This window comes from Gammaproteobacteria bacterium (genome assembly GCA_016705365.1).
GTDB lineage: Bacteria > Pseudomonadota > Gammaproteobacteria > Pseudomonadales > UBA5518 > UBA5518.
Genome location: JADIYI010000008.1, coordinates 855,243 through 911,693, shown reverse-complemented (window position 1 = coordinate 911,693; position 56,451 = coordinate 855,243). Strand labels below are relative to the sequence as shown.

The window sequence follows — 56,451 nt, the reverse complement described above, 5'->3', positions numbered from 1 at the left end:
CACCAGGTCGGCGATCTCGCGATACAGCGGATCACGCACCGCCAGCAGGTCCGCAAGCACCCGCTCGCGGTCGCTTGTCCGCAGCAACGGACGCTTGCGATCGCGCCGGGTGCGGTGAAGTTGCTGGTCAACGGAAGTCTCGAGGTACACCACGGTGCCGATGCCGGCCAGCAGGCGCCGGTTCTCCTCGCGCAATATCGCGCCACCACCGGTCGCCAGCACCATGCCATTCTCGTCGGCGAGTTCGTGGATCATGGCGGTTTCCCGCTCACGGAAACCTTCCTCGCCCTCGACATCGAAGATCCACGCGATATTCGCGCCGGTGCGCTCCTCGATGAGGGTGTCGGTATCGCGAAACACGAAGCCAAGCTGTTCGGCGAGGGTGCGGCCTATGGTGCTCTTGCCGGCCCCCATGGGGCCGACGAGCACCACATTACGCGCTTGCAGCATTCTGGATGCGGATATCAGTCCAGCAGACGATCGCTGAGGATCCGCGGCGTGATGAAGATCAGCGTTTCGGTCTTGGTCGTCTTGGTCACGTCCTTGCGGAACAGCCGGCCGATGTACGGAACGTCGCCAAGGAACGGCGTCTTGCTCTCCGAAATGATCTCCTCATTCTTGAATACGCCGCCGAGCACCACGGTTTGACCATTGCCCACCAGAACCTCGGTGTCGAGCTGGGTCGTGTCGATGGTCGGGATCTGCGAGCCGAACTCGCCATTGATGAACTCGCCCACCGAATCCTGGTTGATCAGCAGCGCCATCATCACACGGCCATCGGGGGTGATATGCGGCGTCACATCCAGCCTCAGCACCGCATCCTTGAACTCCACGGTGGTTTCGCCCGAAGCCGACGAGGTCTGGTAGGGAATCTCCGTACCCTGGGAAATCGTGGCCTTCTGCTTGTCTCCCGTGATTATCTTGGGCTGCGACACAATCTCGCCATGTCCGGAAGACTCGAGGGCAGAGAGTTCTGCCTGCAATATCAGGTCATCCGAGGTGAATCCGATCGCAATCGAGCTGGTTCCCGGGCCGCTCACGCCCAGATCGACTGCCAGCGCATCCGGGAAGGTTGCCCCGCCAACCGGCGGAATCTCGTCAAGCGTGTTGCGGCTGCCGCCCACACCGAGCGCACCGCCGTTGAAGTCGTCATTTGTGTAAGCCCCACCCCACTGGATGCCGAGCTCCCTGGAAAAATCCGTCGATGCGATGACGATTCGGGCCTCGATCAGCACCTGACGCACCGGAATATCGACCAGCTTGATCAAGCGGCGCAATTCCTCGAGCTTGTCCGCCGTTTCAGTCACCATCAGCGAGTTGGTACGCTCGTCGACGATCACCTTGCCGCGCGGCGAGAGGATGCTTGCCTCGCGATTCAGCGCATCCTGGCCACCGGTTCCGGTTTGCTGCGAAGCTCCGGTCGCGACATTCTGGTTGCTGCGGTTGCCGAACAGCTTGAACAGTTCCTGAGCATCCGCGTACTTGATCTTGATGAACTCGGTCTGCAGTGGCGAGAGTTCCTCGAGTTGCTTGTTGGTCTCGATCTCCTGCCGCTCACGCTCCGCGATCTCTGCTGCCGGAGCGACCATCAGCACGTTGCCGATCCGGCGCTTGTCGAGCCCCTTGGTCTTGAGGATCAGATCGAGCGCCTGGTCCCACGGCACGTTCTGCAGACGCAGCGTGATGCGCCCAGCCACGGTGTCACTCGCCACCAGGTTGAGATCGGTGAAGTCGGCGATCAGCTGCAGCACCGCGCGGACTTCGATGTCCTGGAAATTCAGCGACAGCTTCTCGCCGACGAACTCGAACTCCTTCTTCTTCGCCTCGGCTTCCTGCTTGGTCAGCGGCTTCACGCTCACCACGTAGCGATTGTCGGCCTGGTAGGCGAGATAATCGTATTCACCGCTCACCTTGATGCCGATCGATGCCTGCGAACCAGACTGGCTGACATCGACGCTCTGCACCGGCGTCGCGAAGTCGACCACATCGTAGCTGCGTTGCAGTTCGGCAGGAACAGTCGTGTCAAAGAACGCCACCTTGATGGTATTGCCCTCGAGACGCACGTCGACGTCCACTTTCGGATCGCTCAACTGGAGTTCCACCTGCCCTTCACCGCTTTCACCGCGACGGAAATTGAAGTCACTTATGCCACCGCGATCAGACTGCATGGCAGTACGGCTGTCCGTCCCGGTAATGCCCTCGCTTCCGGCCTTCAGGTAATCCGGAACTTCCCCGGTTCCAACACTGACGACCAGTTCGTTGCCTTCCACCGATGTTTCGTACGGCGCGACCTGGACCAGGTTCACGATGACCCGCGTACGGCCTCCGGACTCCACGACCACCACGCTCTGGGCATTGTCGAACGAAAGCGTATGCTTTTTCTGCGCAAGCTTGCTCGATACGCCGGCGAGATCCAGAGCAATGCGCGCGGGCTTGTCGATCGTGTAGGCCTGCGGCGAGGGCGGCGTGCCATCGAACTGCATCCGTATCTCGAACTTGCCGCCCGGCAGGGCGTTGAAACCGATATCGGTCATGGAAACCGGCGCGGCCACTGCCTGCAGAGCGGGCAGCAACAACACGAGCAATCCCGCTGTTGCAAACCGGCACTTTCTGCGGACTGCTGCGAAAAGATGACGCGACTTCATAGTTACCCTGTCCATACTGTCTCCGCGCTCTACTGTTCTGTCAGCTTTATCGTGCGCGGGCGTTCAAGCCAACCGCCCACACCACTCGGAACGATCTCGATCACTTCGACCGAGGTTTCGGTTGCCGATACGATCTTGCCGTGATTCTTGCCGAGATAATTACCAACCCTCACCCGGTGCACGCCACCTTCGCCATCCGCGATCAGCACCCACAAGGTGCCCTTCTGGGACAGTGTTCCCACCATCCCGAGCGCCTCGAAATTGAATCGCTCGAGGAACTCTCGCGGCCGCAACAGGTCCGGCTTCACGTCACTGGCTGGCGGCAGCTTCGCCACATCCCGCGCACTCAGCGGAATATCGAAGGGAGCACGCATCGTCTGGGCCGAATAGGTAAAGGAGGTATAAGGCTCGAATACCGGTACGGGTTCGATCGTGCCCCTCGGTCGTGCCTTGACCTCTGCCATATAGGCATCGAGGTCGGAAAAACCGCTGCCACAACCGCCCAGCAGAGCGGCACAGACGGCCAGGCTTGCCGCGCGCTTCATGCCCATCACTCCTCGCCCTTGTATCGATACGTTTTCGCGAGAATCTGCATGCGCAAATCACCCGCATTGCTGCCGGGCGAAATCGTGAAATCATGGAGTGTCACGATGCGTGGCAGGCCGGCAACTCCGCTGGCAAAGCCACCGAAGTCGTGATAGGAGCCGCTGACATTGATCTCTATCGGCAGCTCGACATAGAACTCGGCCGCTCGCTCGCCCTGCAGCGAGATGCTCGCGAAATTCAGGCCCGCCGCAGTACCTTTCTCGGTGATGTCCTCGAGCAGCCCCGGGACTTCGGTATCCTTGGGCAACTGGCCGAGCAGGGCGCCGAACTGCTCTTCCATCTCGGCGAGCTGTGCCCGCAACGCATCGAGGTTGGCAACCTGGAATGCTTTCAGTTCGTACTGCTGCTTGAGCTCGACCTCTTTGGCACGCTCCACTTCGAGTTCGGACTGCAGGTTCTTGAGGTGATAGTTGTAACCGACAAAGCAGACCGTGCAAAAGACGACCAGCCAGACGATGATCTTTACCGCAATCGGCCAGCTGCCGATGTTGTCCAGCGTAAGGTCGCCAAAATCGACCTCGCGCAGCGCCTTGATTGAGTCCGCTAGTGCCATGCGTTATTCTCCCGACTCATCCTGAGCAGCGGCAGCACCCGGCGTGGTCACCGTCACCGTCATATCGAAATCATTGGCCTGCTCACCGAAATCCGGGTTGGCCTTTACGCCCTTGAGAACGGGATTTGCAAACCACTCCGATTTTTCGAGCTGTCGCATCAGGCTCGATACCCGGTTGTTGGTCTCGGCAGTACCGGCGATCGTGATCGTCGAATCCTTGCGCTGCAGGCTGCGGAAGTAGACACCCTCGGGCAGCGTACGCACCAGTTCGTCAAAAATGCGCACAATCAGCGGCCGGGTGCCCTGCAGGTTCTGTATTACCTGCATGCGATCGATCAACTGGTTGCGCCGGGTCTGCAGTTCGCGGATCTCGGCGACCTGCTTGTCGAGTTCGGCAATATTGGTCTGCAGGTAATTGTTGCGATCCGCCTGCCCGCCGATCTGGCCGTTGATGGTGATGTGAGCCAACAGCACAGCCAGCAAACCCAGGCCGGCAATCGACCCGAGAATGACAAAGAATTCCTTGCGCTGCAGCTCACGCCGCTGTTCGCGCCAGGGCAATAGGTTGATGTTCGCCATCAGTCGAAACTCCTCATGGCCAGGCCGCAGGCAATCATCATCGCGGGCGCATCATTGGCCAGCGCAACCGCGTTCACGCGCGAGGAGACCGCCATTCCCTTGAAGGGATTGGCAACGGTCGTCGGCGTTCCCAGCTTGTCCTCGACCGCCTGGGCCAGCCCGACCAGCGCGGCCACACCACCGGCCAGGACCACGTGGTCCACGTCGTTGTACTGTGTCGACGAGAAAAAGAACTGCAGCGAACGCGTGACCTGCTGGATCACGGCCTCGCGGAATGGCTCGAGCACTTCCTGCTCGTAATCCTCCGGCAGTCCTCCTTCCTTCTTTGCCAAACCCGCTTCCTGCATCGTCAGACCGTAGCGGCGCTGGATCTCTTCGGTGAGCTGACGCCCGCCAAACAGCTGTTCGCGGGTGTAGATCGTATGCCCGTCATTCAGCACACTGAGCGTGGTCATCGTGGATCCGATATCGACGATTGCCACCGTGTAGTCTTCGTCCAGCCCGAGTTGATCGATGATCAGGCCAAACGCACGCTCCATTGCGTAGACCTCGACATCCACGACTCGCGGCACGAGGTTGGCGGCTTCGAGCACCTCGACCCGGGTATCGACGTTCTCGCGCCGGCACGCAGCCAGCAGGACTTCGACCTGGTCGGGGCCGCGATCCGATGGCCCCTGGGCCTGGAAGTCGATCGCCACTTCATCGAGCGGATAGGGAATGTATTGATCTGCTTCGACGCTGATCTGCGCTTCCATCGCGTCGTCGGTCAAACCCGCCGACATGTCGATGATCTTGGTAATCACGGCGGAACCGGCAACCGCGACCGCCACTTCCTTCAGCCTGGTCTTGGAGCGAACGATCACGTCCTCGAGTGTTTGCGCGACCGCATCGACTTCGGCAATGTTCTTTTCCACCACGGAATTGGGCGGCATCGGCTGTACCGCGTAACTCTCCACGGTAAAGCGCTCGCCACTGCGGCTGAGTTCCAGGAGTTTCACCGAGGTCGAGCTGATGTCGATCCCCAGAACCGGTGGAGTCTTTCTTTTGAACAACCCTATCACGTTGTTTTTCCTGGTGAATCCGCGGTGTTCGGAGCTTGCCGCACTGTTAGCTGTGGCAAGGCAAGTATAAGAGTAGTCGAAAACTATAATAAGAAAAGAAAATCTTTATAATCGCTTCCCGCTCCCGGGTTTTGGTTCACATTCCGCAACTTTTGGCTGATCCAATGCGCTTGATTCTAGTCTGGTGCCGGCGCTTTTGCTGGCTTGCGCTCCCTGCCATCGCACTGGGGCTTCTGTCACTGTCCGGCACCTATCTCTACCTCAGCCCGCGGCTGCCGTCGGTGGAGGTGCTGCGCGACATAAAGCTCCAGGAACCGCTGCGCGTTTTCAGCAAGGATGGAAAGCTGATGGGCGAGTTCGGCGAGATGCGCCGCACGCCCGTTCATTACGACCAGGTTCCACCGGCACTGATCCAGGCCATTCTCGCCGCCGAAGACGATCGTTTCCTGCAGCATCACGGCATCGATCTGACAGGCCTGGCACGTGCCGCCTGGGAACTCGCCACCACACACAGCATTCAATCCGGCGGCAGCACCATCACGATGCAGGTGGCGAGAAATTATTTTCTCAGCCGCGATCAGACCTTCGTCCGCAAGTTCAATGAAATTCTTCTGGCCCTGCGTATCGAACGCGAACTGGACAAGCACCAGATACTGGAGCTCTATCTCAACAAGATATTCCTCGGTTACCGCGCCTACGGCGTCGAGGCTGCCGCACAGGTGTATTACGGCCGACCCATTGCCGAGCTCTCGCTCGACGAGACTGCGCTGATCGCGGGGCTGCCGAAAGCACCGTCGGTGCTGAATCCGCTGGACAATCCGGCGCGCGCCAAAATCCGACGCGACTGGATCCTCGGGCGCATGCTCGAGCTCGGCTATATCGACGCATCCGCCCACGCCGCCGCGATCAACGCCCCCGTCAGCGCAAGCTATCACGGCGCACACATCGAACTGCAAGCCGAATATGCCGCTGAAATGGTCCGCGCCGAGATGATTTCCCGATATGGCCGTGCCGCCTATGAAGACGGATACTCGGTCTACACCACGCTCGATGGTGCGCTGCAGACACAGGCGCGGCAGGCAGTGCTACGTGGCTTGCTCGCCTACGACTCACGCCACGGGTTTCGTGGCGCGGAAATGCATTTTGATGGCCCCCGTCAGAAATGGGCTGAATCCCTGCGGGCAATCAGCGCGGTGAGCGGACTGGAGCCCGCGGTGGTCACGCGGGTCGGGGAACAGAGCATCGAAGTGCAGGATCGCAACGGCACGTTGATCGAATTGCCCTGGGAGCAGGGGCTGCGCAACGCGCGTCGCTATATCAGCGAGGACTATCGCGGCGCGGCGCCAAAGACTGCCAGCGAGATAGCAGCGCCCGGCGATGTGGTCAGAATCCTCCAGCAGGAGGGCACTTGGCGTCTGGTCCAGGTGCCCGCCGCGCAGGCGGCACTGGTGTCACTCGATGCGAGCGACGGATCCATCCGGGCGATTGTTGGCGGCATCGACTTCCGCTACAGCAAGTTCAATCGCGCGGCCCAGGCCCTGCGCCAGCCCGGATCGAACATCAAGCCATTCATCTACGCGGCGGCAATGGAAAATGGTTTTACGCCGGCATCGATCATCAACGATGCACCAGTCGTGTTTCAGGACCCCGACCTCGACAAGGTGTGGCGACCGGAAAATGACACCGGCAAGTTCTACGGCCCGACCAGTCTGCGCACGGCCCTGGTGAACTCGCGCAACCTCGTCTCCATCCGTCTGCTGCAACAGCTCGGAATTCCGAAAGCGGTCGACTATCTGTGCGAAATCGGTTTCAACCGGGCCGACGTGCCACCCAACCTGTCGCTGGCGCTCGGGACCCTCAGCACCACACCGCTCAGGCTCGTTTCCGCCTACGCGATGCTCGCCAACGGTGGCTATCGCATCGAACCGTACCTTATAGAAGAAGTGCGTCGGGTGAGCGGAGAAGTGATCGAGCACACCCGCCCGCGGCGTGCCTGTCGCGAATGCGCGCCCGCGAACACCAAGCCCGCGGCGGGCTTCGAAGAGGCCGCCTCCATGGAGGAACTGCTGGCCATGGACGACAACGCCGACAAAAGCGGCAGCGAAGGCCCGGAGATCGCCCCGCAACCGATGGATCCGCGCGTGGCCTACATGATCGACAGCATTCTCAAGGATGCGATAAAACATGGCACCGGGCGGCGCGCACTCGAACTCAAGCGCACCGATGTCGCCGGGAAAACCGGCACCACCAATGGCCCGACCGATGCCTGGTTCTCGGGCTACGTCGGCAACGTGGTGACCACCGCCTGGCTCGGTTTCGACAACAACACCCCGCTGGGTCGGCAGGAGTATGGCGGTTCCGCCGCCCTGCCGATCTGGATCGATTACATGCGCGAGGCGACGCGGGGCATGCCCACCCAGGAACGCCCCCGACCGGCAGGCCTGGTGAGCGTGCGCATCGACCCGCAGACCGGCCTGCTGGCCACCCCGGAGCAGACCGACGCCCGCTTCGAGCTTTTTCCGCTGGAGAGCGTGCCCACGATCACCGCCAATGGCGACGAATACACCGACCCCTACGCGCCGCCGAAGTACGAGACGCTGGAGATTTTCTGACCATCAACCGCTGCTGCCGCGCAGCGACAGGGGATGACGCAAGCGCATCAACCATGGCGGATGTCCATGCGCTCGTGTTCCGCGCCAGACGAGCCAGCCGCGCACTTCGACAATTTGCCCCTCGAGCCGGGCAACATCCTTCCATTCGAAGTATTTCTGGTCGCCACGATCGAGCCTCAGGGAAACCCGATCGTCCAGCTCGATCCACCAGGCAGAGCTGCTTCTCTCGACCGCGCTGACACGCCCCTGCAGCAGGCGAAACCCGTTTTCGCCTGATCTCAGCGTGGAAGTATCACGTGGCAGGAACTCGCCAGAGCCCCACAACCCGCGTCGCGCCACCCGCGCCAGCTGCTCGGCGCCGGCAAGGCAACCGGCCTGCGCGATGTCGGGGGGCACCGCGATATGACGCGCCAGCCCCGCATCCAGCAACGCCTCTTCCAGGCTGGCACCGCTGGCGCTGTAGACATGGGCAAGAACGCGCCCGTAACGGTCGCTGGCGCTGACCCCGGAAACCAGACCGATCTGCTTGTCCGCCAGAAAGACACCGGCAAACCGCGCCGCCTGCTGCGCGCCCGGCTCATCGGCAGCGCCTTCGTGATCAAGTTCGGGGGTGTTGACGCCAATCAGGCGAACGCGACGCCCGTCGGCCAGCAGCAAGGTATCTCCGTCGACCACCTTGCGAAGTTCCGCACCGAGCGGCGGGGCAAGGGCAACGCAGTGCGCGGGAGGAGAGCTTGATTGCGGATCAGCACAGGCAGCGACACTGACCGCGATGACGGCCAGGGTCCGGAACAGGCTGCCGCAGCGGAGGAAACGCGGGAGCCGCCGGCTCCTCGCTGTGCGCTTACTCGGTCTCGCGGCGAGCGCCAACGTTGCCGAAGCGCTTCTTGAAGCGATCGATACGGCCGCCCGTGTCGAGCACTTTTTGCTTGCCCGAATAGAACGGATGGCACTTCGAGCAGACGTCGAGATGCAGATCCTTGGCGAGCGTGGAACGTGTTTCGATCACGTTTCCGCAACTGCAGGTTGCAGTCAGGTTCGCGTAGGCAGGATGAATGTCGGCTTTCATGGCGTCACCTTGCAGCAGCCCGGTTTTGCGCCCATCAGGGCGTGAGCTGTCGGCTGTAAAATCGAGCGCGGCATATTATGCACAACGACAGGCAATGGCAAGAGCGGCCCGCCCGGATGCGGAAAATCCACACCCGCCGGCCATGCTAGACTGGCGCCGTTTCCTGGTCACGCTGCGCCTGCGCAATGCTTGAAGAACCCATCCTGCGCGTGGCGGTACCGGCACCGCTGCGACATGCACTCGAGTACCTGCCACCCGCCAATTGCACCGCCGAGCGCATGCAGGCGGGAATGCGGGTGGTGGTGCCGCTTGGCCCACGGCGGGTAATCGGCATCATTATCGAGGTGCTCGAACACGGCGAACGTGAGCGCTCGCGTCTGCGCCGCGCGCTGTCGCTGCCGGATGCCGGGCCGCTGTTACCGCCCGATATCATGAATCTGTGCACTTTTGCCGCACATTACTATCACGCGCCGGTCGGAGAGGCGCTGGTCAACACCCTGCCGGCCGATCTGCGCTCCTTGCCCCGCGCCCCCGCGCGAGCGCCGCTGCTGTGGCGCGCGACTGCGGAAAGCCTCGGTCTCGGCACCCAGGCTCTTGGCCGCGCCCCGCAACAGGCCGCGGCACTGGCAACGCTGCAGGCTCAGGGGCCGCTGTCCGGCCGCGCCTGCGCCGCGGCCGGCATCGAACGTGTCACGCTGCGGGCATTGCAGAAAAAGGGCCTGGCATCCAGCGAGGTCGGGCCGGACGAACCGGAATGCGACCGGGATCCATGCGAACCGCAGGTAGCGCAGCCTCCGCTGCTGCTCAATGCCGAGCAGCAGCGCGCGCTGGATACCCTGGAAAGCGATATCGGACGATTCAGCTGTCATCTGCTGGAGGGCGTGACCGGCAGCGGCAAGACCGAGATTTATCTGCGGTTCATAAAGCGCGTGCTGGAGGCCGGTCGGCAGGCTCTGGTACTGGTGCCCGAGATCGGCCTGACGCCACAGACCCACCGGCGCTTTGCCGCGCGCTTCGGAACGCAGGTCGGCGTGCTGCATTCCGGCCTCGGCGACCGCGAGCGCCTGAACACCTGGCGCCGCGCCGCGCAGGGGCAGCTGCGGGTCCTGATCGGCACCCGTTCGGCGCTGTTCAGCCCGCTACCCGAGCTCGGCGCGATCATCGTGGATGAGGAACACGATGCCTCGTTCAAGCAGCAGGAGGGCTTTCGCTACTCCGCCCGCGACCTGGCCGTGGTACGGGCACGCAGGCTCGATATCCCGATCGTGCTCGGATCGGCGACACCGTCCACCGAAAGTCTTGCCAACTGCAGCGCCGGCCGCTTCCGGCTGCTGCAACTCACACAGCGGGCAGGCGCCGCTCGCCCGCCAGCCACGCGATTGGTCGATGTACGCGGCCAGTTCCTCGACGGCGGCATCTGTGCCGAATTGCTCGAGCGCATCGGTATCGAGCTCGCTGCGGGCAACCAGGTGCTGGTTTTCCTCAATCGGCGCGGCTGGGCGCCGCTGCTGAGCTGCGCCGATTGCGGCTGGATGGCCGAGTGTGCCCACTGCGATGCCCGCCTCACCCTGCACCGCGCCGAAGGCCTGTTGTGGTGTCACCACTGCGACGCCCGCAGGTCCGCGCCACGCACCTGCCCGCACTGCAAAAGCGCCCGCCTGCTCGCGCTCGGCGCGGGCACCGAGCGCAGCGAACACACGCTGCAGCGCCTGTTCCCGCAGTACCCGATTCTGCGCATCGACCGCAGTACGATGCAGGCTCGCGGCGCAATGGAGGCTCTGCTCGACAAGCTCGGCGACGCACGCCCGTGCATCCTGGTCGGCACCCAGATGCTCGCCAAGGGACACCATTTTCCCCGCGTCACACTGGTCACCATGATCGACATCGACGGGGGACTGTTCAGCGCTGATTTTCGTGCTGCCGAGCGGACCGGCCAGTTGCTGGTTCAGGTTGCCGGGCGGGCCGGGCGCGCCGAGCACCCCGGACAGGTGCTGATACAGACGCTGCATCCGCAACATCCCTGGCTCGCGCGACTCGTTGCGGGCGGATATCGCGCGTTCATCGACCCGATACTGGAGGAGCGGCAGCAACACGGGTTGCCGCCTTATGCCTATATGGCCCTGTTGCGCGCCGAAAGCACCGTCCAGGAGCGCGGACTGGAAATGCTGCGCGAACTCAAAATAGACCTGGTCGGGCAGCACCCGCAGGTAGCAATAGTGGGGCCGGTGCCGGCGCCGATGCCAAGACGGGCCGGACGCTTTCGCCTGCACCTGCTGTTCAAACACAGCCATCGCACACCGCTGCACGCCGCCATCTCCACCGCCTGTCAGCTGCTGGAGTCGCGGCGCCTGCCGGGCATCGATCGCTGGCATATCGATGTGGATCCGCTCGAGGGTGCCTGATGCGCGGGGAAAAGCCCGGTACATTGTGGCAGCGCCATGGCGATCAGCGGGCGGATCAACCATAATGATCGCCCCTAGATTCAATGGTTGCTGTTTCATCGGCGCCCAAGCGCGCCGTCCGGATCCGACACTCCTCATGGCTCATGATTTTGCAAAACAGCGCGCGGCGCGGGCGAAGAATGCGGGCAAGCCAGCCACATCCGGATGGTTGTGGCTGGTCAGCGGCGTCGTCATCGGCGCCCTGATCAGCTTTCTGGTCTACCTGGCCACGCTCGCACCACACCCACAGCGCAATACGAACCCGGTTGCGGAACAGCCCGCCGAACAGGCGGCGCCAAAGCCCGCGGTTCCGACGGAAAAGCCACAGTTCGAATATTACACATTGCTCTCCGAGAGCGAGATCATCGTCGGTGATCGCCAGGGCGCCACCGCGCAGGAGGAGGCTGTCAAGACGCCCGAACGGGAGAAAAAAGCCTCGACGTTGCTGCTGCAGGCCGGATCCTTTCGCCAGCTAGCCGATGCCGACCGGCGCCGCGCCGAAATCCTGCTGCTGGACCTCGCGGCGAGCGTCGAAACTGTTACGGTCAACGGCGGCGAAACCTGGCACCGTGTCCACGTCGGCCCCTTCGAGAGCGCCGAGGAACTGGGCAAGGCACGCCGGAAACTGCTCGAGCATCGCATCGACACCCTGGAAATCAGCAAGCGCGCTTGAAACCCGGACCCCGACACCCCATATCCCGGACAACATCCGGCTTTATTCCCGCCCGCACGAGGATTCCGATGTGGAGCAATTTCGCGGTACTACCATTCTCTCCGTGCGCCGCAACGGCAAGGTCGTGATTGGCGGTGACGGGCAGGTGTCGATGGGGCAAACCGTCATGAAGGGCAATGCGCGCAAGGTCAGGCGCCTGCATAACTCCACCGTCATCGCCGGGTTTGCCGGCGGTACGGCCGATGCATTCACCCTTTTCGAGCTGTTCGAGGCACAGCTCGACAAATTCCAGGGCCAGTTGCTGCGTGCCGCGGTCGAACTCGCGAAAGCCTGGCGCACCGATCGCGCCCTGCGCCGCCTCGAAGCGCTGCTGGCGGTGGCTGATCGCAACAATTCCCTGATCATCACCGGCAACGGTGACGTGATCGAACCCGAAGACAGCCTGATTGCGATTGGTTCCGGTGGCCCCTATGCGCAGGCGGCAGCGCGCGCGCTGCTCGCCCATACCGAGATGCCTGCCCGCGAGATCGTCGAGAGCGGACTGGCCATTGCGGCGGACATCTGCATCTACACCAACCACAATCGCACTATCGAGGAACTCGACACCAGCACCTGAAACCCTTGCGGCACCATCGCCCGCACGGAGCTTCCCAACGGTAGACCATCCATGAGCAGCATGACTCCCCGCGAGATCGTCCACGAACTCGACCAATTCATCATCGGCCAGCAACAGGCCAAGCGCGCGGTTGCCGTCGCGCTGCGCAACCGCTGGCGCCGCCTGCAGGTCGCCGCAGCCCTGCGCGATGAAATCACCCCCAAAAACATCCTGATGATCGGGCCGACCGGGGTGGGCAAGACGGAGATTGCACGTCGCCTCGCGAAGCTCGCCAACGCGCCATTCCTGAAAATCGAGGCGACCAAGTTCACCGAGGTCGGCTATGTGGGACGCGACGTCGAGTCGATCGTGCGCGACCTGGCCGATGTGTCGCTGAAAATGCTGCGTGAATCCGAGATTGCCAAAGTGCGCGACCGCGCGCTCGAAAGCGCCGAGGAGCGCATACTCGATGCGTTGTTGCCGCCCGCGCGCGACACGCCGGAGGATGCCAAACGCGGCGGCGCTTCGACCCGGCAGCTGTTCCGCAAGAAATTGCGTGAGGGCGACCTCGACGACCGCGAAATCGAAATCGAAATCAGCGGCACGGCGATGGGCGTCGAGATCATGGCACCGCCCGGCATGGAGGAGATGACCAGCCAGCTGCAGAGCATGTTCTCCAACCTTTCCGCCGGCCGCAGCAAGAAACGGCGACTCAGCGTACGCGCCGCGCTGAAAATGATCGAGGACGAGGAAGCCGCCAAGCTGTTGAACGAGGACGAGTTGCGGCGACGCGCGCTGGAGGCGGCCGAGCAGACCGGCATCGTGTTCATCGACGAGCTCGACAAGATCGCGCGACGCTCGGAATACGCCGGCGCCGACGTGTCGCGCGAGGGCGTGCAACGCGACCTGCTGCCGCTGATCGAGGGCTGTACCGTCAGCACCAAGCATGGCGCCATCCGTACCGACCACATCCTGTTCATTGCCTCGGGGGCCTTTCATCTCGCCAAACCCTCCGACCTGATCCCCGAACTGCAGGGACGGCTGCCGATACGCGTCGAGCTCGATGCACTCGGTGCCGATGAATTCGAGCGCATTCTCACCGAACCGAATGCCTCGCTCACCGAGCAGTACCGGGCACTGCTCGCCACCGAGGGGCTGGAGGTAGAGTTCACGCGTGAAGGTATCCGGCGTATCGCGGAAATTGCGTGCGAAGTGAACGAGCGCACCGAGAACATCGGCGCGCGTCGCCTGCATACGGTCATGGAGAGGCTTCTGGAAGAAGCCTCTTTCAGCGCCGCGGACCGCGGTTCCTCCAGCGACACAAACCGTATCGTGGTCGATATGCCCTATGTGGATGCGCAGCTCGGCGAGCTCGCGCGCGATGAGGATTTGAGCCGGTTTATCCTGTAAGCTAGCCGCCCTCCCGCCAGAGCCGTGCTGCACGCATGAGCGATCCTGTACCCACCGATATTCGCCTGCATCAGGCCTCGCGCACCCTTGATCTGGTGTATGCGGATGGCACGAAATACACCCTCGGCTGCGAGTACCTGCGTGTTTATTCGCCATCCGCGGAAGTGCGGGGCCACGGCACCGGGCAGGAAACCCTGCAGACCGGCAAGCGGATGGTGACCATCACGAGTATCGGGGCGGTGGGCAACTATGCGCTGCAATTCCGCTTTTCCGACGGACACGACAGCGGTATCTTTTCCTGGCAGTACCTCCACGAACTGTGTCGCGAACGCGATCAGCGCTGGACTGAATATCTGGCACGACTGGCGGCAGCCGGTGCAAGTCGTGAGCCGGTTGGACCCGTGCTGATCGCACGGCAATGAGCACGGGGACGATCATGAGCAACGATAAAACCACGCATTTCGGCTACCGGCAGGTCGATGAGTCAGCCAAGGCGGACCTGGTCAGCGGCGTATTCAATTCGGTGGCAAGCCGTTACGACCTCATGAATGACCTGATGTCGGGCGGCGTGCATCGTGTGTGGAAGCGCCTGACCATCGAGCTGAGCGGAGTGCGCGAAGGACAGCGGGTGCTGGATGTGGCCGGTGGCACCGGCGACCTCGCGGCGCGCTTTTCACGATCGGTGGGCGCCTCTGGTCGCGTGGTGCTCTCGGATATCAACGAGGCGATGCTCTCCACGGGTCGTGACAAGCTGCACGACAACGGCATCTGCGCCAACGTCGATTATGTGCTGGCCGATGCCGAGATGCTGCCGTTTGCGGACGCGAGTTTCGACTGCATCACCATCGCCTTCGGCCTGCGCAATGTGACGCGCAAGGAGCGCGCACTGCAGTCGATGCTGCGGGTGCTGCGTCCGGGGGGCCGCTTGCTGGTGCTCGAGTTCTCGCGGCCTTCCAGCGAATTCCTGGGCAAGCTGTACGATGCGTATTCCTTTGCCGTGATTCCGAAAATCGGCAGGCTGGTGACCGGCGACGAGGACAGCTACCGCTATCTCGCCGAATCGATCCGGGTGCATCCGGACCAGGAAACGCTGCGCGACATGATGGAAGATGCCGGCTTCGAGCGCTGCGATTTCCATAACATGACCGGCGGCATCGTCGCGCTGCACCGCGGCTTCAAGGCCTGAGCCGATGAGCGCGCGCGCCTCGACGCTGAACGCGGCGGCTCTCGCCGCGCTGGAACGTGCCATAAACGGCGCGCTCGCGATGGATCGCCTCGGCGCTGCGCGCATCGCCGCACTCCGGAGCCAGGTATTTGCCCTCCACTGCACCGTGCCTGCGTTCGATGTCTTCGTGATTCCCGGAGACACAGGTGTCCGCCTGCTGGGCCACTACGAGGGCAAGACGAGCTGTTCGGTGAGCGGCGCGGCTTCGGATTTCGTGGCGCTGCTGGGCGCCACCGACAAGGCCAGCACGCTGGTCAACGGCGCGCTGCGTATCGCCGGAGACAGTGCGCCGTTGCTCGAATTGCAGAAGGCGCTGGCCGGACTCGACCTGGACTGGGAACAGCGACTCGGCGTGCTGCTCGGCGATATTCCCGCGCACCGGATCGGGCGCGCCGTGCGCGGCTCGGTTCGCTGGGGCCGCGGAACACATGACTCGCTGCTGCGCCATGTGGAGGAATTCATTCACGAGGAAGCCCGCCTCGCACCACCGCGTCTCGAAGTCGAGAATTTTTTCGGCGATCTGCGCACGCTGGCGCAGGGTTCGGACCGGCTGCAGGCCAGCACCCGCCGCCTGGCGCGGCGCATGAGCGCACTCGCCGGGCGTCTCAAAGCGCGCGGCGGATAGCGCGGTGTCGCGAATCGGCCGGCTGGTCCGGATTGCACTGGTCTGCCGGCGTCATCGCCTCGACACCTTTTTCGATGCCGAGCTGTTGCCGGGCGCGTGGCGCCGGAGTGCTCGCCTGCTGCCCACGCGCTGGCTGCCCGAACCCGCCGAGCCACGCGCCCGTCGGCTGCGCCGGAGCCTGGAAGACCTCGGCCCGATCTTCATCAAGTTCGGGCAATTGCTGTCCACCCGACGCGATCTGCTGCCCGAGGACCTGGCCGACGAATTGAGTCACCTGCAGGACAATGTTGCGCCGTTTCCGGCCCACCAGGCGCAGCAGATCATCGAGCGTGCGCTGGGACGCGCGATCGGGGAGATATTCGCGGATTTCGACCCCCGCCCACTGGCTTCCGCCTCGGTTGCCCAGGTCCATCCGGCCACCCTGTTCGACGGGCGCGAGGTGGTGGTCAAGGTCATCCGCCCCGATATCGAGCGAACCATCCGCGAGGACATCAGCCTGCTCTACACCCTGGCGCGCTGGGTGCGGCGTTTTCACCCCGATGGCAAACGTCTGCGGCCGCTCGAAGTAGTGAGCGACTACGAGCAGATCGTTCTCGACGAGCTCGATCTGCAGCGCGAAGCCGCGAACACCTCGCAATTGCGCCGCAACTTTCTGGATTCCGATCTGCTCTACGTGCCCGAGGTGCACTGGGACTACACACGGCGCAACGTGTTCGTGATGGAGCGCATCCACGGCATCCCGGTGTCCGATATCACGGCACTGGTCGCCGCCGGCACCGATCTGAAAGTGCTGGCCGAACGCGGTGTGCAGATTTTCTTCACCCAGGTGTTCCGCGACAGCTTCTTTCACGCCGATATGCACCCCGGCAATATCTTCGTCGACGTCGCGAACCCGGCCAGCCCACGCTACATCGGGATCGACTGCGCAATCATGGGCAGCCTCAGCGATTTCGACCAGTACTATCTGGCACGCAATCTGCTGGCGATCTTTCAGCGCCGCTACCGCGAAGTTGCACAGCTTCACGTCGAGTGCGGCTGGGTGCCACCGCAGACCCGGGTTCATGATTTCGAGGCCGCAATCCGCAGTGCCTGCGAACCGATTTTCGAGAAGCCGCTGGGACAAATCTCGTTCGGGCAGCTGCTGGTGTATCTGTTCCAGACCGCGCGTCGCTTCGATATGGAGATCCAGCCCTCGCTGGTGTTGCTGCAGAAGACGCTGCTGCATATAGAAGGGCTGGGGCGACAGCTCTACCCCGAGCTCGACCTGTGGGCGAATGCGAAACCTTTTCTCGAACAATGGGTAGGCGAGCGCTATTCGCCGCGCGGCATACTCGAGCGCCTGCAGAAACGCGCGCCCAGCTGGTTCGAGCAGCTGCCACAACGCCCTGAATTGCTGCTCGAGGCCTTGCGCGCCGGCGAACCCGTGTTGCGTCGGGGCGCCCCTCATGCGCCCGCAGGAGAACGCCGCGCAGACCGTCCGGAGAGGTCCCGCGGCTGGCGCGGCTGGCAACTGCTGATCGCGGCCGCCGGGATGGTACTGGTCAACCCGGACTTCGGCGCGGAGGCTATCGCCGCCTGGCATCCGGCGACGTGGGTATTCGCGGCGTTGGCACTCCACGCATTGCTTGCCGGCCGCACCCATGACTGAGTCTTTGTGGCACGATGCCTGTGTCATAATGAGCGTCACATGAACATCGACACACCCATGAACCCACCTGCCGATTTTTGCGATGCGGTACACTGGAACGCGCAAGGCCTGGTGCCTGCGGTGGCCCAGGACGCCCACAGCGGGCGCGTGCTCATGGTTGCGTGGATGGACGCCGAAGCCCTGCGCCTCACCGCCAGGGAAGGGCGAGCGGTTTATTACTCGCGCTCGCGCCAGCGCCTGTGGCGCAAGGGCGAGCAATCCGGACACGTGCAGAGGGTGCGGGCAATCCGCCTGGACTGCGACCGCGACGTGGTGCTGCTCAGCGTCGAGCAGATCGGTGGAATCGCCTGTCATACCGGTCGCGAGAGCTGTTTCTTCCTGCAACTCGGAGACAGCGGATGGAGCGAGGTCGATGCGGTTCTGAAGCCGCCCTCGGAAATATACGGGAGCGGGCATGAGTGAGGTATTGCGCCGGCTCGATGCGGTGATCGCCGAGCGGCTGGGCCACGCCGACCCGTCGGCGTCCTATGTCGCGAGCCTGCATCACGGCGGACTCGACCGCATTCTGAAAAAGGTTGCCGAGGAAAGCGGCGAAACGCTGATCGCGGCAAAAAACGCCGCGCAACACGGCGAGCGCGCCACGCTGGTGCACGAAACGGCCGACCTCTGGTTTCACTGCATGGTCATGCTCGCCGAGTTCGAACTCTCGTCCGCCGATGTGATCGAAGAACTGGAGAGGCGATTCGACCTGTCCGGCCTGGCAGAAAAGGCGACGCGCGGCGCGCCGCCCGATGTGGATTGAACCCTTGGCATTCAGGAGATCGATATGGGACTCGGTGGCATAAGTATCTGGCAGCTGCTGATCGTGCTGGTGATCGTGGTGTTGCTGTTCGGCACCAAGCGACTCGGCTCTATAGGCACGGATCTCGGCACGGCAATTCGCGGCTTCCGCAAGTCCATGCAGCCGGACGCCGAGGCGGAGACCAAGGACAACGAACGCCTCAGCGAACAGCAACGCTGCAAGGAAGACATCATCGAGGGCGAGGCGCAACGCAACGGAGAAAAGCACTGAGGCGATGGCACCATGTTCGACATCGGATTTTCCGAACTGCTGCTGATCGCGGTAATCGGCCTGCTGGTGCTGGGGCCCGAACGGCTGCCCACCGCGGTGCGTACCACCTCGCTGTGGGTGGGACGGCTGCGCCGGCAGTTCAACCAGATCCGCGCTGAAGTGGAGCGCGAAATCGGCGCCGACGAGATCCGGGCACAACTGCGCAATGAATCGATCCTCGAGGATCTGCGCCAGTCACGCGCAGCGCTGGAAAGTTCCGCCCGCGAAATCACCGCGCCGCTCTCCGAACCACTGCAATCCGCCAAGCCCTCCGTTGCCGATAACCCAGACAAAACACCGTGAATACCCGGGAGCCGCCTGAACCGGAGCAGGATACGGACCGGGAAATGCCGCTGATCGAGCATCTCACGGAACTGCGCCAGCGCCTGATCAACGCAATCGTGGCACTGCTCGTGGTATTTCTGTCGCTGGTGTATTTCGCCAACGATATCTACTCCTTTGTGGCCGAACCGTTGCGCCGCTTTCTTCCGGAAGGTGCGACCATGATCGCCACCGAGGTCGCTTCGCCGTTTCTTGCGCCCTTCAAGCTCACCCTGGTCGTCGCGGCGATGGTCGTGATGCCCTATGTGCTGTTCCAGGCGTGGGCTTTCGTGGCTCCGGGCATGTACCGCAAGGAGAAGCGCTTCGCCTTGCCTTTACTGGCCTCGAGCATCGTGCTGTTCTACGGTGGCGTGGCGTTCGCCTACTATGTCGTGTGCCCGATGGTGTTCGGCTTTTTCACCAGCATGAGCCCGGCCGGCGTGACCGTCATGACCGATATCAACCACTATCTCAGCTTCGTGCTGACGATGTTCTTCGCATTCGGCTTTGCATTCGAAATCCCGGTGGCGACCGTGTTACTGGTATGGGCAGGCATCACCACACCGCAGGCGCTCACCTCGAAGCGGCCTTATATCGTGGTCGGGTGTTTTGTGATTGGTATGGTGCTGACACCCCCGGACGTGTTCTCACAGACCATGCTCGCGGTGCCGATGTGGATGCTGTTCGAAACGGGGGTGCTGGCCAGTCGCTGGCTGCTCGCGACCAAGGCGCGTGACGAGGAAGCGGCCGGCTGAGGCTTCAGGTCTCGAGCAGGAAAGTGACCGGCCCGTCGTTGATCAGGCTGACCTGCATGTCCGCGCCGAACACGCCGCTCGCAACCGGCTGGTGTGCCCCGGCCAGGCACTGCAACACCTCGTCATAAAGAGTTTCCGCCAACTCCGGTACGGCCGCGCTGCCGAATCCCGGGCGCAACCCGCGCGTGGTGTCCGCCGCCAGGGTGAACTGCGACACCACCAGCACCCCGCCTCCAGCGGTCCTGACGTCGAGATTCATGCGCCCGTCGCCATCCGCAAACACGCGATAAGCCAGCAGCCGCGCGGCCATGGCGTGGGCACGCCGTTCATCGTCACCGCGCTGTACACCGAGGAAAACCAGCAATCCGGGGCCAATCTCCCCGACCACTCGCGGCCCTATCGCCACGCTTGCACGCACGACGCGCTGGATCAATGCGCGCACCCGTTCAGCCCGCGCGCACGCGCCCCGCCACTTCCATCGCCGCCCTGATCAGCGCGTCGGTAATACCCGGTTCGGCGGCCGAGTGCCCGGCATCACGAACGATCTGCAATTCGGCGCGAGGCCAGGCCGCGTGCAGTGCAAATGCATTGTCCACCGGGCAAACCATGTCATAGCGTCCATGGATGATGTACCCCGGTATATCGGCGATACGCACTGCATCACGCAGCAACTGCCCCGGCTCCAGGAATGCGTCATTGACGAAATAATGCGCTTCGATGCGTGCCAGCGATAGCGCCGTGTGCGGATCGGAAAAATGATCGACCACATCCTGGTTCGGACGCAGCGTCGCGCATTGCGCCTCCCACAGGGACCAGGCCTTGGCGGCTGCCATGCGCGCGATTTCGTTGCTGCCGGTGAGCAGACCGTGGTAAGCCTTCATGCAGTCATCCAGCTCATCCGGCGCAAGCGGCTCGACGTAGCCCTGCCAGTAATCGGGGAATACGCGGCTCGCCCCGCTCTGATAGAACCACGACAGATCCTCGCGCCGGCACAGAAAGATGCCGCGCAGAATCATCGCCATTACCCGCCCGGGATGGGTTTCAGCGTAGGCAAGACTGAGGGTGCTGCCCCAGGAGCCGCCAAACAGCACCCAGCGCTCGATGCCAAGAAACTCCCGGATACTCTCGATATCGCGCACCAGTGCTCCCGTGTCATTGCCGTCGAGCGCGGCATGCGGCGTGGAGCGACCCGCACCGCGCTGGTCGAACAGGATGATCCGGTAAGTTTCAGGGTCGAAAAAACAGCGGTTGCGCGGCTGGCAGCCGGCGCCCGGACCGCCGTGCACGAACAGAACCGGAATCCCGTCCGGATTGCCGCTCTCCTCGAGGTAGAGCTCATGTGGCGGGTCCACCGCGAGACGATGGACCTGGTAGGGCTTTATTTCCGGAAACAGGGTATGCATGGCGACAAGGTCACAATGGATCGGCTTGCGCGCCATTCTATCCCCAATTCGAGGCCATCGAGTCAGTCGCCTCAGGCCGTTTCGCGAGCACGCCCGGCTCGCCTGCGATCCGTCTCCTTCAGCAGCTTCTTGCGCAGACGGATGCTTTGCGGCGTGACCTCCACCAGCTCATCCTCGTCGATGAACTCCAGTGCCTGCTCCAGCGACATGCGAATCGGCGGAGTGAGCAGGATGTTTTCATCCGAGCCGGCGGCGCGGACATTGGTCAGCTGCTTGCCTTTGGTGGGGTTCACGGCAAGGTCGTTGTCACGGCTGTGGATTCCGATCAGTTGCCCCTCGTAGACGTCGACGTTCGCGGTTATGAACAGGCGCCCACGCTCCTGCAGGTTGAACAGCGCGTAGGCCAGCACCTTGCCCGGGACCATCGACACCAGTACACCGTTCTGGCGCCGGGCCACATCGCCCGCCTTGAGCAGACCATAGTGATCGAATACATGATTCAGCACGCCGGTACCCGAGGTCATGGTCATGAACTGGCTGCGAAAGCCGATGATGCCGCGCGAAGGAATCATGTACTCGAGACGCACGCGCCCCTTGCCATCGGGCACCATGTCGCGCAAATCGCCACGCCGCTTGCCGATTTCTTCCATGACGCCGCCCTGGTGGGTCTCCTCACAGTCGATCAGCAATATTTCGTAGGGCTCGTGGAGCTCGCCATCGATCTCGCGGCGGATCACCTCGGGGCGCGATACACCCATCTCGTAACCCTCGCGCCGCATCTTCTCGATCAGCACCGAGAGATGCAGTTCACCGCGTCCGGAAACCACGAAGCGGTCCGGGGTGCTGCCGTCCTCGACGCTCAGCGCCACATCGTGGAGCAGTTCGCGCTCGAGGCGCTCGCGGATGTTGCGGCTGGTGACATACTGCCCCTCGCGACCCGCGAACGGGGAATCGTTCACCTGGAACGTCATGCTCACCGTGGGCTGGTCGATGGTGAGGGGTGGCAGCGCCTCGGGCGCTTCCGGGGAGCACAGGGTCGCCGAGATCTTCAGCCCTTCGATGCCGGTGATGCTGACGATATCGCCGGCTTCGCCTTCGGGCATTTCCTGCTTTTCCATTCCCATATGGCCGAGCACCGTCAGAATGCGTCCGTTGCGGCGACTGCCGTCCGCATCCAGCACCACCACCTGCATGCCCGGACGCACGACGCCACGGCGAATACGGCCGATGCCGATCACACCCACGTAGCTGCTGTAATCGAGCGCGCATATCTGCATCTGGAACGGACCGTCCTCCACCGGCGGCGGCGGCACGCGCTCGATGATGAGGTCGAGCAGCGGCGACATATCGGGGGCGAGATGCTCGGGCTCCATGCCCGCCACCCCGTTCAGGGCCGAGGTATAGATCACCGGGAAGTCGAGTTGCGTATCGTTTGCACCCAGGCGATCGAACAGATCGAACACCTGGTCGACGGCCCAGTGCGGACGCGCCCCCGGACGATCCACCTTGTTGACGACCACGATCGGATTCAACCCCGACGCGAAGGCCTTGCGCGTGACGAAACGCGTCTGCGGCATGGGTCCGTCGACCGCATCGACCAGCAACAGCACGCTGTCGACCATCGACAGGATCCGCTCGACCTCACCACCGAAATCGGCGTGTCCGGGCGTATCGACGATGTTGATTCGATAACCTTTCCAGTCGATCGCGGTACTCTTGGCGAGAATCGTGATTCCGCGCTCACGCTCCTGGTCATTGGAGTCCATGATGCGCTCCTTGCCCACATCGCGGCGTGCGAGCGTTCCGCATTGCTGGAACAAGCGATCGACCAGGGTGGTCTTGCCATGATCGACATGGGCGATAATGGCAATATTGCGTAAACGCTCCCGCACAGGAACCTCGAAATATATGAAAGGGGGACAAAATCGGGGGCGCAGTATAGCCAATCACCTGCGCGCAATCCGGTGATTAATGCCGCCCTTTGCATCTGCCACGCGCCGGGTCGCGCCTCTTGCTGTTGCCTGGCGACTCCCGATACGGTGGAAGTGCCCACGGAAATTTCGTGTCGTTCAAAATTTGGCCGCGTTCTTTTCGCACCACGGTAGTGCATGGCGCACCAAAACGGGTCGTCAAACCAGTGCGCTTACCACGATACCCCGCTAAAATTCTGAATTTTCAGCGGTTTTCCACAGCCGTTGTGTGGCATAGTAATTGCTCCATCAGCGCCAGAGCGCCACGGGAACACCGTGCGCCGACTTCGATTCAAGGATCTCGTCAAACCCGGGCGCAGCCGCCCAATCCCCACGGAGGAAACCATGTCGGAACAGACAATCAAATTGATCAAGGAAAACGAGGTGAGGTGGGTCGACCTTCGATTCACCGATACCAAGGGCAAGGAACAGCACGTCACCATCCCTTCGAGCGAAGTCAATGCCGACTTCTTCGAGGACGGCAAGATGTTCGACGGCTCCTCCATCGCCGGCTGGAAAGAGATCAACGCCTCCGACATGCTGCTGATGCCCGATGACAGCACCGCGGTACTCGACCCGTTCTTCGACGAGACCGCCGTGATCCTGCGCTGCAACGTGCTCGAACCCGACACCAAGCAGGGCTACAACCGCGACCCGCGCTCCATCGCCGCGCGCGCCGAGGAATACATGAAGTCCACCGGCATCGCCGACAGTTGCCTGTTCGGCCCGGAACCCGAATTCTTTGTCTTCGACGATGTGAAGTGGCATGCCTCGATCAGTGGCGCAGGCTACGAGATTCATTCCGAGGAAGCAGCCTGGGCATCCAACCGCCATTTCGACGAAGGCAACATCGGTCATCGTCCAGGCATCAAGGGCGGTTATTTCCCCGTACCTCCGGTCGACTCCCTGCATGACCTGCGCGCAGCGATGTGCAACGCCATGGAGAAAATGGGGCTCACCATCGAAGTGCACCACCATGAAGTGGGCACTGCGGGCCAGTGCGAGATCGGCGTCGGTCCTGCCGCCATCGTGCAGAAAGCGGATCAGGTGCAAACGCTCAAATACTGCGTGCACAACGTTGCCCATGCCTATGGCAAGACGGCGACTTTCATGCCCAAGCCCCTGGTCGGTGACAATGGTTCAGGCATGCACGTACACCTGTCGATCGCCAAGGGCGGCAAGAACCTGATGGCTGGCGATGCCTACGCGGGACTCAGCGAGACCGCACTGTTCTACATCGGCGGTATCATCAAGCACGCACGCGCGATCAATGCCTTCACCAACCCGGGCACCAACTCCTACAAGCGCCTGGTCCCCGGCTACGAAGCGCCGGTGATGCTGGCCTACTCCGCCAAGAACCGCTCGGCCTCGATTCGTATCCCCGCCGTTTCGAGTCCCAAGGCGCGCCGAATCGAAGTGCGATTCCCCGACCCGAGTGCAAACCCCTACCTGGCCTTCGCGGCCCTGCTGATGGCTGGCCTCGACGGAATCGTCAACAAGATCCACCCCGGCGATGCGCTCGACAAGAACCTCTACGATCTGCCGGCCGAAGAAGCGGCGCAGGTTCCAACCGTTGCGCACAGCCTCGACATGGCACTAGCGGCACTCAATGCCGACCGCAGCTTCCTGACGGCTGGCGGGGTGTTCGACGACGACATGATCGATGCCTATATCGAGCTGAAGCAGGCGGAAATCGATCGTCTGCGCATGACGACGCATCCGGTCGAGTTCGACCTGTACTACAGCTGCTGAGCCGCGACTCGCAACTGCCGGCCCGCATCTCCTCCGGGGATGCGGGTTTTTTTGCCTGCTGGCAGAGCATCGGCGTTCGCGCTATAAAGCAAGCGGAAGAGCCATTCGCCGGAGAGCCGTCACATGCCACCCAGGATTTACCGGACACACACCCTTCTCTTGGCGATTCTGGCATGTACAAGCCCGCTGTCCTTGGCAGTCGAAGGCGAGATATACCGCTCCACCGACGCGGAGGGTCGGGTGATCTTCAGCGATCAAGCCAGCGAATCAGCCAAGCCGGTCAAGATTCCTCCCACCAATACCATGACCGAGGTCGAGGTGCCCGCGCTCAAGCCCGTCGCTCCGCTGGAGCCCGGCGCAGGCGATGCCATTGCCAATGCCTATTCCCGGCTCGAGATAATCACACCCACCAACGGTGCCACGGTGATTGCACCCAACGGCATCTTGAGCATGAGCGTGGCGCTTGTTCCTGCCCTGCGCGACGGGCACCGCCTGCAGCTGCTGCTGGATGGCACGCCAACCGGTGCGGCGATCGCGGGCGAGTTCACGGTGCCAGCGGTGCCGCGCGGCCCGCATGTACTGGAAGTACAGGTCATCGATGGCCAAGGGCAGCAGGTCCAGAGCACCGGCACCATCGAGGTGCAGGTGGTGCGACCTGGAAAAGGTGGTTCCCGACCCGGCGGCATTGGCGCGGGACGAAGCTGAGGTAGGTAACCGGATAGCAATGCACCTGTTTGGTGCATATAATCCTTCGCGTTTACTGTCCCGCCGGGCCATGGCGCCGGCGTGGCTGGCGTCCGCATTGGTGGCTCGGTTCTTGCTGAATAGTCCGGAACCCCAACCTGCAGCAAGCCTCACATGCCCCTGGAGACATTACATACCCGGCTTCTCGACAACCTGACCACCGCCATCCTGCTGGTGGCTGCCGATATGCGTGTCAGCTACCTCAATACCGCTGCCGAGTCCCTGCTCGAACTGAGCAGCGCGCGGGTACTCGGAGAAAATGTGCAGAACGTCTTTCACGAGGACGAAAACACAGTCGCCGGACTGCGCCGCGCGCTCGAGACAGGAACCGGTTTCACCAAGCGCCAGACGGTATTCCATCTCGGCACGGGGCATGACATCACCGTCGATTACGCCGTTACGCCGGCGTGGCTCGAAAACGAATCGCTGATCATCGAGATCCAGCCGCTGGACCGGATGATGCGCTTCAGCCGCGATGAGGCCATTCTTTCGTCCCAGCACATGACGCAGTCGATGGTGCGCGGGCTCGCCCACGAGATCAAGAACCCGCTCGGTGGACTGCGCGGCGCCGCGCAATTGCTCGCCCGCGAACTGGACTCGGAGCAATTGCTCGACTACACCAACGTGATCATCGAGGAAGCTGACCGGCTCGGAAATCTTGTCGACCGGATGCTGAGCGCGCCACGCCGGCTGCAGCGCGAGGCCGTCAATATTCACGAAGTGCTCGAGCGCGTGCGCCATCTCGTTGAGGCTGAAAGCCATGGCGCCCTGAAAATCCGGCGCGACTACGACCCGAGCATCCCGGAGCTGAGCGGTGATCGCGAGCAGCTGATCCAGGCGGTACTGAACGCGGTACGCAACGCGCAGCAGGTCCTGGCAGAACAGCCAACGGGGGCGCCGCCACCGATCATCGAACTGCGCACCCGCACCGTGCGGCAATTCACGATCGGCAATCAGCGCCACCGCCTGGCCTGCCAGATCGACGTCTCCGACAACGGGCCCGGCGTCCCCCCCGAACTGATCGACACCTTGTTCTTCCCGATGATCAGCGGTCGCGCCGAGGGCACCGGCCTCGGACTGGCCATCGCACAATCGATCATCAGTCAGCACCACGGGCTGATCGAATGCAGCAGCCGTCCGGGTCACACCACCTTCTCGATTCTCCTGCCCCTGGAGTACAACCATGACTGAAAATGCGCGCGTCTGGATCGTGGATGACGATCGCTCGATCCGCTGGGTACTCGAAAAGGCGCTGAGCGGTGCGGGCATTGCGGCCAGCAGTTTTGCCGATGCCGAATCATTGAGCCGCCGCCTGCGCCAGGAAACTCCCGACGCGATCATCAGCGACATCCGCATGCCGGGCATCGACGGGCTGCAACTGCTCGCGCGCATCCGTGAGAGCCACCCCGATCTGCCCGTAATCATCACCACCGCTCATTCCGATCTCGACAGCGCCGTGGCTTCCTACCACGGCGGCGCATTCGAGTACCTGCCAAAGCCCTTCGATATCGACGAAGTCGTGAGCATCACCCGGCGGGCGCTGGCGCAGCGGCGCAGCCAGGCCGGCGCACCGGAACAGACACCACCGGACACCACCGAGATCATCGGCGAAGCCCCCGCGATGCAGGAGGTGTTTCGCGCCATCGGGCGGCTGTCGCATTCGCTGATCACGGTGCTCATCAACGGGGAATCCGGTACCGGAAAGGAACTGGTCGCGCAAGCGCTGCACCGCCACAGTCCGCGCGCCAGCGGCCCGTTCATCGCGCTCAACATGGCCGCGATCCCCAGGGACCTGATGGAATCCGAGCTGTTCGGCCACGAGAAAGGGGCCTTCACCGGCGCCCAGCAACAGCGCCGCGGCCGCTTCGAACAAGCCGATGGCGGCACCCTGTTTCTCGACGAGATCGGCGATATGCCACCCGACACCCAGACGCGGCTGCTGCGCGTGCTCGCCGATGGCGAGTTCTACCGCGTCGGCGGCCATACCCCGGTCAAGGTCAGTGTCCGCATCATTGCCGCCACCCACCAGAACCTGGAACAACTGGTGCGCGAACACCGGTTTCGCGAGGATCTCTACCACCGTCTGAACGTGATCCGCATCCATTTGCCCGGATTGCGCGATCGACGCGAGGACATACCGCGCCTCGCACGTCATTTCCTCGGGCGCGCGGCAGAGGAACTCGGTGGCGAAACCAAGCTGCTGTTGCCCGAAACCGAAGCATTCATCAGCGCGCTGCCCTGGCCTGGCAATGTGCGGCAACTGGAAAACACCTGCCGCTGGATCACCGTGATGGCCTCGGGGCGCGAAGTGCATGTGGCCGATCTGCCGCCGGAACTGCTTGACAGCGAACACGCGGCAGCCGCGGGCGATTGGGCGGAACAACTGCGTGCCTGGGCCGATGCGGAACTGCGCCGCGGCAACACCCGCCTGCTCGACAGCGCCGTGCAGCGTTTTGAAACGACGATGATAGTGGTCGCTCTGACCCACACTCGTGGACGCCGCGGCGAGGCAGCCGAATTGCTGGGCTGGGGCCGCAACACGCTGACGCGCAAGATCAAGGAACTCGCGTTGGGAGATCTGCCCGAGAGCCCCGAATGATGATCGACGTCGTGCTCTACCAGCCGGAGATTCCACCCAACACCGGCAACGTGATTCGCCTCTGTGCCAACACTGGCTGCAGCCTGCACCTGATAGAGCCACTGGGGTTCGAACTCGATGACCGTCGCCTGCGCCGCGCCGGGCTCGACTACCATGAATGGGCCACCCTGAGCACCCATTCGAGCTTCGAGGAATATATCCGGGCGCGCCGGCCGGCGCGGGTATATGCCCTGAGCACGCGCGGCAAAACGCGTTACGACCGGCCACGCTTCGGTGCCAGCGATGCGTTGCTGTTCGGGCCTGAAACTCGCGGGTTACCGCAGGAATTGCTGGATGCGCTGCCTGCGGAACAGGTGCTGCGCTTGCCGATGCGCGCCGAATGCCGCAGCCTCAACCTCTCCAACAGCGTATCCGTGGTGGTCTACGAAGCCTGGCGCCAGCTGGATTTCATCACGGGCGCCTGAACCCCGCCCCCTCTGTCGGCGTTCGGAGCCGGATACGGGCAATGTGGAAAGCCGGCACAGAGCGCCGGCTCCAGGACGCTGCCGATCAGTGCTGCGCGGGTGTCTCGGGCAGCTGTTCGGCCTTTGCCTTCTCTTCTGCCTGCTTCAAAGCCTGTGTATAGAGCGCATCAAAATTGACCGGCGCCAGCATCAGGGGAGGGAAGCTGCCGCGCACCACGAGATTGTCCACCGCCTCGCGGGCATAGGGGAACAGGATGTTCGGACATACCGTTCCGAGCACCTGGCGCTGCTGCGCCTCCGGCATGCCGGACATGAAAAACACGCCCGCCTGCTGCACTTCGGCCAGGAACGCCGTCTTCTCTTCCAGCGCGGCAGTGACCGACAGGGTCAGCACCACTTCAAAATTCTGCTCGTCGATGCGATTGTGACGCGTGTTCATCTCGAGATTCACGCGCGGCTTCCAGGCCTGGCGAAACACCTCATGGCCCTGCGGCGTCTCGAACGACAGGTCTTTTATGTAGATTCGCTGCAGCGCGAACTGCTGTGCGGGCTGCTGGTTCTCGTCGGCCATCAAATGATCCTCTGCTGCGATTTATGCATTGCCGGTCTCCGCCGTCTGCCTGATCTCGTCGAGCAGCGGTTGCAGCAATCCCCTGTAGTGCAATTCGTCCATGTCGTCGAAGCCGCCGACATGCCGGTTGCCTATCCAGATCTGCGGCACGGTATGACGACCGGCGCGCTGTTCCATCTCGGACCTGAGCGCGCGATCGCCGCTCACATCGATATCACGGTACTCGACCCCCAGGGAGTCGAGCAACCGGCGCGCCGCCACGCAATACGGGCAGTAACGCGTGGTATACATCGTCACCCCGGGCATCGTGTCAGGACCGCACCAACGGCAACTGCGAGCCCTGCCACTCCGCAATACCGCCGCCGAGACGATAGACCTGGGCAAATCCTTTCTCTTTCAGCGTTTTGGCCACCGCTCCGGAGTGCTGGCCCATCTTGCAGACCACCACTACCGGGCGCTCGCGGTATCGATCCAGTTCCGCCACACGCTCGGACAGCTTGCCAAACGGCATGTTGATGCTGTCAACGATATGTCCCTGGCGATAGTCGGCGGCGTCTCTCAGGTCGAGCACCACAGCGTCTTTCTGGTTGACCAGTGCGGTCACCTGCGCCGGGCTGACACTGACCGCGCCCTTGCGCCGCTCGTGATACAGGAGCAGCCACACGATCACCCCTGCGGCACTGACGAGATACCACTTGGCAACGAGAAACTGGAGAAATAACTCCATGACGATTCCGGATCCGGCAGACTGGAAGGGCGCCCCTGATGAGGGTGGCCCAATGAGAAAGCGCGCAAGTATACACGCGCGCCGGGCAGCCACCAAACACCGCCCTGCCAATGCCCGCGCGTCACTTTCCCCGCAAGTCCGCTATGGTGCCCGCGCGGCAGTTGATGCAAACTGCCTGCCTCATTCACGCTTTCCAGCTCTCGCGGTATCCACTTCAGGTATGTTCAACTCCTTGTCTCATACACACTCCCGCTCGCACTGCGAGTGGCCGCACGGCGCGATCGGAACGATTGTGCTTGCCACCTGCCTGCTCGCCACTCCCGTGTCGGCGCAGGATCCGCTCGCCACCGGGACCGAGCAACCGGAAGGCGTCCTGCCGCTGAAGGAACTGCGCATCTTCGTCGACGTGTTCAACGAGATTCGCACCAGCTACGTGGAGGAGGTCGACGACCGCACGCTGCTCGAAAGCGCGATCAAGGGCATGCTGAACGGGCTCGACCCGCATTCCACCTACCTGGACAAGGACTCCTTTGCCGATCTGCGCGAGAACACCACCGGCGAATTCGGCGGTGTCGGACTGGAGGTCGGCGTCGACAGCGGCGGTTTCGTGCGGGTGATCTCCCCCATCGATGACACGCCGGCCAAGGCCGCCGGCATAGAAAGCGGCGATCTGATCATCCGTCTCGATGGTAAATCCGTCAAAGGACTGGATCTCGGGGAGGCCGTCAATCTCATGCGCGGGCCAAAGGGCTCGAAGATCGAGCTGACCATCGTTCGCGAGGGCAAACCGGGGCCGTTCGATGTCTCGCTCGAGCGCGACGTGATCAAGGTGCAGAGTGTACGCGGGCGGCTGCTGGAGGCCGATTTCGGCTACCTTCGCGTGGCGCAATTCCAGAACGAAACCGCCCCCGACATGCAGAAGACGATCGCCTCGCTCAACAAGCAGAACAGCAAACCGCTGCGCGGCGTGGTGCTCGATTTGCGCAACAATCCCGGCGGCGTGCTGCAGGCCTCGGTCGACGTGGCCGATGCCTTTCTGGAGCAGGGCCTGATCGTCTATACCGAGGGGCGTATCGAGAGCGCGCGCTCCAGCTTCAGTGCGACGCCCGACGATCAATTGAACGGCGCCCCGATGGTGGTGCTGATCAATGGCGGCTCGGCATCGGCCTCGGAGATCGTGGCCGGCGCGCTGCAGGATCACCACCGTGCCATCGTGGTCGGTACCGACAGCTTCGGCAAGGGCTCGGTGCAAACAGTGCTGCCGCTCGGCGAGGAGCGCGGCATCAAGCTCACCACCGCGCGGTATTACACACCCAGCGGGCGCTCGATCCAGGCGCAGGGCATCGTGCCCGATATCGTGGTCGAGCGCGCCGAGGTCAAGACCATCGACAGCCCCCGGCGCCTGACCGAAGCCGACCTGACCAGGCATCTCAGCAACGGCAATGGTGGTGCCGAGAAAGGAGACGCGGAGCGTCGCACCGCTGTTTCTCTGGACGAGCTGCGCAGCGACGACAACCAGCTTTACGAGGCATTCAACCTGCTGAAAGGAATCGTCCTGTCGCGCGCCGCGGCGCCGATAGCGAGCGCCGCGCCGGATACGCGGGGCTGAACGGGAACCAATTACCGAAAATTGGTACTAATTGACAAGAACGACGATGACGTGGGAACGTGCCAGACAAATTTACGAGCTGATATACACTGGTGTATATTGCGCTGAGCGGTGATTCATTCATGCAGATCGCCCGGATAATCAAAATGGCAGACAAGCGAAGCGGTGAACGTGGCGTGGTTCCGATGAGGACAGATCGGTTCTTTGCCGTGAACAGTGCCTGGTATTTCGCGACTCGCGAAGGCGCATCCGTTGGTCCTTTCGAGGACAAGAGCGAGGCGCAGAACGGGTTGTCGGATTTCCTGGATTTCATCCAGCTGGCAGAACCGAGAGTGTTGTCGACCTTCTACGCCTCATTGCACACGGCGTAGCCGGCGCACGATTCGCGGCTCGCCCTAGAGCCTGACCTCCACACCCCGGGAGGCCATGAAGATTTTTGCCTCCCTGATCGTGTACTCCCCGAAATGAAAAATGCTGGCCGCCAGAACGGCGTCCGCATGCCCTTCGATCACGCCGTCCACGAGATGCTGCAAATCACCCACGCCACCCGAGGCAATCACCGGCACTGACACCGACTCGCTCACTGCGCGGGTCAACGCAAGATCGAAGCCGTCGCGGGTACCATCGCGATCCATGCTGGTCAAAAGGATTTCCCCGGCGCCGAATTCCACCATCTGCCGCGCCCATTCGAGCGCATCGATTCCGGTGGCGCGCCGCCCGCCATGCGTGAAAATCTCCCACTTCAACCGCTCGCCGTGGGCACTGACCTGCTTGGCATCGATCGCAACCACGATGCATTGCGAGCCGAAGCGGTCGGAAGCCTCGGCCACGAATTGCGGGCGCTGGATTGCAGCCGAATTGATCGCGACCTTGTCGGCACCCGCATTCAGCAGGTTGCGGATATCCATCAGTTCACGCACTCCGCCGCCGACGGTCAGCGGAATGAACACCTCGCTCGCCATGCGCTCGACGGTCGCGAGTGTGGTATCCCTGCCTTCATGGCTTGCGGTGATATCGAGAAAGGTCACTTCATCGGCGCCCTGCTCGTTGTAACGACGCGCGACTTCCACCGGGTCACCCGCGTCGCGGATATCCAGGAACTTCACGCCTTTGACTACCCGCCCGCGATCGACATCGAGACAGGGAATGATGCGCTTGGCAAGACCCATGGACTCAACGCTCCCGGTGCGCGTCGCACCATGCCTGTGCCTGCGCCAGATCGAGAGTGCCCTCGTACAGCGCGCGCCCGCTGATCGCGCCAATGATGCCGCTCGATGCTTCATGCGAGAGCGCCTTGATATCCTCGATCGTGGTCACGCCACCCGAGGCGATCACCGGGATCCCGCCGCGCGCGGCAAGATCGCGCGTTGCCGGCACGTTCACGCCCTGCATCATGCCGTCACGATCGATATCGGTGTAGACGATCGCTGCCACGCCGGCGGCGGCAAACTGCCGGGCGAGATCGACCGCCCCGACGCGCGACACCTCGGCCCAGCCATCGGTGGCGACCATACCGTTGCGCGCATCGATGCCGACGATCACGTGGCCCGGAAACTCCTGACACAGGCTGCGCACCAGATCGGGCTGCTTCACCGCCAGCGTACCGATGATCACCCACTGCACCCCGACATCCAGATAGCTCTGCACGGTCTCGCGACTGCGGATGCCGCCACCGATCTGCACCGCAAGATCCGGAAACGCGCGCGTAATCGCGCGCACCGGCGCGCCATTGACCGGCTCTCCGGCAAACGCACCATTCAAATCGACCAGGTGCAAACGCCGCGCGCCCGCCTCGATCCAGCGCGCAGCCATCGCCACCGGGTCATCGCCGAACACCGTGCTGTCGTCCATGCGTCCCTGGCGCAGACGCACGCATTTTCCATCTTGCAGATCGATCGCGGGAATAATCAGCATCGGCCATCCCAGGCAACAAAATTGGCGAGCAACTGCAGCCCGGCCGTATGACTTTTCTCGGGGTGAAACTGCACCGCGAACAACGAGTGGTGTGCCAGCGCGGCCGTGAACTCCATCCCGTACTCGCAAATTCCCACGGTCTGCGAGCGATCGCCCGGCTCGACGTAGTAGCTGTGCACGAAATAGAAGCGGCTGTTCTGCTCGACGCCTTGCCACAGCGGATGATCGATCATCCGCACGCGATTCCAGCCCATATGCGGGACCTTCAGCGTCGCGTTGTTCTCGTCTTCGAGCCCGGCGCCGAAATGCCGCACGCGGCCCTTCAGGATGCCAAGACAGCGGGTGCCGTTGTTCTCCTCGCTGGATTCCATGAGCGCCTGCATGCCGATGCACACCGCCAGCAGCGGCCGCGTGACAGCCGCTTCACGTACCGCACGGTCGAGTCCGCGACGCACGAGTTCCGCCATGCAATCGCGCATCGCTCCGACTCCCGGAAACACCACCTTGTCGGCGGAACGGATCAGCGCCGCATCATCGCTTACGACGATCTCGGCACCGCCCGCCACATGCTCGAGGGCCTTGGCCATCGAATGCAGGTTGCCCATGCCATAGTCAACTACCGCAATGCGTACGCCAGCCATGTGTGACCTACAGGCTGCCCTTGGTGGAAGGCATCACGCCCGCCATGCGCGGGTCGCTGCCGAGCGCCATCCGCAACGCCCGCCCAAAGGCCTTGAACACCGTTTCGGCCTGGTGGTGTGCGTTCGCGCCGCGCAGGTTGTCGATATGCAGCGTAACCCCCGCGTGGTTCACGAAGCCCTGGAAAAACTCGCGAAACAGGTCCACGTCGAACTCGCCAATCCGCGCGCGCGCGAAATCGACGTTGAACTCGAGCCCCGGGCGGCCCGACAGGTCCACCACCACGCGCGACAGCGCCTCATCGAGCGGCACATAGGCGTGCCCGTAGCGCACCAGGCCGGCCTTGTCACCCACCGCCCTCGCGAACGCCTGCCCGAGGCTGATGCCGATATCTTCCACCGTATGGTGGGCATCGATATGCAGATCACCCGCAGCCTCGACCTCGAGATCTAGCAGGCCATGGCGGGCGACCTGATCCAGCATATGATCGAGAAACGGTATTCCGCTATCCAGCGCCGCGTGTCCGCTGCCATCGAGATTCACCCGCACGGTGATGCGCGTCTCGAGCGTATTCCGGGTCACTTCCGCTGTTCGTTCTGTCATGATGCTTGCCTGATCGATTGCGCCCCGCCCACTGGCGATGACACTGCCTGCCCGCGCGAAACCCGCATTATAGAGAACAACCCTGCCCAAAACAGCGTCGTGATTCCGTTACAATCGCCGCCTATCCGTGTGCATGACGCGAAGGAGTGACCCCGGGCATGAACCCCGTCGCAAAGTGGCTGGGCATCACCGTTGCCGTGATCCTGTTGTTGATCAGCGGCGCAACGCTGCTGGTATCGCGCCTGATCGACGAAGCCGAACTCAAGCTCCGTCTGCTCGAAATGGTCAACAGCAGCCTCGACGGGACCCTCGAGATAAACGGCGAGTTGTCGCTGTCGCTATGGCCGCGCCTTTCGCTGGCGCTGGGCGACGTGCACCTGCGCACGCCGGCCGGCGCCAGCGAAGATTTCGCCAGCGCCAGCGAACTGCGGCTCGGTGTGAACCTGATGCCGCTGCTGCGCCGGCAGGTCAGTGTCGATGAGTTGCTGATCAAGGGCTTTACCCTGAATGCCCGGCGCGACCGCAACGGCAATGCCAACTGGGAAGCGCTCGGCACAAAACCGTCGGGCTCGACCGGTCCGGCAGCCGGCACGATTGCGAGCGCAGCCGTGGCCGCACCCTTGCTGCTCGCGATCGACCGCGTGCGCATCGCGGACGGCACCCTGATTTTCAGCGACGAGCGAACCGGGGCGCACCACGAACTGCGTGAGCTCGATATCACCAGCGACGATGTGAACATGACAGGCGACCCGTTCCGGCTGGAAGGTAGCGCGCGACTGCTCGGCGACAACGGCAAACACGACATCGGCATCGCGCTCGGTGCGCAGGTGGATGCCGATCTCGATACGGGCCTGGTCAGGCTGGCAAACAGCAGGCTCACGCTGAGACCCGCCGCAGGGCCCTCCATCGAACTCGCTGCCCCCGGCATCAGCGCATCGCTCGAGCAGCACAACGCACAGGTGCCTGCAATGACGCTTGCCGCGGGCGGTCTCGAGGTCAGCGCCTCGCTCGATGCCAACTGGAGCGAACCCGGCAACCTCGTGGCCAAGGGAAAGCTCGGTGTCAGCGCGCTCGATCTGCCCGCCCTGCTGCAAACGCTCGCAATCACGCTGCCGCCAGGCCTCAACCCCGAACCGCTGGCCGATATCACGCTCGACACCGACTATGCGCTCAACGGCAAAACGCTTTCCCTGTCACAAGCAGAATTGCGCGCAGGCAAGTTCAATGCCACGGGCGAAGTGCGATTCACCTCCGGCAAAACCATGCGTATCGACACGAAATTCGCCAGCCCCGAACTCGAACTCGACTACTTCTTCCCGCCCGCGGAAACTCCGCCCAAGGGAACCGCTGCAACCGCACCGGCCCCCGGCGGAAGCCGCAAATGCGGGGCCCGGCGCACTGCTCGGCATGAATGGCATCATCGAGGCTTCGCTCGGACGGCTGACGACAGCCACGCTCGAACTGAGCGAGCTCGAAACGAAACTGGTTCTGAAAAAGGGTATCGCACGGCTCCGATCCCTCTCGTCGCGGCTTTACGGCGGCACCTTGAACGCTTCGGGCAAGCTCGATGCACGCGGTGACGGCGCGCTGCGACTCAAGGCCAAACTCGGCGCAGTCGATCTGAAGGCACTGCTGCAGGCCACCCATGATTTCGACCAGATGGAAGGCCGCCTCGACGGCTCGTTCGATCTCGCTGCCAGCGGCCATACCATGGAGGAGTGGATGGCCGCCTTGCATGGGCCGTTGCGGATCAAGGTCAGGGAGCCGGTACTGAACGGTTTGAGCGTCGAAGAGCTGATCTGCAAGGCCGCTGCGCAACTCAACCAGGAGTCGCTGAGCGCACGCTTCGAGCCGCTTACGCGCTTCCAGTCGATCGACACCGGGCTCGACTTTGCCCAGGGAATCGGCACGCTGCAGAATTTCCAGGCCGCCGTTCCCAGCATGGCTCTGCGGGGCGAAGGCAAGGTGGATCTGCCTCGCGGCAAGTTCGACATACAGCTCAATACCCGCGTAAGCGATGACCTGGAGCGCCTCGACCCCGCCTGCCGCATGACCCGCACGATGCTGGCGGTGGAGTGGCCGATCACCTGCAAGGGCTCGTTCGGCGAGGATCCGAAAAAGTGGTGCGGCATCGACCAGGACGATGTCGCGAAAATCGCCGGGCAGCTCGCCACCGACAAGGTCAGGGACAAGCTGAAGGACAAGCTCGGTGACTTCTTCAAGCGCAGCAACTGAGCGCCTCACTTTCAGCGAGCGGCTGCTCGGGTGGCACGCCCGTCACGGCCGTCACGATCTGCCGTGGCAGCAGGATATCTCGGCCTATCGCGTCTGGGTTTCCGAGATCATGCTGCAGCAAACCCAGGTCAGCACCGTCATCCCGTACTTCCTGCGGTTCATGGACCGCTTTCCCGATATTGGCGCGCTGGCCGATGCCGCCCCCGACGAGGTACTGCACCTGTGGACCGGGCTCGGCTACTACGCCCGCGCCCGCAATCTGCAAAGCGCGGCACGCATCATCCGTGACCAGCATGGCAGCGAGTTTCCGCGCGATGCGCAGACGCTCGAAACACTTCCCGGCATTGGCCGCTCCACCGCCGGCGCGATCTGTGCAATTGCATACGGCGCGCCCACCGCGATCCTCGACGGCAATGTAAAGCGCGTGCTGACGCGCTTTTTCGCGATTGACGGCCCAACCAACCAGGCTGACACCCTGAAGCAACTGTGGCGCATCGCCGAGCGGCTGACACCGACGGAGCAAAGCGGCGCCTACACCCAGGCCATCATGGATCTGGGTGCCACGCTCTGCACCCGCAGCCGTCCCGCCTGCGCGCTGTGCCCGCTGGCCGCCGATTGCGCTGCAAAGGCCGAGGGCAATCCTGGCCGCTACCCCACGCGCAAGCTCAGACGCGCTCTCGGCGAACGGCGCTGCCAGATGCTGGTGATCCGCAACTCCGAGGGCGAGATCCTGCTGGAAAAGCGTCCCGCCTCCGGCATCTGGGGCGGATTGTGGAGCTTCCCCGAAATCGGCGAGAACGATGACGCGGTCACGGCCTGCGATCGCATCACCGGCGCGCCACCGGCGAGCGTGCGCAGGGGCGAACCGTTGCGCCACACTTTCAGCCATTTCCGCCTCGATGCGACCCCGGTGTTTCTCGGTGCAGGAGCCGAGCGGCACACCGTGATGGAAGATGCGCGCCTGATCTGGTACAAACCCGGCAACCGGGCGCTCGGCCTGGCCGCACCCGTCAAACGGTTGATCGACACGCTCGACGCCGCATCACTGGAGATCAACTGACGATGAGTCGCACCGTGATCTGTCGCAAATACCAGCGCGAAATGGAAGCCCTCGAACGCCCGCCCTTTCCCGGCCCGCGCGGCCAGAAAATCTTCGAGGAAGTCTCGAAACAGGCCTGGCAGGAGTGGATCGCACACCAGACACTGCTGATCAACGAGCGCCGGCTCAACATGATGGATCGCACCGCGCGCGCCTTTCTCGAGGAAGAGATGGACAAGTTCCTGTCGAACCAGGACTTCGCGCAAGCCGAGGGCTATGTACCACCCGCCAAGTGAAGCGCCCAAGTTTGCACGCACCCCGTTCTTGACTCCCGCAGGGGCCTGCGAGTTAAATACGGCGCTTCCCGCCCAGCCCAGGTAGCTCAGTTGGTAGAGCAGAGGATTGAAAATCCTCGTGTCGGTGGTTCGATTCCGCCCCTGGGCACCATTACATTCAACGACTTACCACCAAACGTAACGGCTCCCGTGGGCGCGGTTGTGCCCTGAATATGGCCTGCTGTAGGAGCGATGCCTCGCTTCGTGCAAGCACAACCCAAGCACCCACCACCGGAGTCAGTTCCTATCACCATCTGTAAACACTGTCGTTTCACGATTTTCATGCAAAACCAGTTGCACCTGGGGTGGAGATATCCGTGGATTTGGCAGGATATTTCTCAATAGCAACAGGAAGTCATGAAGCTGCCCGGCTCATTATCGACATGATTTCACTAGTCGATAATGGGTTGCTTTCATTGAGTATGCTTTCAACTCTTAGTTGAAACATTGGCTTGAAATCGGGTTGCGGCAGCAACCAGAATTTGTCTGCATCAATACCGGCAAACACTTTGGCAGCAAACTCGTCTGGCGTAGTGCTCTTGGCTACGTTATCGGCAACAGTATTGTGAAATTGTTGCTCTTCTTCGCTGCCTAGTTGATCACGTTGTTCCTTTGTGCGCAGACGGGCAGCAGAGTCCCAGATATCTGTTGCCACTTCGTAGGGGCATAGAACCGAGGCAGTGATCGGTGCACTCTCCAGCGCCAATTCGCTGTAGAGCGTTTCGGATATGGCTGTGACGCAGTGCTTGGTGCCTTGGTAGGGCCCCATGAAAGTACCGCCGCCCAATAACCCGCCAATGGACGAGGTGTTGATCACGCGCCCGGCTTCATTCTGGGCCAGCATCCGGGGGACAAAGCTGCGAATGCCATTGACCACACCCATGATGTTTACATTGATGCTCCACTGCCAATCCTCGACCGAGCGCTCCCAGCTTTTGCCATCGACAAGTACGCCCGCATTATTGAATAGCAGGTTGACCTTGCCATAACGATCAAACACGAGCTTTGCCAAATCCTCAATCGCGTCCGGGTTGGATACATCAGTGGCGACCGTAATGATCGATTGCTGCTTTGCTTCAAGCGCTTCTTTTAGAAATTCGAGTCTTCGAGCATCGATATCTGCTGCTACAACGTGCATCCCTTGTGCGGCCGCATAACGGGCGAGCCCCAAACCGATACCGCTACCTGCGCCAGTGATAACGGCAACTTTATGTTTCCAGTGACTCATGATTTCGCTCCAAGCGTTATCGTTTCCATCCCGAATATCTCTCGCTGTGTAATACGGTTGATCTGGACTACTTTTCATCCATCGCTGTAATTGTAAGTTATAGAGTTGCTCGGATGAGCACATCATGCATATGTATGAATCACTACTGTCCGGTTAACCAAAGTGGGAAATCCCCCGGCATAGCGCTGTCTCTTGATCATAATTCCAAGAACCACTTTGTAACCATCTGAAGGGAAACGGGCGGATGGTTGCAGTGGAAGCAAAGGACGAGACGCAATGGTCACGGCAGTTGTCTGGCGTTTGTGACCCGGGTGAGGCGCGGCGGACCGATCGCCTGGTGAGCATGGCCGAGCGGCCAGGCGCCACAATGGCGCGCGCGAAGCGCCGTCAAGTCAATAGAGCAAACTGACCCCGCATTCAGGGCGCCTGCTCGAGGACATCGTCGACCAGCAGGCGCTCGATGCGCCCGGCGTCGATTCCCCAGTCCGCGAGGGCGTCGCGGGTATGTTCGCCGGGGCGCGCAGGCGGCCGCTGGATCGCGCCGTCGGTGCGGCTGAAACGCGGTGAGGGCCGGGGCTGAACAACACCGGCCACCTCGACGAAGACGCCCCGTGCCACGTTGTGGGGATGCTGCGGTGCCTCGGCGAGGGAGAGCACCGGGGCGAAACAGGCGTCCGTACCCTCGAAGATCTCGCACCATTCCTGCCGCGTCCGGGTCCTGAACAAGGCGGCGAAGCGCTCCTTGAATTGCGGCCAGCGGGCCATGTCCATTTCGGGAAACTCCGCTTCGGTGACGCCCAGGCGCTGCAACAACTGCCGGTAGAAATGCGGCTCGAAGCTGCCAATGGCGATGTACTCACCGTCGGCGGTTTCGTAGGTGTTGTAGAAGTGGGCGCCGGAATCGATCATGTTGCAGCCGCGGGCGCGCTGGTAGCCGGCGTACAAAAGCCCGTGCTGCACTGTGGTCAGGGTCGCGGCACCATCCACCATCGCTGCATCCACTACCTGCCCGCGGCCGGAACGCTGGCATTCGAGCAGAGCGCACACCAGGCCGAATGCCAGGTTCATGCCGCCGCCGGCCAGGTCCCCGAGCAGATTCGATGTGGGCACCGGGGCCTCGCCCTGGCGCCCCACCAGTCCGAGCGCACCGGCCAGGGCGATGTAATTGATGTCGTGCCCCGCCGCCCGGGCCAAAGGACCCTCCTGCCCCCACCCGGTGAGGCGGCCGTACACCAGCCGCGGGTTGCGCTCCTGGCAGGGCGCGGGTCCCAGCCCCAGGCGCTCCATGACGCCGGGGCGATTGCCTTCGAACAGCGCGTCCGCCTGCTCCACCAGGTCCAGGACCAGCGCGACACCCGCGGGCGTCTTGATGTCGATGCACACGCATCGCCGACCCCGGCTGAGGACGTCGGCGGCCGGATCGGCCATGCGCGTCATGGGGTTGCCCCCGGGCCGTTCGATGCGCAGCACCTCGGCACCCATGTCCGCCAGCATCATCGCCGTGAACGGGGCGGCGCCCATGCCGGCGATTTCGAGGATCCTGAAACCATCCAGTGGCCCCATCGCCAGTTCTCCGCAATCAGCTTGGTTGTCCGTCGCGGTACTGCTCCCGCAGCCGGGTGCGCAGCAGCTTGCCCGCATCGTTGCGGGGCAGCGTCGCGACGAATTCCAGGGTACGGGGGCTGCGCAACGTACCCAGGCGTTCCCGGCAGTGGGCGAGCAGGGCCTGCCGTAGCGAGTCATCCACCGCCACGCCCGGGACCGGGATCACCAGCGCATGCACCACCTCGCCCCACTCCCGGTCGGGAACGCCGAAGGCGGCCGCGTCCAGCACCGCCGGATTCGCAAGCAAGGCATCGTCGATCTCGGCCGGGTAGATGTTGCTGCCGCCGGACAGGATCAGTTCAGCGCTGCGCCCGGTGACGAAGAGATAACCCTCTTCGTCCAGGTAGCCCATGTCACCCACCGTGACGAACTCGCCCTGATGACTGGCGGCGGTCTTCTCCGGGTCATTGAAATACTCGAAGGCGCCCGCCGGCTTGATGTAGAGGGTGCCCACCTGCCCCGCCGGCATCGCGGCGAGGTCACCGTCGAGAACCCTCACGGTGCCGGGCTGCGCCCGACCCGCCGAACCCGGTTTGCGCAGCCACTCTTCACTGCTGATGGACAGGGAAAAACCTTCCGTGGCCCCGTACACCTCGGTCAATATCGGTCCCAGCCACCGGATCATGGCCCGCTTGTCCTCGATGGGCGTCGGCGCGCCGCCGTGGAGGATCAGGCGCAGGGAGCGCAGGTCGTAGCGGCGGCGGGTGGCCTCCGGCAGGGCCAGCAGGCGATGGAACATCGTGGGGACGAAGAAGGCCTGGCTGATGCGGTGACGCTCGATCAGCCGCAGGCACTCCTCGCTGTTCCAGCGGGGTATCAGCACCGTGGTCACGCCACAGTTCAGGGCGACGACGGTGCACATGATCATCGAGCCGCCGTGGTAGAGCGGACCGGTGGCCATCACGGCGTCGCCGCGTTCGGGTTGATAATCGTAAAGAGTGGCGAAATGGCGGATGAAGGGGCCGAACTGCGTCGCCTCCGCCAGCTGGCGCACGCCCTTCGGCCGGCCCGTGGTGCCAGAGGTATAGAACATCAGGCCGCCCAGCTCGGGTGTCTCCAGCGCCGCGCCGGACTCGCCGGCCAGAACGGCGGCGTAATCCCCGAAACCCTCGATGGGCTCCCCCACCGACAGGCACAGCGCGAGGGACCGGGCACACTGCCGGGCCGCGTGGCGGGCAGCATCAGCGAAGCGGCCTTCAGCGATGAAGGCACGGGCGCCGCAATTGTCCAGCACGTAAGCCACGTCGTCGGGGGACAGATGCCAGTTGACCGGCGAGAGCACCACGCCGCACTGCAGCGCGGCGGTGGCCACCTCGGCGAACTCCGGCCGGTTGCAACAAAGCAGCGCCACGTGATCGCCCTTGCCGAGGCCGTGAGCCGCCAACACGCGGGCCATCTGGTTCGCGCGCCGATCCAATTCGCGAAAGCTGAGCGTCGGATGGCCGTCGCAGATCACGGCCGCCCGCTCGGGAAAGCGGGCTGCCATCCGCGCCACGCCGAACTCAGCGTCGAAGATCCCGGAAATCTCCATGATCAACTCCGTCGAAGCACGGGAACGGTTCGCGCTCCCGAGGCTCCCTGTGCTGTTTCAGGACCAGAGTCCCATTTCCCGTGCCACCACGTGGCGCTGGATCTCCGTGGTGCCCTCGCCGATGGTCGCGGCGCGGATGTCACGGTAGTAGCGCGCGACCGGGCACTCCTCCATGAAGCCCATGCCGCCGAAGATCTGCACGGCCTTGTCGGCGCAGTCCTTGGCCATCTCGGTGACGAACCACTTGCACATCGAGGCTTCCTTCGCGAAGGGCTTGCCTTGCATCGCGAGGTGGGCCGCCTTGTCGCGGATCAGGCGGCCGAGTTCGATGTTCAGCGCCATGTCGGTCAGCATGCCCTGCACATACTGGTAACGCGTGATGGGCTTGCCGAAGGAGATGCGCTGCTTCGCCCAATCGGTGGCGAGCGCCAGGCACTCCTCGGCGAGCCCGAGGCAGGTCGAGGAGATCAGGATGCGCGCGGTGAAGAAACCGCTCTTGATCCGCTCCATGCCCTGGCCTTCCATGCCGATGCGGTGATCCAGCGGTACGCGCACATCGTCGAAAAACAGCTCCCGCGTGTCGCTGGAATGGAGACCCATTTTTCGCAGCGGAGCACCGATGCGATAGCCCGGGGTTCCCGTGGGAATGAAAATGTGGTCGAAACCGAACTTTTCCGGGTCGGTCATGCACACGGCGAGCACGCCCTTGCAGATGTCCAGGCCGGCGCCCGTGATGAAGGTCTTGGTACCGTTGATCACCCACTCGTCGCCGTCGCGGACAGCGCGCGTGCGAATGCGGCCGTTGTCGGAGCCGGCATCGGGCTCGGTGATGCCCATCGCCGTGTTGGCCTCGCCGCGCAGCACGGGCTGCACGATGGTGTCCATCCAGCGGGCCTTCTGTCCCGGCGTGCCCAGCGTCGCGACCGGATGGGCGAAGGAAAGCGAGGCGAACAGCGACCAGGCGAGCGCGAGATCCACCTTGCCGATCTCTTCCAGCACCAGACAGAAGCTCAGGATGTCGGTGTCGGTGCCGCCCACCTCCTCGGGCATCAGCATGCCGATGAAGCCGAGTTCTCCCATGCGCTTGAACAGCGCGGTGTCGAAGCGGGCGGCCGCATCGCGCTCGGCGACGCCGGGGGCGACTTCCTTGCGTGCGAACTCGTGGGCGGTCCTGCGGATGGCTTCCTGTTCTTCCGTGTATTCGAACATGTGTTGCTCCCGATGGCGGATGGCCGCTGCGCGCGGCCGGTGATGTCGATCGATCAGCGGCCCTTGAACTGCGGCACGCGCTTTTCCACGAAGGCGCGCGGGCCTTCCGCGGCGTCCTCGCTGTGCGCCACCTCCATGCCGATGCGGTATTCGATGGCCAGGGCCTCGGCTTCGGGCAGGCCGTCGGTCTCCTGCACGGAACGCTTGATGCCGCGCACGGCCAGGGGCCCGTTGGCTGCCACGCGCTCGGCCACCTTGCGAGCCTCGGCGAGCGCCGTGCCCGCCGGTACCAGGCGACCGATCAGGCCCATCTGCAACGCTTCCGCGGCCGGGTAATGATCTCCCGTGAGCAGCATCTCCATGGCCTTGGTGTAGGGGATCTGGCGACGCAGGCGCACCGTGGAGCCGGCCAGCGGGAAAACGCTCCAGCGTACCTCCGAGATCCCGAACTTCGCGCCCTCGCCGGCGATGCGGATATCCGCCGATTCCAGGATCTCCACGCCGCCGGCGATGCACGAGCCTTCCACCGCGGCGATCACCGCCTTGTTGCAGCGGTAGTCGCGCAGCAGGCCCTTCCACATGATGCCCGGGTCGGCGCGGAAACGCGTCTCGAACTCGTCCTGCGGCGGCTCCCCGGCGCGCCAGCGCACGGTGTGCGAGAGATCGGCCCCGGCGCAGAAGGTTCCGCCGGCGCCGGTAAGAATGACGGCGCGAACCTCGTCGTCGTCGTTGATCATCTCCCAGGCTTCGGCCAGGCGGATGAAAACTTCCGGGTTCATGCAGTTCTTGAATCGCGGCCGGTTGAACGTCAGCGTGACGATGTGGCCATCGCGCTCGACGAGCAGTGCGGATTCGCTCATGGTGGCTCCCTGGTTCGTGGTTGAGGGGAAGGCGGCTCAGGCACCGAGCGACGGCAGGCCGTAGCGCGCATAGCCCTGCCGGCAAAAGGTGTCGTAGATACCGATCGCCTTTTCGCCACCGACGCTGAACTCGCTGCAGCTCTCGATGGAGAGGCCGTTGGCCTCGGCATGGGCGCGCTGCCCGGGTACGCCGTCGGACCAGTGAAGAGGCAACGCTCCGAGGAAATGGGTGCCCCGTTCGCGGCTCTCGAGATCCAGCGTGGAACCGTCCGCCAGGTGCAGCGTCGCGGCCACGCGGCGCGGATGGCGGGCGTCCGGCGCCAGTTCCCACTGGTGATCCATGCGGGTGATGGGCGTGACGCGGCCATCGGCATGGCTCACGGCACCGTCGCAGTACAGGATTTCCCCTTCCGGCGTCTCGAACTGCCACACGGTGATGTTGCGATCCGCCAGCGGCAGCGAGATCCAGTTGTAAAACGGCAGCCGGTCGGGGATGTTCGGTCCCCAGCGCCGCGCGCGGAGCCCTTGCAACCCCGTGAAATGCTCCTGTTTCACCCGCAGACTGCCGTGATAGCGCCCGGCCTGGTTGAAATAGGACTGATCGAACACGACCATGCCCGCTTGCTCGAGGCGGATGGGGCGGAAGTGGCAGGCGGGAAAGCGCGCTTCGAACTCCAGGCTGCCCTCGATGCCGTTGGCATCGTCACGGAGTTCGAGCCGCCAGCGCTTCATGGGTTCGAGCGCGGTGAAGCGCAAGGGACCCACCGCGAGCTCTTCCCGCCACGGTCCCAGCGGACCGGTCTGGTAGCTCGCGTAGTGCTCGCCGTCGAGTTCCACCAGCAGCCAGGCCACCGCGAACTGGTTGTTCGGGAACACGTCCAGGCCACACAGCGCGGACAGTCGCCCGCTCGCATCGTGGCAATTGAAGTAAGCCGCCTCCTGCCAGCCCGGATCCGCGGAGGCAACGATCTCCAGTGGCTGGTGGGTCTGGTGCACAAAGAGGTCGTCGTATGGACTCAGCATGGGCTCATTCTCCGCGGGTCGATGATGCGTCGGGAGCGAGGTCGAGATGGCCCACCGTCGAGTCCTCGAACAACACGCCCGCCGCGTGCAGGCGATCGAGTTCGCCGGCGTCCAGGCCGGCCAGTTCCCGCAACACGCTGCGGTTATGCTCCCCGAGGAACGGAGCCCGCCCGACCTGCGTGGGATTGCGCGAGAAGCGCGGCGCCGTGGCGATGGTCAACATCTCCCCGGTGTAGGGATATTCCACCGGCCGGATCATCTCCGGCGGCGTCTGGGGATGCGTGGCCGCTTCCCAGGGATCGAGCACGATGCCCGCCATGACGCGCTCGGCCGCCAGCGCCTGGTAGGCCGCTTCCGCCGTCTCGAAGCTCATCAGGAATTCCTCGATGATGTCGTGCACCTCGTGCTTGTGTTCCAGCCGCGCTTCCTGCGAGGCGAATTTCGGGTGCGACAGCATGTCCTCGCGCCCGATCATCCGCACCAGCGTTTCCCAGGAACCGGGGCCGGTCGTCATGATCACGATGTATTTCCCCTCCGGCCCCCTGAAGATCCCCCAGGGGCATGCGAGGTGATGCGCACGGCCGCTGCGCGGCACCTTGTGCTCGCCGCGGGACGCGACGCAGTACGGAGCCGCGGCGCCATCGAGACTCAACAACGTGTGCATCATCGAGATGTCGATGTGCTGTCCGGCACCGCTGCGGAAACGCTCCAGCAAGGCGGCCAGGATCGCCATGGCCGCCGTGGCGGCCGTGGCGGTGTCGCCGATGCCGTTGCCGGCGAAGTGGGGGTAGCCGTTCTCCTCGCCCATGAGCGACAACATGCCGCTCATGGCCTGGGCGATGCCGTCGGCTGCCGGCGCGTCCGCCAGCGGGCCCGTCGGACCAAAGCCGGTGATGGAACACATGACGATGTCCGGGCGGATCGTCTTCAGATCCTCGTAGCCCAGGCCCAAACCCGGCATGACGTGGGAGGTGAAGTTTTCCACCACCACGTCCACATGGGGGATCAGTCGCCTGATCAGCACGATGCCCTCCGGGCTCTTGAGATCCACGGAGATACTTTCCTTGCCCGCATTGCAGTGCATGAAGATCGGGCTGATGGAAGGCGGCATGCACCAGTGCTCGCCGGCCTGCGGGCCGAGCAGCCGGATGTGATCGCCGATGTGCGGGGCTTCCACCTTGATCACGCGGGCGCCCATGTCCGCCAGGATGCGTCCGCAGTAGCCTCCGGCCACCACACGGCCGAAATCCAGCACCGTGATGCCCCTCAAAATACCTTCACCAGCTCCAGTCATCGGTGATCTCCTCGTGCGGCTCGCGCCACCTCAGGCGATTAAGCCCTGCGCGCGCAGGTCGGCGATCTCGCCCTCGCTGTAACCGAGCTCCGCGAGCACCATCGCCGTGTGCTCGCCGGGACGGTTCATCCAGTGACGGGCCTCGAGCACCTGCCCGTCGAGCTTGAACATGGAGCCCACCATCGGCACCTTGCCGTGGATCGGGTGCTCGAGTTCCACGACCATGTCGCGCGCGCGCATCTGGGGATCGTTGGCGGCCTGGGCCGGTGTGTTCACCGGCGTCACGCAGGCATCCACATGCTCGAACAGCGCAACCCATTCGGCTTGTGTACGCGTCCTGAAGAGCGCGCCGAGTTCGGCGCGCACGTGATCGCGCTTCTCCACGACCCACTGCAGCTCGATCAGATCCTCCCGCTGCACTGCCTCGCAGAGGTTGCCGAAGAAATAGGGTTCCCAGGCGCCGAGCGAGATGTAGGCGCCATCGCGGGTTTCGTAGACATCGTTGAACGGCCAGAACCCGGAGAAGTACATTTCCCCGCGCTGCATCTCCACGCCGGCGCCGAGATACGGGCCGATGGCGGCGGTGTTGGTTTCGAATACGGCGTCGGTCAGGGAAACGTCACAGTAAGCCCCCTGCCCCGTCTTCGCCCGGCGCAGCAACGCCGCGAGGATATGGGTCACGGCAGACATCGCACCCACCGCGAAATCGGCCACCAGTCCGCCGGTGACCACCGGGGGGCCGCCCGCTCGGCCATTCATGCCGATGAAGCCGGCGATGGACTCGAAGTTCACGTCATGACCCGGTTTGTCGCGATAGGGGCCGGTTTGTCCGTAGCCGGTGATCGCGGCATAGACCAGCCGCGGATTGATCTTCTTCAGCGCCTCGTAGCCGACGCCGAGGCGATCCGCCACACCGGGCCGGAAGCCTTCGGTGATCACATCCGTCTTCTCGATCAGGCGATGGAAGACCTCCAGCCCCTGCTTGCTCTTCAGATCGAGCTGGATGCAGCGCGCATTGCGCATGCCGAAGCGGTAATGACTCATCTGGACGCCATTGTTCCGGGCGATCAGGGAACCCGTGCTCGGCCCTGCGCGGCGACCGGAATTCCCGGGAACCTCCATCACCTTGATCACGTCGAAACCCAGGTCTCCGAGCACCTGCGCCGTGAATGGCCCTCCGCCCATCCAGCACATATCGACCATGCGATAGCCATCGAGAAACATCAGCACCCCTCCCATCCAGGGCGTCGGCACACAGCAGGCACGCACGCTTCGTGCGTCCTCCAAGCTCGGCGGAATTCTCCGCGCCGCGTCGCACGCGAATCAACTCGTATTCGATGCGTCCGGCAGCGCCGCCGCGTTGCGCTCCCAACTGGCTGAACGCACAGGAAAATTTGCAACTGTTCGGACGCTCGCACAGGTGGGCTCGGCGGATTTTTACATTTGTGGCTACACGCCAGCGCCCCGCGCGCTAGACTGCGGCACAACAAAGGCGGGGAGCATCATCGAACGATGAAGTGGGAAAAACCGACCGACCTCCACCTGGCGCCACGTCCGCGCAAGCAGCCGCAGCAGTCGCGCTCGGTACAACTCGTGGCGGCGATCCGCGGCGCCTGCCTGCGCATACTCGACCAGGAGGACGTGGCAGCCCTCAACACCAACCGCATCGCCGAGGTCGCGGGGGTGGGCGTGGCATCCGTGTACCAGTATTTCCCGAACAAGGATGCGATCCTGGCCTGTGTCTACGACGAGTTGCTCGAGCGCGAACGCACGGCGATAACCGTCCTGTTCAGCGAGCTGGCCACGCGCAGCAGCCGCGAGGCACTTGAAACCCTGGTCGACCACGGCATCGACTCTCGACGCCGGCTGCTCGCGATGGCCCCGGACTTCTATCGCAAGTACCACCGCGAGTTCCAGCTGACTCCAGGCGACATCGCACGCGGCGAAGACCTGGACAGCCTGGGCCGCTCGATGGCGTCCACTGGCGAAATGTTCGCGCGTTTCGGCCCACGCCTGCGCGTGCCGAACGATACCAGCGCGCAGTTCATCCTGACGCGCGGCATCGGCGCCATCATCGATCGTGCCGCGGAAGACGCGCCGGCGCTGCTCGACGACCCCACATTCCGCGCCGCGCTGAAGGACATGGCACTGCGCTTCCTGCTCGATTCCGCCGCACCCTGACACCGCAGGACAGCCTCTTGGCGCCCTGTTTCGGGAAGCATGGCCAGGCAGCTCAGGTAATGGACATGCCGTTCAACTACCTTCGGTAATTCCGTTGTTCTTTTAGTTGCCCGTTCTCATCAAAGCGTTCCCACAAACCATCCAGCTCACCATCTTTGTATTTCTCTCTTTTCCCCAGCTGGCCATTGGCGTAATAGAACTCCCAGAGCCCTTCTCTGTACCCCGCTCTGTAGATGCCCCGTTTTTTCAACCGACCATTCTCATGATAGGCCTCGAACAGGCCGTCCAGCTCACCGAGGCCATGACTATTGTTTATGACATAGTTGCCTTTCTCCATCAGTCGCCCGTTGGGGTGAAACTTTTCAAAATCACGATGGAGTTCACCATTCCTGTAATTCAACTTCTCGGATAACCTGCCGTTGTTATAGTACCTTTCGAAACAACCGTCCGGCCGGCCGTTTCTGGAGTTCCCGCGAATTCTTACTTGCCCGTTGTCGTAATACATCACCCACGCGCCGTGGCGGTTCCCGTCTTTATAATTCCCTTTGAATTCCAATTGGCCATCCCGATAGTAGACCTCCCACGGCCCATCCTTTTTCCCGTCTTTATAATTCCCTCTGGACTCGAGTTGGCTCGCCTTGGCAGACCAGATCCACGGGCCATCCGGGAGTAAACTCACAAGCTTGAACCATAAACTCGGTCTACTGTTCATATCCGATATTCACGCAGAAATAATTAAGAGCACGCCCATTTTGCAACAAATGAAGGATAAAGCCTCCACCTGATCGAACCTAACGCACGCGTCGTCCCGTCGCAGGCATTCCGGAAGCAGGCAGAGCCGTCCTCATATCACGCCGAAACCTGATTCTCGATCATCCGGTTCGAGCTCACCAAAGCCTGTTCACATTTGTACTCTAACTCGACCATTGGAGCAAAAAAAGCACGACGTGTTCCGCGATCGGCCCCATATTTTCCGGAGCCGCGGCATAGGCCTTGCGCATCAGTCACTTGGTACGGCCCTGCTCGCGGCCACGCTCGATCACCTTCCCCTTGCGTTGTGCGATCATTGCGGCGGAAGCGCGCTTTGCCGACTCGATTCCCTGTTGCTCCTCCCAGGCCAATGCCTCGTCATAGGGCATGCTGTAGCCATCGTCAATCAGGCGTTTGTACTGCCTGAGCACCGGCAGCACACATCCGCACATATCCGTCGCCATTTGGATGGCCGTCGACAGCAATTGATCCGGCGCAACCACGCAGTTCACCAAACCCCAATCACACGCCTGCCCGGCATCAATGGTATTGCCGGTGAAATGCATTTCCTTGGCCCTGCTCATACCGATCAATCGCGGCAGTTTCTGGCTCAGGCCCCATCCCGGCAAAATGCCGACACGGGCATGAGTATCGGCGAATTTCGCTGCGCTCGAGGCAATCAATACATCGCAGGCCAAGGCCAATTCAAAGCCGCCGGTAATCGCAAAGCCGTTGATGGCGCCAATAATCGGCCCCTCGAAAGCCGCCATCGCGCGACCAATAATATTGTCTGCGGTCTCTGCTGCGCTGGCGTTATCGCCACCGCCGGCAGCCAGTTCCTTGAGGTCAAAGCCTGCGCAAAACGCCTTGCCGTTGCCGGTAACAATCAGGACATGGATATCCTTGTCCTGCTGGCAGTCATTGATGGCATTGGCCAAGGCATTGCGCAGCGCGGAAGAGAGCGCGTTCATCGCGTCAGGTCGGTTGAGAGTGATAATGCCAATATGGCCCTGCTTTTCAAGCAGTACAGGCGATGTCATGGCGCAAACTCCGTCAGCGTGCAGTCGCAGACAAATTGGTTTAAAGAAAGAATAACAAGAGGTTCCCCGAAAATTCAATGCTTGCCGGAACGTCGGGCTTGCGGATTGGCTTTCCCGAGCCGCCAGACCTTCGCAGTCATCGGGATAGCAGCTCGCGGATTCGACAAAGCGCTTCACGCTCTGCGACAACCTGCCGCGGGACTTGCACCCGTGTGGTCACGTGCCATGCCCGGCACACACGCTTGCGGCGGCGGGCGCGCGCAACGCGCGTCCGGCGATCGAATGGAACGTATTGCCCGTGCTGGTCATGGGGCCGTGACCGGGATTCATGCTGCGTTCTTGTTTCCACGCTGCGGCCGGGAAAAGAGTGCGAACGGAATGGCGAACGGCCCGAACAATGCACCCATGACTACCCAGAACGAAACTTTTGCCCCACGCTTTTTTGCGATGCGGTAACACGCGAATGTACAGAGCACGGCGATTGTGACAAGGACCAATGGTGTCGGCACGGGTTCTCTCCTGATTCAATGCAAGGCGCACATAACTGATCAGCATGCAGACGCGTCTGCCACTCAGCTGTCGGGGTCCGGCGTGTACTGCCTGTTTTACTTTCCGGTCACGCCGGCACCGACTTCCCGCTTCAAGTCGGTGGCGACCTCAATGCCATCGGCCGCTCTATCCGCCCCCGGATTTGTCACCTGTGCGGGAGTTCAGCAGGACCCAGGCATCCAGCATTGCACGCATCCGCAGCGGACTGTAGATATCCTCCTCGAAGCGCCACTGTCCGTTGCCACCGTACTTGAGTCGCGTGTAGCTGCGCGTCTCCAGACGGGTACCGTCACCGGGGTCGGCCATGATGTTGCGGTACTCCAGCAGCACCCAGCCGCGGCGCTCGTCGATCACGTACCAGTCCATCGGGAAGTCGATCATGCGGTTGATCGGCCAGACGTCACAGTGCGGGTCGATCCACTGCTTGACCGCCGCGCGACCGTGGATCTCGTGCTCCCAGCCGCCCGCAAAACCAAAGCCGTGCTCGCGGTACTGCACATCCGGGGTGTAGAACTGCAGCCACTCACTGTGGTCGCGAATGCGGAAGGCCTGGTTGCCCGCGTCCTCGAAGCGCTTCACGGCATCCTCGATTTCGGCGCGCGAATAGCCCGGATTCACGTCGTGCTCCCACACGGCCTCGTGCATCGCGCGGGCCTGCTCGGGCCGGGGCTCGGGCAGCGCCAAGCCAGCCGCCTCGCAGCGCGCACGCTCGTGACGCCAGAGTTCGATCATCGTGCGCATGCGCAAGGGGTTGTAGATGTCCTCCTCGAAACTCCACTGCATGTTGCCCGCATACTTCAGGCGGGTGTAGTTCTTCTCCTCGAACACCAAGCCGTTGCCGGGATCGCGCATGCGGTTGCGCCACTCGCAGATTACCCAGCCGCGCTCCTCGTCGATCACGTACCAGGGAACCGGCCAGAAGGCCATCTGATTGTTGGGGAAGCTCGCGAAGTGACCGTTGATCCAGCCGCGAATCGCATCGCGGCCGCGGATCTCGCTGTCCCAGCCACCGTTGAAGCCGTAGCCAAGATCGACATAGACGGCATCTTCGGTGAAGCACTGCACCCAGGGTTCCAGGTCCCCCTCGATGAAAACCCGGTCGGTGATCTCCATGAAACGGCGAAAACAGGCATCGATCTCTTCCCGATTCCACTGGCTCATGGCAGCTCCCCGCATCAGCTCGAATAAATAAACGACATCACAGCCATTGATCCAGCTGGCCGCGAGTCCCGTGGCTTCTTGTAGCACGGGCGCGAGACCGGCGACCTCATCCATTCGCATGAAGCGGAGATGAGGCGCCGGGTGCACCATTTGGGCCGGCGCTCTTCCGATAACAGACCAAAGGGGATCAGCATGAATACCAAGCCGTCGACCATCCAATCCGTCCTGATGCTGGCGATCGCGGCAGCCGGGGGCACGAACCATGCCCTGGCCCAGTCCGAACGTCTCGCCCTGGACGAGATCGTCGTCACCGCCCAGCGGCGCGAGCAAAGCCTGCAGCACGTGCCGATCTCGGTGGCGGTCGAGACCGCCGCAACCCTCGAGAAGAAGGGCATCACCGAGCTGGCGGGGCTTGCCGTGCGCACGCCCAACCTCTTCATCGAGGATGGCGGTGCCACCCAGAACATCGCGATGCGTGGCCTCGGCAGCCCCGGCATCGAGTCGATCGAGCCCTCGGTCGGGCTCTACATCGACAATATCTCCTTCGCGCGCCCTCGCGGCGTCACCCAGAACCCGTTCTACGACATGGAGCGCATCGAGGTGCTGCGTGGTCCCCAGGGCACCCTGTGGGGCCGCAACACCATTGCCGGGGCGATCAACATGCTCACCGCGCGTCCGAGCGAGGAGTTCGAGGCGTACGTGAATACCGAGGTGGGCAACTATGACGCCTGGCAGGTCGAGGGGGCGGTGTCGGGCCCGATCACCGACACCCTCAGCGGGCGGCTTTCGGCCTATACCGCCGAGCGTGATGGCTACCTCGAGAACGACGGCATAGGGCCCGACGGCGGTGGCATCGACAGCGACGCCTACCGCGTGCAGCTGCAGTGGCAACCGAACGAGAGTTTGCGCGCCAACCTGAAATGGGAGCAGATCGACCACTCGACCGAAGGCAACACCCTGCAGCTCGTGGGTCGCGGTCCCGATCCGTTCCTGCCCGGCGTGCCCAACGACATGAACGCTCGCTACGAGGCGGCCGGCGAGAATTTCAAGGTCGATGACAAGCAGATCATCAACGGCACCGGCGACTTCAGCTTCGTGGCGGACGACCCGCGCCAGGAGAACAAGACCGATCTCGCGTCGCTGGTGTTCGCCTGGGAGTTCAGCGGCTATACGCTGACGGCGCAGACCGGCTATGCCGACTGGGAAGCACAACGGGTGATGGAATTCTCCGGGGGCGCGCTGAACGTCATCGGCCTGCGCGGCGAGAAGGGCGACACGGGCAATTTCTGGAGCCAGGAGCTGCGGTTGCAGTCACCCCAGGATTGCACGTTCCACTGGGTGGCGGGCGTGTACTACGACGACCTCAAGATGGTGCAGACGAAGTGGGATGACGGTGGCGGCGCAATTATAGATGCGGGCTCGGTCGGCCTGCTGGCACGAAACGGCGATGTCGAGAAGGTCGAGTCCTATTCCGGCTACTTCGAGGGCTCCTACGAGATCACGGAGCAGTGGACCGCAACGGCCGGCGTTCGCGTAGGCAAGGAGAAAAAGGATTTCACCGATTACGTGGGCCTGGAGCTGGTGTTCGGCGGTGATTTCGACAATCCGAGCGGTGTATATATCGAGGACGGCGGGACCACCTTCTTCGGTCAGCAGATCGTCCAGCCGCTGAAGCGCGATGACGACTACGACACCTGGTCGGCCAAGCTGCAATACCAGATGAACGACGATACGATGCTCTACCTGACCGCGGCGACCGGCTACAAGTCGGGTGGCTACAACAACGCGGGCAACACCTTGATCATCGCGGACAAGGTGGTCGAGCCGGAGGACTCGTTGTCCTACGAAGCCGGCGCCAAGATGGATCTCGCCGATGGCCGCGGTCGCCTGAATATCGCAATTTTCTATACCACCTTCGACGACCTGCAGGTTGCACGCTCGGACACCACCGGGGTGATCGTGACCACCAACGCCGCCGAGGCCGTCACCCAGGGCATCGAACTCGAAGGCGCCTGGCGTCTCACGGACACGCTCACGGCGGGCGGCAGCATCGCCTGGCTGGACGCCGAGTACGAGGACTTCAAGAATGCGCCCTGCGGCCCGTTCCTGCGCGCTTCCGATCCGGTGGGTTGCATGGATGGCCAGGATCTGAGCGGCGAGACGCTGCAACGGGCACCCGACTACTCGGGGACGGTCTATCTCGAGTTCACGCGTGAGGTTGGCGCCGGCTGGGACATGGATGCCTATGCCGGGTACACCTTCCGTGACGATTCGACCACGGTGATTTCCAACGAGTTCGGCGCCGAGAGCCTGGAACTGCTGGACGCGCGGCTCTCGTTCAGCAATCAGGAGAGCGGCTGGATGGTTGCGCTGAAGGGCAATAACCTGACCGACGAGCGCAAGCTGATCCTCCGCCAGGACAACGACCTGCTCCAGGGTGGCCAGTTCGGCGCCATCAACATGCCGCGCACTTACGCGCTGCAGGTACGCAAGAACTTCTGATACGGGCCCCTGCACCTGCCGCGCTTTGCTAGCGCGGCAGGTATCTGCCGGGATGCCAGGGCTATAGGTTCATTGCCAGGTCGAAGCCGGCGTGGATGGCCCCGTCGATGTAGCCGATTCCGGCGCAGTCGCCAATCTCGTGAACCTCGATCCCCGCGCTGCGCAGGCTTGCGGCAAGCCCGGGATTAGCCACCGCGCCCGAGGTGATGATTACCTGGTCCGCCGCGATGCGCCGCTCCTGTCCGTGGGCATTGCGATAGACCACGCTGTCGGTCTCTATGCGAACCGGCAATGCCCCGGTCAGCATCTCGACGCCAAGCCGCTTGCAGTCCGCGATATTGCGCCAGCGGCGCACGAGCTTCAGTCCAGCCCCGAGCACCTCGCCCGCCTCCAGCACCGTGACCTTGCGCCCCCGCTCTGCAAGAAACTCCGCGAGTTCGATTGCCACCAGCCCTCCGCCGATCATCACGATGCGCTGGCCGAGCGGCATCCAGAGACGACTCAGCATCCTCATCCAGTCCGGGCGCTCGAGAACGCCGAGCCGCTTGCCTGCGCCGAGCAGCAAGCGGCTCACGTCCCCGAGGGCCGGGCCGGGACCTTCTGCCAACTCGCCGGTCAGCATCGCGCGGATATCATCACCACTCAGCACGTGGGGAAGCTCGATACCCGGTATCGCCGGCACCTCCCGCCGCGCACCGACGGCAATGACCACTTCGTCGGGTTTCTCCCGCGCGACGAGTTCCGCCGTGAGTTCGGTGCCCAGGCGCACTTCCACCCCGAGACGAGTCATCTCGCCACAGAGGTAGCGGACCAGTCCGGCATTGGGGGCATAGGAGGTCGCGCTGAAGCGCACCGTGCCACCGAGACGCGAGGATTTCTCGCACAGTATTACCTGGTGCCCGCGCAGGCGGGCAACGCGCGCCGTTTCCATTCCTGCCGGGCCGCCTCCCGCAATCATGATGCGTCTGGACCGCTCGGCCTGCAC

At 63.0% G+C, this 56,451-nt stretch carries 58 protein-coding genes and 1 tRNA gene (2 of these 59 running past the window's edge); 28 read left to right on the top strand and 31 right to left on the bottom strand.

Translation table 11 applies throughout. The features are described from left to right. The 6 genes in view from aroK to IPF49_11745 are tightly spaced (at most 14 nt apart) and all read right to left on the bottom strand, a layout consistent with a single transcriptional unit that may run on beyond the window. Positions 1 to 450, bottom strand: the 5' portion of a protein-coding gene (gene aroK, locus IPF49_11770; protein ID MBK6288293.1) for a shikimate kinase AroK. Its footprint begins 75 nt before the window's first position; 450 of the gene's 525 nt are visible here — the first part of the coding sequence; the start codon lies at positions 448 to 450; the stop codon falls past the left edge of the window. A gap of 14 nt (positions 451 to 464) precedes the next feature. After that, positions 465 to 2,660, bottom strand: a complete 2,196-nt coding sequence (locus IPF49_11765; GenBank protein ID MBK6288292.1) for a type IV pilus secretin PilQ — start codon at positions 2,658 to 2,660, stop codon at positions 465 to 467. Between the two features lie 14 nt (positions 2,661 to 2,674). After that, positions 2,675 to 3,196: a pilus assembly protein PilP gene (locus IPF49_11760; protein ID MBK6288291.1), complete on the bottom strand. Its 522-nt coding sequence runs from the start codon at positions 3,194 to 3,196 to the stop codon at positions 2,675 to 2,677. Continuing rightward, the gene (gene pilO, locus IPF49_11755; protein MBK6288290.1) at positions 3,196 to 3,804 is read right to left on the bottom strand and encodes a type 4a pilus biogenesis protein PilO; all 609 of its coding nucleotides are present in this window, start codon (positions 3,802 to 3,804) and stop codon (positions 3,196 to 3,198) included. The genes IPF49_11760 and pilO overlap by 1 nt, the downstream gene beginning before the upstream one ends. A 3-nt stretch (positions 3,805 to 3,807) precedes the next feature. Beyond that, on the bottom strand, positions 3,808 to 4,383 hold the full coding sequence (locus IPF49_11750; protein MBK6288289.1) for a PilN domain-containing protein: 576 nt from the start codon (positions 4,381 to 4,383) through the stop codon (positions 3,808 to 3,810). Then, positions 4,383 to 5,444 carry a pilus assembly protein PilM gene (locus IPF49_11745; GenBank protein MBK6288288.1) on the bottom strand — a complete coding sequence of 354 codons (1,062 nt, stop codon included), beginning with the start codon at positions 5,442 to 5,444 and terminating at the stop codon, positions 4,383 to 4,385. Before IPF49_11745 ends, IPF49_11750 begins: the two co-directional genes overlap by 1 nt. A 164-nt stretch (positions 5,445 to 5,608) precedes the next feature. Between IPF49_11745 and IPF49_11740 the strand changes: the two genes are divergently transcribed. Continuing rightward, positions 5,609 to 8,056, top strand: coding sequence for a penicillin-binding protein 1A (locus tag IPF49_11740; GenBank protein ID MBK6288287.1), 2,448 nt, complete (start codon positions 5,609 to 5,611; stop codon positions 8,054 to 8,056). A gap of 3 nt (positions 8,057 to 8,059) precedes the next feature. Here the strand turns inward: IPF49_11740 and IPF49_11735 are convergent, their stop codons facing one another. Then, the gene (locus IPF49_11735; protein MBK6288286.1) at positions 8,060 to 8,731 is read right to left on the bottom strand and encodes a thermonuclease family protein; all 672 of its coding nucleotides are present in this window, start codon (positions 8,729 to 8,731) and stop codon (positions 8,060 to 8,062) included. 169 nt (positions 8,732 to 8,900) lie between these two features. Further along, positions 8,901 to 9,125 carry a 50S ribosomal protein L31 gene (gene rpmE, locus IPF49_11730; protein ID MBK6288285.1) on the bottom strand — a complete coding sequence of 75 codons (225 nt, stop codon included), beginning with the start codon at positions 9,123 to 9,125 and terminating at the stop codon, positions 8,901 to 8,903. 185 nt (positions 9,126 to 9,310) lie between these two features. Between rpmE and IPF49_11725 the strand changes: the two genes are divergently transcribed. The 13 genes from IPF49_11725 to tatC all read left to right on the top strand — a co-directional run bounded on the left by IPF49_11725 (position 9,311) and on the right by tatC (position 19,929). After that, positions 9,311 to 11,527 (top strand): primosomal protein N', encoded by a 2,217-nt coding sequence (locus IPF49_11725; GenBank protein ID MBK6288284.1) that lies wholly within the window; start codon positions 9,311 to 9,313, stop codon positions 11,525 to 11,527. A 136-nt stretch (positions 11,528 to 11,663) separates the two neighbouring features. Further along, positions 11,664 to 12,239 (top strand): SPOR domain-containing protein, encoded by a 576-nt coding sequence (locus IPF49_11720; protein ID MBK6288283.1) that lies wholly within the window; start codon positions 11,664 to 11,666, stop codon positions 12,237 to 12,239. A 70-nt stretch (positions 12,240 to 12,309) separates the two neighbouring features. After that, positions 12,310 to 12,855: an ATP-dependent protease subunit HslV gene (gene hslV, locus IPF49_11715; GenBank protein MBK6288282.1), complete on the top strand. Its 546-nt coding sequence runs from the start codon at positions 12,310 to 12,312 to the stop codon at positions 12,853 to 12,855. Between the two features lie 51 nt (positions 12,856 to 12,906). Continuing rightward, complete coding sequence (hslU, locus tag IPF49_11710) at positions 12,907 to 14,244, top strand: ATP-dependent protease ATPase subunit HslU (protein ID MBK6288281.1); 1,338 nt, start codon at positions 12,907 to 12,909, stop codon at positions 14,242 to 14,244. 35 nt (positions 14,245 to 14,279) lie between these two features. Beyond that, positions 14,280 to 14,666 (top strand): DUF971 domain-containing protein, encoded by a 387-nt coding sequence (locus tag IPF49_11705; GenBank protein MBK6288280.1) that lies wholly within the window; start codon positions 14,280 to 14,282, stop codon positions 14,664 to 14,666. Between the two features lie 14 nt (positions 14,667 to 14,680). Beyond that, on the top strand, positions 14,681 to 15,430 hold the full coding sequence (gene ubiE, locus IPF49_11700) for a bifunctional demethylmenaquinone methyltransferase/2-methoxy-6-polyprenyl-1,4-benzoquinol methylase UbiE (GenBank protein ID MBK6288279.1): 750 nt from the start codon (positions 14,681 to 14,683) through the stop codon (positions 15,428 to 15,430). Positions 15,431 to 15,434: 4 nt separating this feature from the next. After that, on the top strand, positions 15,435 to 16,094 hold the full coding sequence (locus IPF49_11695; protein MBK6288278.1) for an SCP2 sterol-binding domain-containing protein: 660 nt from the start codon (positions 15,435 to 15,437) through the stop codon (positions 16,092 to 16,094). Positions 16,095 to 16,098: 4 nt separating this feature from the next. Then, entirely contained in the window at positions 16,099 to 17,742 is a 1,644-nt protein-coding gene (gene ubiB, locus IPF49_11690; protein ID MBK6288277.1) for a ubiquinone biosynthesis regulatory protein kinase UbiB, read from the top strand. A gap of 57 nt (positions 17,743 to 17,799) precedes the next feature. After that, positions 17,800 to 18,204: a phosphoribosyl-AMP cyclohydrolase gene (hisI, locus tag IPF49_11685; GenBank protein MBK6288276.1), complete on the top strand. Its 405-nt coding sequence runs from the start codon at positions 17,800 to 17,802 to the stop codon at positions 18,202 to 18,204. Further along, complete coding sequence (locus IPF49_11680) at positions 18,197 to 18,544, top strand: phosphoribosyl-ATP diphosphatase (protein MBK6288275.1); 348 nt, start codon at positions 18,197 to 18,199, stop codon at positions 18,542 to 18,544. The genes hisI and IPF49_11680 overlap by 8 nt, the downstream gene beginning before the upstream one ends. Positions 18,545 to 18,568: 24 nt before the next feature. Then, positions 18,569 to 18,814 carry a twin-arginine translocase TatA/TatE family subunit gene (gene tatA, locus IPF49_11675; GenBank protein MBK6288274.1) on the top strand — a complete coding sequence of 82 codons (246 nt, stop codon included), beginning with the start codon at positions 18,569 to 18,571 and terminating at the stop codon, positions 18,812 to 18,814. A 12-nt stretch (positions 18,815 to 18,826) separates the two neighbouring features. Further along, positions 18,827 to 19,156: a twin-arginine translocase subunit TatB gene (gene tatB, locus IPF49_11670; GenBank protein MBK6288273.1), complete on the top strand. Its 330-nt coding sequence runs from the start codon at positions 18,827 to 18,829 to the stop codon at positions 19,154 to 19,156. Between the two features lie 44 nt (positions 19,157 to 19,200). After that, positions 19,201 to 19,929, top strand: a complete 729-nt coding sequence (gene tatC / locus IPF49_11665; protein ID MBK6288272.1) for a twin-arginine translocase subunit TatC — start codon at positions 19,201 to 19,203, stop codon at positions 19,927 to 19,929. Positions 19,930 to 19,933: 4 nt separating this feature from the next. On the opposite strand, the gene IPF49_11660 is transcribed toward tatC, so the two are convergent. The 3 genes from IPF49_11660 to typA all read right to left on the bottom strand — a co-directional run bounded on the left by IPF49_11660 (position 19,934) and on the right by typA (position 23,224). Then, positions 19,934 to 20,371, bottom strand: coding sequence for a D-tyrosyl-tRNA(Tyr) deacylase (locus IPF49_11660; GenBank protein ID MBK6288271.1), 438 nt, complete (start codon positions 20,369 to 20,371; stop codon positions 19,934 to 19,936). Between the two features lie 4 nt (positions 20,372 to 20,375). Then, complete coding sequence (pip, locus tag IPF49_11655; GenBank protein MBK6288270.1) at positions 20,376 to 21,332, bottom strand: prolyl aminopeptidase; 957 nt, start codon at positions 21,330 to 21,332, stop codon at positions 20,376 to 20,378. A 71-nt stretch (positions 21,333 to 21,403) separates the two neighbouring features. Continuing rightward, the gene (gene typA, locus IPF49_11650; GenBank protein MBK6288269.1) at positions 21,404 to 23,224 is read right to left on the bottom strand and encodes a translational GTPase TypA; all 1,821 of its coding nucleotides are present in this window, start codon (positions 23,222 to 23,224) and stop codon (positions 21,404 to 21,406) included. 423 nt (positions 23,225 to 23,647) lie between these two features. On the opposite strand from typA, the gene glnA reads away from it, so the two are divergent. From glnA to trmL, 5 genes are all read left to right on the top strand, one after another. After that, positions 23,648 to 25,054, top strand: coding sequence for a glutamate--ammonia ligase (gene glnA, locus IPF49_11645; GenBank protein MBK6288268.1), 1,407 nt, complete (start codon positions 23,648 to 23,650; stop codon positions 25,052 to 25,054). A 192-nt stretch (positions 25,055 to 25,246) separates the two neighbouring features. Then, a complete protein-coding gene (locus IPF49_11640) occupies positions 25,247 to 25,759 on the top strand; it encodes a DUF4124 domain-containing protein (GenBank protein MBK6288267.1) in 513 nt (170 codons plus the stop codon). Between the two features lie 153 nt (positions 25,760 to 25,912). Beyond that, complete coding sequence (gene glnL, locus IPF49_11635) at positions 25,913 to 26,989, top strand: nitrogen regulation protein NR(II) (protein MBK6288266.1); 1,077 nt, start codon at positions 25,913 to 25,915, stop codon at positions 26,987 to 26,989. Next, the gene (gene ntrC / locus IPF49_11630) at positions 26,982 to 28,397 is read left to right on the top strand and encodes a nitrogen regulation protein NR(I) (protein ID MBK6288265.1); all 1,416 of its coding nucleotides are present in this window, start codon (positions 26,982 to 26,984) and stop codon (positions 28,395 to 28,397) included. The genes glnL and ntrC overlap by 8 nt, the downstream gene beginning before the upstream one ends. Continuing rightward, on the top strand, positions 28,397 to 28,861 hold the full coding sequence (trmL, locus tag IPF49_11625; GenBank protein MBK6288264.1) for a tRNA (uridine(34)/cytosine(34)/5-carboxymethylaminomethyluridine(34)-2'-O)-methyltransferase TrmL: 465 nt from the start codon (positions 28,397 to 28,399) through the stop codon (positions 28,859 to 28,861). Before ntrC ends, trmL begins: the two co-directional genes overlap by 1 nt. Positions 28,862 to 28,946: 85 nt before the next feature. Here trmL and secB read toward each other — a convergent pair whose 3' ends face one another. Genes secB through IPF49_11610 form a run of 3 tightly spaced genes read right to left on the bottom strand, consistent with a single transcriptional unit; the run spans position 28,947 to position 30,159 of the window. Beyond that, a complete protein-coding gene (gene secB / locus IPF49_11620) occupies positions 28,947 to 29,432 on the bottom strand; it encodes a protein-export chaperone SecB (protein ID MBK6288263.1) in 486 nt (161 codons plus the stop codon). Positions 29,433 to 29,453: 21 nt separating this feature from the next. After that, positions 29,454 to 29,738 (bottom strand): glutaredoxin 3, encoded by a 285-nt coding sequence (grxC, locus tag IPF49_11615; protein MBK6288262.1) that lies wholly within the window; start codon positions 29,736 to 29,738, stop codon positions 29,454 to 29,456. A 4-nt stretch (positions 29,739 to 29,742) separates the two neighbouring features. After that, a complete protein-coding gene (locus IPF49_11610; GenBank protein MBK6288261.1) occupies positions 29,743 to 30,159 on the bottom strand; it encodes a rhodanese-like domain-containing protein in 417 nt (138 codons plus the stop codon). 220 nt (positions 30,160 to 30,379) lie between these two features. On the opposite strand from IPF49_11610, the gene IPF49_11605 reads away from it, so the two are divergent. After that, the gene (locus tag IPF49_11605) at positions 30,380 to 31,768 is read left to right on the top strand and encodes a S41 family peptidase (GenBank protein MBK6288260.1); all 1,389 of its coding nucleotides are present in this window, start codon (positions 30,380 to 30,382) and stop codon (positions 31,766 to 31,768) included. A 146-nt stretch (positions 31,769 to 31,914) separates the two neighbouring features. After that, positions 31,915 to 32,139 (top strand): hypothetical protein, encoded by a 225-nt coding sequence (locus IPF49_11600; protein MBK6288259.1) that lies wholly within the window; start codon positions 31,915 to 31,917, stop codon positions 32,137 to 32,139. A gap of 24 nt (positions 32,140 to 32,163) precedes the next feature. On the opposite strand, the gene hisF is transcribed toward IPF49_11600, so the two are convergent. Genes hisF through hisB form a run of 4 tightly spaced genes read right to left on the bottom strand, consistent with a single transcriptional unit; the run spans position 32,164 to position 34,924 of the window. Then, positions 32,164 to 32,937: an imidazole glycerol phosphate synthase subunit HisF gene (gene hisF / locus IPF49_11595; protein ID MBK6288258.1), complete on the bottom strand. Its 774-nt coding sequence runs from the start codon at positions 32,935 to 32,937 to the stop codon at positions 32,164 to 32,166. A 4-nt stretch (positions 32,938 to 32,941) separates the two neighbouring features. Further along, positions 32,942 to 33,682: a 1-(5-phosphoribosyl)-5-[(5-phosphoribosylamino)methylideneamino]imidazole-4-carboxamide isomerase gene (gene hisA, locus IPF49_11590; GenBank protein ID MBK6288257.1), complete on the bottom strand. Its 741-nt coding sequence runs from the start codon at positions 33,680 to 33,682 to the stop codon at positions 32,942 to 32,944. Further along, a complete protein-coding gene (gene hisH / locus IPF49_11585) occupies positions 33,676 to 34,323 on the bottom strand; it encodes an imidazole glycerol phosphate synthase subunit HisH (protein MBK6288256.1) in 648 nt (215 codons plus the stop codon). The genes hisA and hisH overlap by 7 nt, the downstream gene beginning before the upstream one ends. A 7-nt stretch (positions 34,324 to 34,330) precedes the next feature. Beyond that, complete coding sequence (hisB, locus tag IPF49_11580) at positions 34,331 to 34,924, bottom strand: imidazoleglycerol-phosphate dehydratase HisB (protein ID MBK6288255.1); 594 nt, start codon at positions 34,922 to 34,924, stop codon at positions 34,331 to 34,333. Positions 34,925 to 35,082: 158 nt separating this feature from the next. Here hisB and IPF49_11575 point away from each other — a divergent pair, with 158 nt between their 5' ends. The 5 genes from IPF49_11575 to IPF49_11555 all read left to right on the top strand — a co-directional run bounded on the left by IPF49_11575 (position 35,083) and on the right by IPF49_11555 (position 38,645). After that, positions 35,083 to 36,504 carry an AsmA family protein gene (locus IPF49_11575; protein MBK6288254.1) on the top strand — a complete coding sequence of 474 codons (1,422 nt, stop codon included), beginning with the start codon at positions 35,083 to 35,085 and terminating at the stop codon, positions 36,502 to 36,504. Continuing rightward, the gene (locus IPF49_11570; GenBank protein MBK6288253.1) at positions 36,470 to 37,159 is read left to right on the top strand and encodes an AsmA family protein; all 690 of its coding nucleotides are present in this window, start codon (positions 36,470 to 36,472) and stop codon (positions 37,157 to 37,159) included. Before IPF49_11575 ends, IPF49_11570 begins: the two co-directional genes overlap by 35 nt. Then, entirely contained in the window at positions 37,134 to 38,219 is a 1,086-nt protein-coding gene (gene mutY / locus IPF49_11565; protein MBK6288252.1) for an A/G-specific adenine glycosylase, read from the top strand. Before IPF49_11570 ends, mutY begins: the two co-directional genes overlap by 26 nt. Before the next feature lie 2 nt (positions 38,220 to 38,221). Then, positions 38,222 to 38,494: an oxidative damage protection protein gene (locus tag IPF49_11560; protein ID MBK6288251.1), complete on the top strand. Its 273-nt coding sequence runs from the start codon at positions 38,222 to 38,224 to the stop codon at positions 38,492 to 38,494. 75 nt (positions 38,495 to 38,569) lie between these two features. Beyond that, positions 38,570 to 38,645 (top strand) — tRNA-Phe (locus IPF49_11555). Positions 38,646 to 38,888: 243 nt separating this feature from the next. On the opposite strand, the gene IPF49_11550 is transcribed toward IPF49_11555, so the two are convergent. The 8 genes from IPF49_11550 to IPF49_11515 form a co-directional block, all read right to left on the bottom strand. After that, positions 38,889 to 39,761, bottom strand: a complete 873-nt coding sequence (locus IPF49_11550; protein MBK6288250.1) for an SDR family NAD(P)-dependent oxidoreductase — start codon at positions 39,759 to 39,761, stop codon at positions 38,889 to 38,891. 417 nt (positions 39,762 to 40,178) lie between these two features. Next, entirely contained in the window at positions 40,179 to 41,324 is a 1,146-nt protein-coding gene (locus IPF49_11545; protein ID MBK6288249.1) for a CoA transferase, read from the bottom strand. A 16-nt stretch (positions 41,325 to 41,340) separates the two neighbouring features. Further along, positions 41,341 to 42,897: an AMP-binding protein gene (locus IPF49_11540; GenBank protein MBK6288248.1), complete on the bottom strand. Its 1,557-nt coding sequence runs from the start codon at positions 42,895 to 42,897 to the stop codon at positions 41,341 to 41,343. 57 nt (positions 42,898 to 42,954) lie between these two features. Continuing rightward, a complete protein-coding gene (locus tag IPF49_11535; protein MBK6288247.1) occupies positions 42,955 to 44,106 on the bottom strand; it encodes an acyl-CoA dehydrogenase family protein in 1,152 nt (383 codons plus the stop codon). Positions 44,107 to 44,159: 53 nt separating this feature from the next. Next, complete coding sequence (locus IPF49_11530) at positions 44,160 to 44,966, bottom strand: crotonase/enoyl-CoA hydratase family protein (GenBank protein MBK6288246.1); 807 nt, start codon at positions 44,964 to 44,966, stop codon at positions 44,160 to 44,162. Between the two features lie 36 nt (positions 44,967 to 45,002). Further along, the gene (locus tag IPF49_11525; protein MBK6288245.1) at positions 45,003 to 45,989 is read right to left on the bottom strand and encodes a hypothetical protein; all 987 of its coding nucleotides are present in this window, start codon (positions 45,987 to 45,989) and stop codon (positions 45,003 to 45,005) included. 4 nt (positions 45,990 to 45,993) lie between these two features. Next, complete coding sequence (locus IPF49_11520; protein MBK6288244.1) at positions 45,994 to 47,283, bottom strand: CoA transferase; 1,290 nt, start codon at positions 47,281 to 47,283, stop codon at positions 45,994 to 45,996. Between the two features lie 30 nt (positions 47,284 to 47,313). Beyond that, entirely contained in the window at positions 47,314 to 48,552 is a 1,239-nt protein-coding gene (locus IPF49_11515) for a CoA transferase (protein MBK6288243.1), read from the bottom strand. A 243-nt stretch (positions 48,553 to 48,795) separates the two neighbouring features. On the opposite strand from IPF49_11515, the gene IPF49_11510 reads away from it, so the two are divergent. Then, entirely contained in the window at positions 48,796 to 49,464 is a 669-nt protein-coding gene (locus IPF49_11510; GenBank protein MBK6288242.1) for a TetR/AcrR family transcriptional regulator, read from the top strand. Positions 49,465 to 49,540: 76 nt separating this feature from the next. Here IPF49_11510 and IPF49_11505 read toward each other — a convergent pair whose 3' ends face one another. The 4 genes from IPF49_11505 to IPF49_11490 form a co-directional block, all read right to left on the bottom strand. Next, positions 49,541 to 50,176, bottom strand: coding sequence for a toxin-antitoxin system YwqK family antitoxin (locus tag IPF49_11505; protein MBK6288241.1), 636 nt, complete (start codon positions 50,174 to 50,176; stop codon positions 49,541 to 49,543). A gap of 292 nt (positions 50,177 to 50,468) precedes the next feature. Next, positions 50,469 to 51,254 (bottom strand): enoyl-CoA hydratase, encoded by a 786-nt coding sequence (locus tag IPF49_11500; protein ID MBK6288240.1) that lies wholly within the window; start codon positions 51,252 to 51,254, stop codon positions 50,469 to 50,471. Between the two features lie 216 nt (positions 51,255 to 51,470). Next, positions 51,471 to 51,809, bottom strand: coding sequence for a hypothetical protein (locus tag IPF49_11495; protein ID MBK6288239.1), 339 nt, complete (start codon positions 51,807 to 51,809; stop codon positions 51,471 to 51,473). Positions 51,810 to 51,929: 120 nt separating this feature from the next. Continuing rightward, on the bottom strand, positions 51,930 to 52,964 hold the full coding sequence (locus IPF49_11490) for a nuclear transport factor 2 family protein (protein MBK6288238.1): 1,035 nt from the start codon (positions 52,962 to 52,964) through the stop codon (positions 51,930 to 51,932). Between the two features lie 192 nt (positions 52,965 to 53,156). On the opposite strand from IPF49_11490, the gene IPF49_11485 reads away from it, so the two are divergent. Continuing rightward, positions 53,157 to 55,466 carry a TonB-dependent receptor gene (locus IPF49_11485; GenBank protein MBK6288237.1) on the top strand — a complete coding sequence of 770 codons (2,310 nt, stop codon included), beginning with the start codon at positions 53,157 to 53,159 and terminating at the stop codon, positions 55,464 to 55,466. Between the two features lie 61 nt (positions 55,467 to 55,527). On the opposite strand, the gene IPF49_11480 is transcribed toward IPF49_11485, so the two are convergent. Further along, on the bottom strand, positions 55,528 to 56,451 hold the 3' end of the coding sequence (locus IPF49_11480; GenBank protein ID MBK6288236.1) for an FAD-dependent oxidoreductase. It continues 1,203 nt past the right edge of the window; 924 of the gene's 2,127 nt are visible here — the last part of the coding sequence; its start codon lies beyond the right edge, outside the window; it ends in the stop codon at positions 55,528 to 55,530.

Coding starts and splice junctions, on each gene's coding strand:
- tatC (MBK6288272.1), top strand. CDS start 19,201: ATGCCGCTGATCGAGCATCTCACGGAACTGCGCCAGCGCCTGATCAAC.
- IPF49_11550 (MBK6288250.1), bottom strand. CDS start 39,761: ATGAGTCACTGGAAACATAAAGTTGCCGTTATCACTGGCGCAGGTAGC.
- IPF49_11680 (MBK6288275.1), top strand. CDS start 18,197: ATGAGTGAGGTATTGCGCCGGCTCGATGCGGTGATCGCCGAGCGGCTG.
- IPF49_11545 (MBK6288249.1), bottom strand. CDS start 41,324: ATGGGGCCACTGGATGGTTTCAGGATCCTCGAAATCGCCGGCATGGGC.
- IPF49_11535 (MBK6288247.1), bottom strand. CDS start 44,106: ATGTTCGAATACACGGAAGAACAGGAAGCCATCCGCAGGACCGCCCAC.
- IPF49_11695 (MBK6288278.1), top strand. CDS start 15,435: ATGAGCGCGCGCGCCTCGACGCTGAACGCGGCGGCTCTCGCCGCGCTG.
- IPF49_11490 (MBK6288238.1), bottom strand. CDS start 52,964: ATGAGCCAGTGGAATCGGGAAGAGATCGATGCCTGTTTTCGCCGTTTC.
- IPF49_11495 (MBK6288239.1), bottom strand. CDS start 51,809: ATGCTGATCAGTTATGTGCGCCTTGCATTGAATCAGGAGAGAACCCGT.
- IPF49_11760 (MBK6288291.1), bottom strand. CDS start 3,196: ATGGGCATGAAGCGCGCGGCAAGCCTGGCCGTCTGTGCCGCTCTGCTG.
- IPF49_11540 (MBK6288248.1), bottom strand. CDS start 42,897: ATGGAGATTTCCGGGATCTTCGACGCTGAGTTCGGCGTGGCGCGGATG.
- IPF49_11750 (MBK6288289.1), bottom strand. CDS start 4,383: ATGGCGAACATCAACCTATTGCCCTGGCGCGAACAGCGGCGTGAGCTG.
- IPF49_11575 (MBK6288254.1), top strand. CDS start 35,083: ATGAACCCCGTCGCAAAGTGGCTGGGCATCACCGTTGCCGTGATCCTG.
- hisI (MBK6288276.1), top strand. CDS start 17,800: ATGAACCCACCTGCCGATTTTTGCGATGCGGTACACTGGAACGCGCAA.
- IPF49_11605 (MBK6288260.1), top strand. CDS start 30,380: ATGTTCAACTCCTTGTCTCATACACACTCCCGCTCGCACTGCGAGTGG.
- glnL (MBK6288266.1), top strand. CDS start 25,913: ATGCCCCTGGAGACATTACATACCCGGCTTCTCGACAACCTGACCACC.
- secB (MBK6288263.1), bottom strand. CDS start 29,432: ATGGCCGACGAGAACCAGCAGCCCGCACAGCAGTTCGCGCTGCAGCGA.
- IPF49_11560 (MBK6288251.1), top strand. CDS start 38,222: ATGAGTCGCACCGTGATCTGTCGCAAATACCAGCGCGAAATGGAAGCC.
- ubiE (MBK6288279.1), top strand. CDS start 14,681: ATGAGCAACGATAAAACCACGCATTTCGGCTACCGGCAGGTCGATGAG.
- IPF49_11510 (MBK6288242.1), top strand. CDS start 48,796: ATGAAGTGGGAAAAACCGACCGACCTCCACCTGGCGCCACGTCCGCGC.
- IPF49_11520 (MBK6288244.1), bottom strand. CDS start 47,283: ATGACTGGAGCTGGTGAAGGTATTTTGAGGGGCATCACGGTGCTGGAT.
- IPF49_11530 (MBK6288246.1), bottom strand. CDS start 44,966: ATGAGCGAATCCGCACTGCTCGTCGAGCGCGATGGCCACATCGTCACG.
- hisF (MBK6288258.1), bottom strand. CDS start 32,937: ATGGGTCTTGCCAAGCGCATCATTCCCTGTCTCGATGTCGATCGCGGG.
- hisB (MBK6288255.1), bottom strand. CDS start 34,924: ATGACAGAACGAACAGCGGAAGTGACCCGGAATACGCTCGAGACGCGC.
- IPF49_11505 (MBK6288241.1), bottom strand. CDS start 50,176: ATGAACAGTAGACCGAGTTTATGGTTCAAGCTTGTGAGTTTACTCCCG.
- hisH (MBK6288256.1), bottom strand. CDS start 34,323: ATGGCTGGCGTACGCATTGCGGTAGTTGACTATGGCATGGGCAACCTG.
- pip (MBK6288270.1), bottom strand. CDS start 21,332: ATGCATACCCTGTTTCCGGAAATAAAGCCCTACCAGGTCCATCGTCTC.
- IPF49_11610 (MBK6288261.1), bottom strand. CDS start 30,159: ATGGAGTTATTTCTCCAGTTTCTCGTTGCCAAGTGGTATCTCGTCAGT.
- IPF49_11500 (MBK6288240.1), bottom strand. CDS start 51,254: ATGACATCGCCTGTACTGCTTGAAAAGCAGGGCCATATTGGCATTATC.
- grxC (MBK6288262.1), bottom strand. CDS start 29,738: ATGCCCGGGGTGACGATGTATACCACGCGTTACTGCCCGTATTGCGTG.
- pilO (MBK6288290.1), bottom strand. CDS start 3,804: ATGGCACTAGCGGACTCAATCAAGGCGCTGCGCGAGGTCGATTTTGGC.
- IPF49_11740 (MBK6288287.1), top strand. CDS start 5,609: ATGCGCTTGATTCTAGTCTGGTGCCGGCGCTTTTGCTGGCTTGCGCTC.
- trmL (MBK6288264.1), top strand. CDS start 28,397: ATGATCGACGTCGTGCTCTACCAGCCGGAGATTCCACCCAACACCGGC.
- hslU (MBK6288281.1), top strand. CDS start 12,907: ATGAGCAGCATGACTCCCCGCGAGATCGTCCACGAACTCGACCAATTC.
- IPF49_11765 (MBK6288292.1), bottom strand. CDS start 2,660: ATGGACAGGGTAACTATGAAGTCGCGTCATCTTTTCGCAGCAGTCCGC.
- IPF49_11525 (MBK6288245.1), bottom strand. CDS start 45,989: ATGCTGAGTCCATACGACGACCTCTTTGTGCACCAGACCCACCAGCCA.
- IPF49_11600 (MBK6288259.1), top strand. CDS start 31,915: ATGGCAGACAAGCGAAGCGGTGAACGTGGCGTGGTTCCGATGAGGACA.
- IPF49_11485 (MBK6288237.1), top strand. CDS start 53,157: ATGAATACCAAGCCGTCGACCATCCAATCCGTCCTGATGCTGGCGATC.
- glnA (MBK6288268.1), top strand. CDS start 23,648: ATGTCGGAACAGACAATCAAATTGATCAAGGAAAACGAGGTGAGGTGG.
- IPF49_11725 (MBK6288284.1), top strand. CDS start 9,311: ATGCTTGAAGAACCCATCCTGCGCGTGGCGGTACCGGCACCGCTGCGA.
- IPF49_11720 (MBK6288283.1), top strand. CDS start 11,664: ATGGCTCATGATTTTGCAAAACAGCGCGCGGCGCGGGCGAAGAATGCG.
- tatA (MBK6288274.1), top strand. CDS start 18,569: ATGGGACTCGGTGGCATAAGTATCTGGCAGCTGCTGATCGTGCTGGTG.
- ntrC (MBK6288265.1), top strand. CDS start 26,982: ATGACTGAAAATGCGCGCGTCTGGATCGTGGATGACGATCGCTCGATC.
- hisA (MBK6288257.1), bottom strand. CDS start 33,682: ATGCTGATTATTCCCGCGATCGATCTGCAAGATGGAAAATGCGTGCGT.
- IPF49_11705 (MBK6288280.1), top strand. CDS start 14,280: ATGAGCGATCCTGTACCCACCGATATTCGCCTGCATCAGGCCTCGCGC.
- rpmE (MBK6288285.1), bottom strand. CDS start 9,125: ATGAAAGCCGACATTCATCCTGCCTACGCGAACCTGACTGCAACCTGC.
- tatB (MBK6288273.1), top strand. CDS start 18,827: ATGTTCGACATCGGATTTTCCGAACTGCTGCTGATCGCGGTAATCGGC.